Origin of the sequence: Salinispora mooreana (assembly GCF_000379065.1) — a bacterium.
In the GTDB taxonomy this organism is placed as follows: Bacteria; Actinomycetota; Actinomycetes; order Mycobacteriales; family Micromonosporaceae; genus Micromonospora; species Micromonospora mooreana.
Window position 1 is genome coordinate 4447063 of the sequence record NZ_KB900614.1, and the last position, 43423, is coordinate 4490485.

Annotated in this window: 37 protein-coding genes and 8 pseudogenes; 18 read left to right on the top strand and 27 right to left on the bottom strand. The window is 68.0% G+C overall.

Annotated features, from left to right (window positions below; all coding sequences use genetic code 11):
- A partial coding sequence (locus tag SALPAC6_RS28310; protein ID WP_162562069.1) for a transposase occupies window positions 1-419 on the top strand: 419 nt, incomplete at its 5' end.
- 215 nt (window positions 420-634) lie between these two features.
- Here the strand turns inward: SALPAC6_RS28310 and SALPAC6_RS31075 are convergent.
- Window positions 635-1480: pseudogene (locus SALPAC6_RS31075) on the bottom strand (SbcC/MukB-like Walker B domain-containing protein); the annotation flags it as partial.
- Between the two features lie 1125 nt (window positions 1481-2605).
- Between SALPAC6_RS31075 and SALPAC6_RS30480 the strand changes: the two are divergent.
- On the top strand, window positions 2606-2914 hold the full coding sequence (locus SALPAC6_RS30480; protein ID WP_223874348.1) for a hypothetical protein: 309 nt from the start codon (window positions 2606-2608) through the stop codon (window positions 2912-2914).
- A gap of 444 nt (window positions 2915-3358) precedes the next feature.
- On the opposite strand, the gene SALPAC6_RS30485 is transcribed toward SALPAC6_RS30480, so the two are convergent.
- The 6 genes and pseudogenes from SALPAC6_RS30485 to SALPAC6_RS0121350 all read right to left on the bottom strand — a co-directional run bounded on the left by SALPAC6_RS30485 (window position 3359) and on the right by SALPAC6_RS0121350 (window position 10399).
- Window positions 3359-4651: a hypothetical protein gene (locus SALPAC6_RS30485; RefSeq protein WP_018255355.1), complete on the bottom strand. Its 1293-nt coding sequence runs from the start codon at window positions 4649-4651 to the stop codon at window positions 3359-3361.
- Window positions 4648-5811: a TIGR02678 family protein gene (locus tag SALPAC6_RS0121325; protein WP_018255356.1), complete on the bottom strand. Its 1164-nt coding sequence runs from the start codon at window positions 5809-5811 to the stop codon at window positions 4648-4650. Before SALPAC6_RS0121325 ends, SALPAC6_RS30485 begins: the two co-directional genes overlap by 4 nt.
- Complete coding sequence (locus tag SALPAC6_RS0121330) at window positions 5808-7379, bottom strand: DUF2397 domain-containing protein (RefSeq protein ID WP_018255357.1); 1572 nt, start codon at window positions 7377-7379, stop codon at window positions 5808-5810. The genes SALPAC6_RS0121325 and SALPAC6_RS0121330 overlap by 4 nt, the downstream gene beginning before the upstream one ends.
- Before the next feature lie 707 nt (window positions 7380-8086).
- Window positions 8087-8545 carry an acyl-CoA dehydrogenase family protein gene (locus SALPAC6_RS30490; RefSeq protein ID WP_018255359.1) on the bottom strand — a complete coding sequence of 153 codons (459 nt, stop codon included), beginning with the start codon at window positions 8543-8545 and terminating at the stop codon, window positions 8087-8089.
- A 61-nt stretch (window positions 8546-8606) separates the two neighbouring features.
- Window positions 8607-8988 (bottom strand): annotated as a pseudogene (locus SALPAC6_RS0121345) (hypothetical protein).
- Window positions 8989-9307: 319 nt separating this feature from the next.
- Window positions 9308-10399 carry a helix-turn-helix domain-containing protein gene (locus SALPAC6_RS0121350; RefSeq protein WP_018255361.1) on the bottom strand — a complete coding sequence of 364 codons (1092 nt, stop codon included), beginning with the start codon at window positions 10397-10399 and terminating at the stop codon, window positions 9308-9310.
- Between the two features lie 127 nt (window positions 10400-10526).
- Here SALPAC6_RS0121350 and SALPAC6_RS0121355 point away from each other — a divergent pair, with 127 nt between their 5' ends.
- The 3 genes from SALPAC6_RS0121355 to SALPAC6_RS28315 are packed head-to-tail and all read left to right on the top strand — an operon-like array spanning window position 10527 to window position 11226.
- A complete protein-coding gene (locus tag SALPAC6_RS0121355) occupies window positions 10527-10706 on the top strand; it encodes a hypothetical protein (RefSeq protein ID WP_018255362.1) in 180 nt (59 codons plus the stop codon).
- Window positions 10706-10933, top strand: a complete 228-nt coding sequence (locus SALPAC6_RS0121360; protein WP_018255363.1) for a hypothetical protein — start codon at window positions 10706-10708, stop codon at window positions 10931-10933. Before SALPAC6_RS0121355 ends, SALPAC6_RS0121360 begins: the two co-directional genes overlap by 1 nt.
- Window positions 10930-11226, top strand: coding sequence for a hypothetical protein (locus SALPAC6_RS28315; RefSeq protein WP_080636105.1), 297 nt, complete (start codon window positions 10930-10932; stop codon window positions 11224-11226). The genes SALPAC6_RS0121360 and SALPAC6_RS28315 overlap by 4 nt, the downstream gene beginning before the upstream one ends.
- 892 nt (window positions 11227-12118) lie before the next feature.
- Here the strand turns inward: SALPAC6_RS28315 and SALPAC6_RS29500 are convergent.
- The 5 genes and pseudogenes from SALPAC6_RS29500 to SALPAC6_RS29185 form a co-directional block, all read right to left on the bottom strand.
- On the bottom strand, window positions 12119-13282 hold the full coding sequence (locus tag SALPAC6_RS29500) for a hypothetical protein (protein ID WP_162561512.1): 1164 nt from the start codon (window positions 13280-13282) through the stop codon (window positions 12119-12121).
- On the bottom strand, window positions 13282-13563 hold the full coding sequence (locus SALPAC6_RS29505; protein WP_162561513.1) for a hypothetical protein: 282 nt from the start codon (window positions 13561-13563) through the stop codon (window positions 13282-13284). The genes SALPAC6_RS29500 and SALPAC6_RS29505 overlap by 1 nt, the downstream gene beginning before the upstream one ends.
- Complete coding sequence (locus SALPAC6_RS31340; RefSeq protein ID WP_397539760.1) at window positions 13563-13916, bottom strand: SAV_915 family protein; 354 nt, start codon at window positions 13914-13916, stop codon at window positions 13563-13565. Before SALPAC6_RS31340 ends, SALPAC6_RS29505 begins: the two co-directional genes overlap by 1 nt.
- A 44-nt stretch (window positions 13917-13960) precedes the next feature.
- Window positions 13961-14242: a hypothetical protein gene (locus tag SALPAC6_RS0121380; RefSeq protein WP_018255367.1), complete on the bottom strand. Its 282-nt coding sequence runs from the start codon at window positions 14240-14242 to the stop codon at window positions 13961-13963.
- A pseudogene (locus tag SALPAC6_RS29185) lies at window positions 14239-14421 on the bottom strand (hypothetical protein); the annotation flags it as partial. The pseudogene SALPAC6_RS29185 and the gene SALPAC6_RS0121380, both read right to left, overlap by 4 nt.
- A gap of 2 nt (window positions 14422-14423) precedes the next feature.
- On the opposite strand from SALPAC6_RS29185, the gene SALPAC6_RS0121390 reads away from it, so the two are divergent.
- Window positions 14424-14822 (top strand): glycosyltransferase family 2 protein, encoded by a 399-nt coding sequence (locus tag SALPAC6_RS0121390; RefSeq protein WP_018255368.1) that lies wholly within the window; start codon window positions 14424-14426, stop codon window positions 14820-14822.
- Between the two features lie 443 nt (window positions 14823-15265).
- On the opposite strand, the gene SALPAC6_RS26485 is transcribed toward SALPAC6_RS0121390, so the two are convergent.
- The 4 genes from SALPAC6_RS26485 to SALPAC6_RS0121415 are packed head-to-tail and all read right to left on the bottom strand — an operon-like array spanning window position 15266 to window position 19628.
- On the bottom strand, window positions 15266-16576 hold the full coding sequence (locus SALPAC6_RS26485; RefSeq protein WP_020493613.1) for an ATP-grasp domain-containing protein: 1311 nt from the start codon (window positions 16574-16576) through the stop codon (window positions 15266-15268).
- The gene (locus tag SALPAC6_RS0121405) at window positions 16555-17313 is read right to left on the bottom strand and encodes a cysteate racemase (RefSeq protein WP_018255371.1); all 759 of its coding nucleotides are present in this window, start codon (window positions 17311-17313) and stop codon (window positions 16555-16557) included. Before SALPAC6_RS0121405 ends, SALPAC6_RS26485 begins: the two co-directional genes overlap by 22 nt.
- Window positions 17310-18560, bottom strand: a complete 1251-nt coding sequence (locus tag SALPAC6_RS0121410) for an MFS transporter (protein WP_018255372.1) — start codon at window positions 18558-18560, stop codon at window positions 17310-17312. The genes SALPAC6_RS0121405 and SALPAC6_RS0121410 overlap by 4 nt, the downstream gene beginning before the upstream one ends.
- Window positions 18561-19628, bottom strand: a complete 1068-nt coding sequence (locus tag SALPAC6_RS0121415; RefSeq protein ID WP_033666830.1) for a MupA/Atu3671 family FMN-dependent luciferase-like monooxygenase — start codon at window positions 19626-19628, stop codon at window positions 18561-18563.
- A 99-nt stretch (window positions 19629-19727) separates the two neighbouring features.
- On the opposite strand from SALPAC6_RS0121415, the gene SALPAC6_RS0121420 reads away from it, so the two are divergent.
- The 4 genes from SALPAC6_RS0121420 to SALPAC6_RS29510 all read left to right on the top strand — a co-directional run bounded on the left by SALPAC6_RS0121420 (window position 19728) and on the right by SALPAC6_RS29510 (window position 23754).
- Complete coding sequence (locus SALPAC6_RS0121420) at window positions 19728-20618, top strand: TauD/TfdA family dioxygenase (protein WP_080636172.1); 891 nt, start codon at window positions 19728-19730, stop codon at window positions 20616-20618.
- Between the two features lie 85 nt (window positions 20619-20703).
- The gene (locus SALPAC6_RS0121425) at window positions 20704-22500 is read left to right on the top strand and encodes a carbamoyltransferase family protein (RefSeq protein ID WP_018255375.1); all 1797 of its coding nucleotides are present in this window, start codon (window positions 20704-20706) and stop codon (window positions 22498-22500) included.
- A 13-nt stretch (window positions 22501-22513) separates the two neighbouring features.
- Window positions 22514-22996: a flavin reductase family protein gene (locus SALPAC6_RS0121430; protein WP_018255376.1), complete on the top strand. Its 483-nt coding sequence runs from the start codon at window positions 22514-22516 to the stop codon at window positions 22994-22996.
- Between the two features lie 422 nt (window positions 22997-23418).
- Complete coding sequence (locus SALPAC6_RS29510) at window positions 23419-23754, top strand: hypothetical protein (RefSeq protein ID WP_162561514.1); 336 nt, start codon at window positions 23419-23421, stop codon at window positions 23752-23754.
- A 392-nt stretch (window positions 23755-24146) separates the two neighbouring features.
- On the opposite strand, the gene glpK (SALPAC6_RS0121440) is transcribed toward SALPAC6_RS29510, so the two are convergent.
- Both glpK (SALPAC6_RS0121440) and SALPAC6_RS0121445 read right to left on the bottom strand, forming a co-directional pair.
- Entirely contained in the window at window positions 24147-25670 is a 1524-nt protein-coding gene (glpK, locus tag SALPAC6_RS0121440) for a glycerol kinase GlpK (protein WP_018255378.1), read from the bottom strand.
- Window positions 25671-25707: 37 nt separating this feature from the next.
- Window positions 25708-26475, bottom strand: coding sequence for an IclR family transcriptional regulator (locus SALPAC6_RS0121445; RefSeq protein WP_018223658.1), 768 nt, complete (start codon window positions 26473-26475; stop codon window positions 25708-25710).
- Between the two features lie 183 nt (window positions 26476-26658).
- Between SALPAC6_RS0121445 and SALPAC6_RS0121450 the strand changes: the two genes are divergently transcribed.
- From SALPAC6_RS0121450 to SALPAC6_RS0121465, 4 genes and pseudogenes are all read left to right on the top strand, one after another.
- Window positions 26659-27498, top strand: coding sequence for an MIP/aquaporin family protein (locus tag SALPAC6_RS0121450; RefSeq protein ID WP_012184592.1), 840 nt, complete (start codon window positions 26659-26661; stop codon window positions 27496-27498).
- A 37-nt stretch (window positions 27499-27535) separates the two neighbouring features.
- On the top strand, window positions 27536-29053 hold the full coding sequence (gene glpK / locus SALPAC6_RS0121455) for a glycerol kinase GlpK (RefSeq protein WP_018255380.1): 1518 nt from the start codon (window positions 27536-27538) through the stop codon (window positions 29051-29053).
- 71 nt (window positions 29054-29124) lie between these two features.
- Window positions 29125-30849, top strand: coding sequence for a glycerol-3-phosphate dehydrogenase/oxidase (locus SALPAC6_RS0121460; RefSeq protein WP_018255381.1), 1725 nt, complete (start codon window positions 29125-29127; stop codon window positions 30847-30849).
- Window positions 30850-31063: 214 nt separating this feature from the next.
- Window positions 31064-31780 (top strand): annotated as a pseudogene (locus tag SALPAC6_RS0121465) (IS701 family transposase); the annotation flags it as partial.
- 42 nt (window positions 31781-31822) lie between these two features.
- Here the strand turns inward: SALPAC6_RS0121465 and SALPAC6_RS0121470 are convergent.
- A pseudogene (locus SALPAC6_RS0121470) lies at window positions 31823-32347 on the bottom strand (IS256 family transposase); the annotation flags it as partial.
- 50 nt (window positions 32348-32397) lie between these two features.
- On the opposite strand from SALPAC6_RS0121470, the pseudogene SALPAC6_RS0121475 reads away from it, so the two are divergent.
- Window positions 32398-32673, top strand: a pseudogene (locus SALPAC6_RS0121475) (ISAzo13 family transposase); the annotation flags it as partial.
- A gap of 144 nt (window positions 32674-32817) precedes the next feature.
- Entirely contained in the window at window positions 32818-33714 is an 897-nt protein-coding gene (locus SALPAC6_RS0121480) for an IS5 family transposase (protein ID WP_026189941.1), read from the top strand.
- Here the strand turns inward: SALPAC6_RS0121480 and SALPAC6_RS0121485 are convergent.
- From SALPAC6_RS0121485 to SALPAC6_RS30875, 3 genes and pseudogenes are all read right to left on the bottom strand, one after another.
- Entirely contained in the window at window positions 33695-34579 is an 885-nt protein-coding gene (locus SALPAC6_RS0121485) for a helix-turn-helix domain-containing protein (RefSeq protein WP_018255385.1), read from the bottom strand. The genes SALPAC6_RS0121480 and SALPAC6_RS0121485 overlap by 20 nt on opposite strands.
- A 319-nt stretch (window positions 34580-34898) precedes the next feature.
- Window positions 34899-35411, bottom strand: coding sequence for a recombinase family protein (locus SALPAC6_RS30495; RefSeq protein WP_018255386.1), 513 nt, complete (start codon window positions 35409-35411; stop codon window positions 34899-34901).
- A gap of 220 nt (window positions 35412-35631) precedes the next feature.
- A pseudogene (locus tag SALPAC6_RS30875) lies at window positions 35632-36105 on the bottom strand (recombinase family protein); the annotation flags it as partial.
- Between SALPAC6_RS30875 and SALPAC6_RS30505 the strand changes: the two are divergent.
- On the top strand, window positions 36037-36645 hold the full coding sequence (locus SALPAC6_RS30505; RefSeq protein ID WP_223874449.1) for a hypothetical protein: 609 nt from the start codon (window positions 36037-36039) through the stop codon (window positions 36643-36645). The pseudogene SALPAC6_RS30875 and the gene SALPAC6_RS30505 sit on opposite strands and share 69 nt — an antisense overlap.
- A 182-nt stretch (window positions 36646-36827) precedes the next feature.
- Window positions 36828-37616: an IPT/TIG domain-containing protein gene (locus SALPAC6_RS26980; protein ID WP_018255390.1), complete on the top strand. Its 789-nt coding sequence runs from the start codon at window positions 36828-36830 to the stop codon at window positions 37614-37616.
- Here the strand turns inward: SALPAC6_RS26980 and SALPAC6_RS28330 are convergent.
- The 5 genes and pseudogenes from SALPAC6_RS28330 to SALPAC6_RS0121520 all read right to left on the bottom strand — a co-directional run.
- A pseudogene (locus SALPAC6_RS28330) lies at window positions 37580-38149 on the bottom strand (peptidoglycan-binding protein); the annotation flags it as partial. The gene SALPAC6_RS26980 and the pseudogene SALPAC6_RS28330 sit on opposite strands and share 37 nt — an antisense overlap.
- Window positions 38150-38383: 234 nt before the next feature.
- Complete coding sequence (locus SALPAC6_RS0121505) at window positions 38384-40798, bottom strand: excinuclease ABC subunit UvrA (RefSeq protein WP_018255391.1); 2415 nt, start codon at window positions 40796-40798, stop codon at window positions 38384-38386.
- Window positions 40795-41370 (bottom strand): TetR/AcrR family transcriptional regulator, encoded by a 576-nt coding sequence (locus SALPAC6_RS0121510; RefSeq protein WP_018255392.1) that lies wholly within the window; start codon window positions 41368-41370, stop codon window positions 40795-40797. The genes SALPAC6_RS0121505 and SALPAC6_RS0121510 overlap by 4 nt, the downstream gene beginning before the upstream one ends.
- Before the next feature lie 216 nt (window positions 41371-41586).
- Window positions 41587-42036, bottom strand: coding sequence for a hypothetical protein (locus tag SALPAC6_RS29190; protein WP_026189943.1), 450 nt, complete (start codon window positions 42034-42036; stop codon window positions 41587-41589).
- A gap of 199 nt (window positions 42037-42235) precedes the next feature.
- Window positions 42236-43423, bottom strand: a 1188-nt coding sequence (locus SALPAC6_RS0121520; protein ID WP_018255393.1) for an MFS transporter, incomplete at its 5' end; no start/stop codon positions are given.

Here is a 43423-nt window from a genome sequence, read left to right on the forward strand (position 1 = left end):
TCGGCCTCCTCCTCGCCGTCACCGTCACCGCCGCAAGCGCCAGCGACAACACCATCGGCATCAACCTGCTCAACCAGGCCACCACCACCCACCCCACCCTCACCAAAACCTGGGTCGACGCCGGCTTCAAAAACCGCGTCGTCGAACACGGCGCCGCCCTCGGCGTCGACGTCGAGACCGTCACCAAAAACCCCCAAGCCAAAGGCTTCAGCGTGGTCAAACGGCGATGGGTCGTCGAACGCACCATCGGCTGGCTCATGCACCACCGCCGACTCGTCCGCGACTACGAAGCACGACCCGACAACTCCGCCAGCATGATCACCCTCGCCATGATCGACAACCTCGCCAAACGCCTCACCGCCGAAACCACCCCAACCTGGCGAGAACCACTACAACCACAACACACACAAAATACGTGAATCAGACGTCCTCTGAGCAGCCGGGTGGCGTAGTCCCCGACGGGGATCTGTTCAAGGGTGTGCCCAGCCCACAGCATCAGGGACAGGTCGACGCCGGGAATGGGTGCGGGTGCTCGGGTGATGACCCAGACTGCGGCGGCGGGGACTTGCGCGACGGCGACAAGCGGTGCGGGTCCGGCGAGCAGGAAGTCGAGGTCGAAGTCGGTGAGCATCCGCATCATCGTGGCGCGGTTGCCGGGGTCGACGCCTTCGAAGGCTTCGTCGAGCCAGAGCGGCCGGGGTGCTTCTGGAGATTCGGAATACAGGGCGACCAGGGTCGCCAGCAGCGGCTGCAGCAGGGTGACGACTTTGCCGCCGCCGGAGTCGACGCCGTGGACTTTCCTGGTGAGGTCTTTCCACCGGTTCTCGTCGTCGCTGTCGCCGACTTTGTATTGGGCGACGACGTCGAACCATGCACGGTAGTCGAGCAGTTCGGCGAGGCGGTCGGTCCAGTCTTCGGTGCCGATGAGGCCGGCTTCCTGGGCCTCGCGCAGACGGGCGCCGAGGAACAGTTGGATCTGTTGCTGGGCGGCGTCGGATTCGATGGTGCCGTCCAGGAGTGCTTTGAGGATCTTGAAGCCGGCCGCTTGTCCTTCGGCGGGGACGCGGCGTAGCCGCAGCGTGGTCTTGTTGGCGCCGGTCGGATGTTTCTCCAGAACCTCGTTGACAACCTTGAGCAGCTTGATGACCTTCTTCATCCGGTCGGCGAGGTGGTCGATGAAGGTGGAGGAGAGAAGTTCGGTGTACATCTGGTGGAGCTTCTCGTCGTGGGTACGCGACAGGTCGTCGACCAGCTTTTGCAGGTGCAGGATAGCTTCAGCGGGGTCGAGCGAGGTGCCGGAGGCATCGACGATCAAGGTGACCGACGGCAGGGGGTGCTGGTCGTCGGCTTCGGTGATGATGATCGAGCGGCCGCCGTGGGCTTCGAGGACGGTGCGCAGCTCGATCAGGGAGCTGCCGAGCATGCGCGAGAGTGCGGCTTCAACGCGTTTGGCCTTGTCGTCGAGCCGGTCGGGCCACATCGGCGGGCGCAGCCGCTCGGTGGCGGTACGGGCGTGAGCGAGCGCGGCGGGCAAATCACGGCTGTCCGGGGCGGGCAGGTTACGAGCGGCAGTGAGGCCGGCGTCAACAGGTGTCCACCAGGCGGCAGCCGCGACGTCGCGGTGTTCACCGGCCGCTGTGTGGGCCTTGCAGGCGCCGTTCCAGGCGTTCTCGGCTTCACCCGCTTCTTTGGAGCGAGCCAGGCTTTCGCGTCGACTGGCCGAGATCGACAGACCGTATTCCCCGACCTTTCGTTCGAGTTCCTCGGCCTGGGCGAACAGCTGTTGCGCGTCGGCGTCCACGGACTGCTCGGCCAGGGTCGCGTTCGTGTCGGCCAGCTCGGCGGCTGCCGCTTCATCTTCGGCGAGGGTGACGGCGGCGGTGACCCGGCATTCTTCGGTGGTGAGCCGTTCGGCAGCATCCGTGGCCGCGGCAGTGGCGGCTTGGAGCCCGCGCAGTGCTAGCCGCAGGGAGCCGGCGGCGGCGGCGGTCGTGTCGAGGTCTTCGGCGAGGGTGTCGAGATGCTCCTCGCTGGTGGGGAGCTGGTTATCGACGCCGTACCGGATGACCTCTGCTGCCTTCTCTTCCGAGAGGGTGCGGGCCTGTTCTTCTTGGCCGCGAGCGTCGCGGTAGGTGATGTCGGCTTTCTCGGCTTCGCCGGTCGCGGCGGTGTGAGCGGCGGCAGCTGCGACGACGTCGGCGTCGGTGGGTGCCTGCCTTGCGCTGGTGCGCAGGTTCGTGACCTGGGTGCTGACTGTGTCGGCTTCGCCGGTGAGGCGCTGCGCTTCGTCGCGGAAGGCGGTGGCTTGGGCGCGTAGGTCGGCGATGTTGCGGCGGCGGGTCGCGGCGCGGGCGGCGGTGCCGATAAATTCAGCGCCGTGTTCCGCGGGGGCTGCCCGGCCGGCTGCGGCGGTGGTTCGCCAGCGTCCGTCGGCGGCGAGGCACACGGTCGCGGTGAGCGGGCCGTCGATGGTGTAGCCGATGCCGTTGAGGATCTTCGTGACAGCGTCGGTGAGGGTGGCGGCGTCTTCGGCGGGCTGCAGCACGGCGGCCAGTGAGGTTGTCGCGGTAGGGAGGGTGCCGGTGGTGATGACGGCGTCGTCACCGTGCTCTGGGCTGAAGGTGCCGTCGGTGGTGACCCATGTGTCGAGCAGGCCCGCGGCGGCCAGGGCTGCCTCGACATGGTCGAGGACGGCGGGGTCGAGACCGTCGACCGGGTCGAGCAGTCGCCACAGCGGGGCGCCTGCCGCTGCCGGGAAGGCGGGACGTGTCCGGCGGGTCCAGCGCGCTGGCGGGTCGGGGATGGGGTCGCCGGCGGCGGCGAGGTGGTCGGCTTCGGCGTCCGCCGCGGTTGCTTGTGTGGTGGCGGTTTTCGCGCCGGCGCGCAGGTCGGCGGCGCGGGTGATCAGTGGTGAGGTGACCGGGTCCAGCCATTGGCGGGTCAGCAGGGCGGTGAGTAGTTCACGTGTTCGGTCGGCGCGGGTCTGGTTGGTGACCGCAGTGATCCACTGGGTGCGGGTCTCGGTCGGTGGTGCCCATTCGTCGAGGGTCGATGCCCAGCGTTCCAGGTCGTCCGACAATGTCTGTACGGCTTGGTGCAGGGCGCTTTCGGTGGCGGTGGCGGCGTCCGTACGGGTGGTGAGTTCGGCTTCCGCCTTCGCCGCCAGGTCGTCAAGGGTGTTCCAGGTCGCAGCGGCGGTGCTGGCGGCGCGGATGAGTTTGCGCAGTGCAGCGACTTGCCCGCGGCGGCTAGTGATCGCGACGTCGAACCGGTCGACGTCTCCGGCGGCTGCCCAGGCCGGTGCGCGCTCGCCGAGCCCAGCGGCGGTGGCGGCCTCGACGGTGTGCCCGCCAGCGGTCTAGACCTCCTGTTGCGCGATCGTGAGCTCGTCCGCCGCCTTGTCGCGGCGGCCGATGGCCTTCTCCAGGTCGCCACGGGTGGTGGCCAACTGGGCGGTGGCCTTGCGGGCGCGCTCAGTCGTAGCGTTGGCCTCAGCGCGCAAGCGTTTGGCGTCGTTGGCGCGCTCGACGGCGGTGGTGTACGCCGATGAGCGCAGCAGTTGCATTTGTTCGGCGTGGGTACGCCCGAGGGCCTTCTCCAGGTTGATGGTGTTCTGGGCTTCGTCGTCGAGGCGGGCGCGGGCCTGCTCGAGCGTCTTTTCCGCGGCGGTGGCGTCGTCGCCGGCTTTGACGAACGCGGTGTCGGCGGCGATCAGTGTGTCGGCGTGCAGGCGCAGGACGGCGTCGGCCCAGGGCCGCCAGGCCCGGTTGAGGTAGACGGTGATCGCTTTGCGAGCTTCGTCGGCGTGGTCACGGTCGCGGGCGAGTTGTTCGAGTTCCTGCCAGCCGTTGGCGAGTTCGGTCACCTCGCTTTTGGCAACCGGGGGCAGCGCGGAGCGGATTTGGGAGGTGAACCAGGCCGGGTCGAGTTTCTGTCCGAGGTGGGGGGTTCGCAGCACCTTCAGCATCTCGATCACGGTCGCGTAGCGTTCGATGTCGTCGAAGCCGAACAGGTCGGTGGCGAGCCGCTCGGTGTAGTCGGAGCCCTTCGGGTAGACGGTGACCCCGGCGATGCCCTCGAGTTCCTTGGGTTCGGAAACCGCCTGTCCGACGGCCAGGTCTAGGCCGTCGCGGACGCGGGCGGTGCCGTGGCAGACAACCCAGGCGCGGGTCATCTGCTTCACGCCGCGTTTGGTCTGGGTGTAAAGCATGGTGGTGAAGAATTCGGGGGTGCCGAGCGGGCCTATGCGGCCGTATTCGACCCAGGCCCAGCCGCGATTAGTTGAAGTGGAGGCGTCGCGTCGGTCTCGGTCGTCGATGACGGGTTCGACGTAGTACCGGTATTCCTTCTCGGAGTCGCCGAACGTGTCGACGTACTTGCGGTCGAGGCTGCCGGCGAGCATGAGCAGCGTGGTCAAGGCCATCATCGTGGACTTGCCGGACTGGTTCTGGCCGACGAACTGGGCGCGGCCGTCGGCGAACCAGTATTCGGCGACGTCGAATTCCCACAGGCCGATCACGCCGGCGCGCAGGACCTGCCAGCGGGAGCGGGACGGGTCGGGCAACCCGGCGATGGTCACGGCGTCTCGCCAGGCGGACAGTTGCTCGTCGGTGGCGGCCGGCCCCGGTGCGGGCAGGTCGAGCGTCGTCATCGGGTTGGCTCCGTCGGACCGAGCAGGGTGATGTCGGGGTCGCGGTAGCGGCCGGCGACCGGTGACAACGTCCACGAGCCGTCCGGATGGACTTGGAGCAGGCCGAGTTCGGTTAGGATCGTTTCGGCGTCGCTGCGGACGGTGCCGGGCACGGTCTTCTGGTCTTTGGACATGTAGTCGCCGCGCCATGCGACGAGGTCGTCGACGACTTCATCGACCTGTGTACTGGTCAGTCGGACGGTGCCGGTGGGGGCGCGGGTGCCGTGGCGGCCGGCGAGGTCGGCCATCAGCAGGGCGACCCAGTCCGCGGCGCGGGCGCGGGGCCAGTCAGCGACGCTCGGCTGCCGGTCCGGGTCGTCGGGTAGGGCGAGCAGGAGCCCTTCGGCGCGAGCTTCGACGGTACCGCCGGTCATCTGCGTCAGATCTGCAGCGCGCAGGCCGCGGGCTTTGCGTAGCGCGTCGGCGTCGTGTTCGTCGAGGTCGGCGTAGACGACGGCGGGGGTTTCCAGCAAGGCCCGTAGTTGCCGCACGGTGCGGGTCGCGGCGAGCTGCTCGGCATCAGCCTCGGGTGAGTGCAGGGCGGCGGCCAGGACGTCAGGGCTGGTCATCAGCAGCAGGGCGTCACGGTCGACGTCATAGCCGGCGCCGGGCCCAGCGCCGTCTTCGGTCCAGTCGAGCAGCATCTCGTCGCTGGTGCGGCGGCGTAGCACTCCCCAGTCGGCGAGCAGGGTCGCGGCGTCGCGCAGCAGCCGCCGTTGCGGCTTCTGTTCCGGGTCGTATCCGGTCACTGGGGTACCTGCGGCGCCGGTCAGGTCGCGGACCATGTCGGACAGCTGCTGCAGGGTGACGGTGGTCGAGACTTCTTCGCAGCATGCGGCCAGGCAGCAGGCCAGTGCCAGCTGCCGTCGGCCGGGCGCGCCGGTGGGGCGTGGTGGGGCGGTGACCCGTCCGCCGACGGGTACCCGGATCAGCCGGACGGCGCGGCCGACGCGCTGGATGCGGTAGCCGGCGCGGCGGGCATGGTCGGTAACTTGGCGTTGATGGCGTAGCACGTGCCGGTGCAGGATTCGGTTGGTGGCCGGGGTGATCAGCGGTTGGGCGAGCAGGCCGAGGAAGGCCTGCTGGGCTTCCTTCTCGATGGCGGAGGTTGCGGTGTTCACGGGCGGCTCGCGGCCGGGGCTATATGCAAGGCGATGTCGGGATGGACCAGGCGCCCGTCAGGAGTGTGCACAATTGCGGCGGGGGCGCCGTCTGGCGGTGGATCGGCGTGCAGCCGCCAGCGGGCGTCGCCGGTGGTCGCCGACCTGGTGCCGGCCTGGTCGGGGCGGGCTGCGGCGATCGTGCCGAGCAGAACCAACAGCATCTGCAGCTCGTCGACGCTCACGTTGCGCCATTGCGACAGCCGCTGCCCGGACCGCGCGAGGATTCCGGTTTCGGTGAGCGCGGCTTGCGCGGCCATGCGGGCGGCGCGTTCCCGGGCGGCGCGTTTGGCGCCGGTGCGGTCAGTGAGCCGGGCGGCGGTGCCGGTCACGGCTTTGGGGCCTTGTTTCCGCAGCCGCGCTTCGATCGGGACCGGGTTGGCGTCCCAGAACGACACGGCGCCGGCGCTGCCGGCCGTCGGGCTCGTTTCACCGGGCAGGTGCCGGGCGGCGAACAGGCCGGTCGCGGCGCACCACAGTCGCCACGCGGCGTCATCGTCGGCGGCCGATTCCAGGCGTGCCGCCAAATCGAGCAGTTCAGAACGTCGGGAGACGTGGCCGCCGACCGCCGCGAGAGTGCGCTGCCCGCGCAGCAGCGGCCCGATCGTGTCGCGCATCTGCCGGCGTAGTTGACGGGCCTGGCAGTCCGGGCCGTCGAACCAACGCCGCAGCGTTTGCAGGGTGTGCTGGTGGCTGTCGACCAGGGCGTCGATCGCCGGGTCATCAGCGTTGGCGCCGAGGGTGTGCACGGCGATACGCCGCCACACGTCGCCAGGCAGCAGGGCGAGTTTCCCGGCGCGGGTGGTGATCGTCTCGGAGTGGGTATCGATGCCGGCGCCCCACATGTCGACGTAGCGGCGCAGGGTTTCCTGCACGGTGGTGATCTTTTCCGGTGTCGGGGCGCCGGCCAGGGCTCCAGCGAGGCGCGCCTGCCAGCTGGCGGCGGCTTTCACCATCGACTGGTGGGTTGTGGCGATCACCGACCACGCGGCGGCGGCTGCGGCCGGGTCGGTGCGGGCGCACTCGTGCAGCAGGTTCAGGTTAGCGGTCAGGATGCCGGGGGCGAGGGTGGCGGCGGCTTCGGCCGCGGTGTCGTCACCGAGGGAGGTGATCGCCCGGTGTAGCTGGGCGACGGTCTCGGTCAGCTGGTACCGGTCGCGGTCGAGGACGAATTCGGCGTCACGGACAGCTTTGTCCTGGAACGTATAGACGACACCCCAACGTTCGAGCCGGGTCATCCGCTCCTTGAGCCGGAAGCCGGGGCCGTCGAGCAGGGCTGGGTCAGCGCCGAGGTACTTCAGGCGCCGGCGTAACAGTTCGGGCAGATCGGTGGCGGCGACGCCGGTCAGCGTGTGTTCCTGTTCGGCAAGCAGCACGTCCACAATCAGCCGGTACTGCGCCGCGAACCGGCTGGTCAGATAGCTGGCCTGCAGCAGTCCGCCGGGGAGACCGGCGAGCTGCCACAGGTCGAGACCGTCAGCGGGACGTTCGTCGTCATCCACCTCAGAACTGTCCGGCCGCACGCGCATCCCCTTCCCCGCCGCATCCCGGGAGCGCGCTGCTGCCCGCAGTGTACGGGCGGGGCGCGCTACCGTCCGGCGAGCATTGGCGCCGGATGGGACGGGTGCCGCTTGGCGAGTTCGTCCAGGTGACGAACGGCACCATGATCAACTGGTGGCGTTGCGCAGTCACGGCACCACTGAACATCACCATTCCGCTCGATACGGGCTAACTGTCAGCTCCTTGACACTCGAGCTTTTCGGCACCGGGCCACTTCCCCCACCGGCCCCGGCCCGGAGCCGCTCCACCCGATGGGACCGACGCGACCCCGCGCCGTCGTCGAATCCATAGCGCGATCAGGCCGCACTCTGCCGTCCGCGCCGCGTCCGGCGCGCTGACCACGGAGCCAGCGCCAGACATGCGCTTCCAACGCAACGGCGTAGAAGGGGTCGTCGCCATCGGCCGTCACGCCCGCCATCCCCGCAAACGGATCCGTGAGCGAAGCCACGACATCGCCCGGATAGGGGCACTGCTCCCAGAGTAAATGCCAGTCGTGGCCGGAACCGGAACCTCACAGCCGCCGAGATCACCCCTCACCGGCCCCGACAGATTCGGGCACGAACTCGTGCCTTTGTACGGCGCACCGTTGCGGTCGGTCGACGACTCGAGATGAGTCGATTCCCGGTGTACGTCGAGGCGCTGAAGCCGATGTGCGATTAGCGCCCCGCGACCATCCTCAATGGGATGGAATCCAGCCCGCGGAAGCGTGCACCCCGCGATGTGGATGCCGAGCGACGGCGGCCAGGTTGGGCCTGTCGTACAGGAAGCTGGAGGAAGGAGTGAAGTCGAAGCCGTCACCTTCGGCACCGAGCCGGTTGGTTACAGGAATGCGGCAGTTGTTGAAGGCGATCTCGCCGGAGCTGAAACGGTGCAGGCCCGATGACGGGTTGGTGCGGGTGAGGTGGACGCTGGGTTGGTCGGCTTCGACCAGGAAGGTGGATAGTTCGCGGGAGCCGGGTCCGGTGCGTGCGACGCCGTCGTGCAGGTGGGCGTGGTGACCCCTTTCGGCGGAACCGACAGGTTGGGTCAGCGGGGTTCCTAGGCTTGGGTTGGCTTCAAGGTCTTGACGATTCTCATCGGTGGTGGGGTAACGGTTCGTGTTGGGCCTCGGACACTCAAATATGATCTCCTGCACTGCAGATCAGGCCCCCTCCAGCGAGGGGGCCTGATTCGTTGTAGGGGACAGGTAGGGGAACTCAGTTTTGGCCGTCGGTCCTGGGGCGCATGATCCCGTCGGCGTAGCCCTCCGCGTAGGTGGCCCGGACGGTTTCCTCGGCTTCGGCGGCGAGCTGTTCGCGAAGGTGAACCTCCAGCAGGCGCCGCTGATCGACGACCACCGTCTGCCTGCGGGCGCCTGCCCGGGAGAGTTCGCCCAGGATGAATTCCCGGCGCCGTACCTCCATGTCGCGGTCCATCACGTCGATGGCGTCCCAGCAATGCCGGACCTCGTTCCGGAGCCACACATTTCTCCTGCCGGAGGCGTCGGTTTTCCTGCTGGTAGAGGCGTTCGCGCTTGCTGGTCATTGCGCGCTGGTAGGCGGCGGTGGCGGCGTGTGCCGCGCGGGCAACCAGTGGCATGGCGGGGCGACGGTGGGGGTGGGGGTGGGAGGGGTAGTTCATGGCGCTGCCGAAGACCTCCGGGCGAGTGCCGATGAGGAGCGAGTTAGTCGAACACGCGTACGAGCGAATGGAAAGACCGCTCGTGGGGTGTGTCGATGGATCCGCCCGGTTAAGGGCGGCGATGGTGCGCGACCGAGGGCCACGCCCCCGTACGGAAGCCCCCGTCACCGTTGCTCGTGATCACTGATCAGCCGGACCGAGTTTGGTAGCGTATCCACAGTCGACAAGCCATATCGACGAATAGTTTCGGCTATCCCGGTGACGTTTTGAATGTCCGCTACTTCATAGCCCTTAGCCGCGATGCGGCCTGCTCCACTTCGCGCAGCATGAGTAGCAGGCTCTGCGACCGGCGGTCGGATGGCAGGGCATCCATCGCCCGCTGGGCGTAGGCGACCCCGCCCGCACTGTCACCGGCGTTAACCATCGTGAACCCACGATGCAGCTCAATATGAGTAGCGAAACGCGGTAGATCAACAGGTCGTGTGCGGTCGGCCTCCTCTTGGGCCTCGGACCCGGGGCCGGGCATTCCGAGGCGGGCATACAACATGCTTCGGAACGTGGCCATCCGCCACGGCGGGACGGCGGTATCAGACACCTCGCCATCCGCCGATGCCACCTGGTCGAACACCCGCCGAGCGTCGGTGTCGAGCGCGACAGCGCCGCTCCGGTCTCCGCGTCCGGCCGCCACGTGTGCCTGCGCCATCAACGCCTGGACGCGTCCGAGGGACGGCCGGTCCGACAGCGCGACAGCCTGATCGGCGTACCGCCGCGCCGTGGTCAGCGCCGCCCCCTCGTAGGCCAACGCGATTGCGGCCCGGCCCCGGACCCACACCCGCACGGCGAGATCGTCGGAGCGGTCGGCGGCCACTCCGGCTAGGTCGTACCAGCGGATGGCCTCGGTGGGGTTGGGTGTGGTCTTGCCGTAGGTCACCAACGCCCTGGCGGCGTGTGACCACATGGCCGGTGTGTCCAGGTGCTGTTGCAGGATCACGAGGTCGTTCGCGAGGCGGGACTGAAGCGCCACGGCTCCCACCGCCATGTAGTCCCGGCCGTACTGGTCGACCCGCTCCCGCCAGTCCTCCTCAGCGGTCCGGCCGCGTAGCGCAGCGCTGAAACCGGACCGGATCAGTTCGCCGGCCACGACCGGGCCCACGACGCCGGCCGCCAGGCCGAACATCTGTCGACGCCTCATCTCACCCTCCTCGAGGAGCCGTGCGTAGGCGAGCACGATGTCGGGCGTTGCTGTTCTCCGCCCGGCCTCGACATTGCTCAGGTGTGACACCGAGTACGAGGTACGAGCGGCCATTGAGGCCAACGTAACCCCGGCCTCGGTACGAGTCTGCCGGAGCTGGGTGCCGAGATCGTTCACACGTCCCCCTGCTGAAAAGCCCTGAAAACATCGACCTCCTTCCGAGCGTAGTCCCGTAGTCGCACGCTGAAATCACACGACGCGGCCGGATGGATGTCCGAGGCGCCAGATCGAGGGGAGCACGCGCATGATCCGGCTACTCCGCCGACTCCGCCGCCGGCCCGGACGGCTGGACGCGGTCGGCCCCGCCACCCGGTACGCGGCGCGGGTCGGTGCCTACTCCTCGCTGCACAACCAGCCGACGGTCATCTTCGACAACCGGCCGCTGCTGACCCCGCTGGCCCAGCGTCGGGCCAACCAGCGGTGATGGCCACCCACGCCCGGCCGGGTCCCGGCTTGTCGACGGTCCAGCTACGCAACCGGATGATCCTGTCCGCCCGGCGGATCATCACCGAGCACTGGCCGCGCGTGGACCGGTGCCCGACCTGCGGGTCCGGGTGGCCGTGCCCGCCCACCGAGACCGCATACCGCTACCTGGCCACGGTCGGGCAGGGCAACTGGGCACCCCCGCAGCGCGCCGGGAGCAGACGGTGAAACCAGCCGACGCCACCATCAGCCGGTGGTGGCGCGACCTGAACAACCACCGCCAGGTCGAGGGTCGCTGCCCGGTGTGCGGCACCCCGCGGCGGTGCTGGCCCTGGGCGGAGGCATACGCCGGGCTACTCACCTATGACCTACTCGGACCGCCCCCACCACCCCGTACAGATGTCCGGCCGGATGAGACGGCCGGCCCCGCTCTCCCCGGTCGGGAGGGGGATAGCAGAGACACAAAGGTGCCCCCGCCCAGCAGTGAGGCTGGGCGGGGGCTGTCGTCATATGGCGTTTGATTGCGATTCCTCGCAGGGCGCTCATCCGGGAGTCAAAGTCTCCCCTCGGCGATACGCTGAACGGCTGCTTTACTGGCTAGTTCGTGGCGTTGTTCCGGGTTAGCCAGGTAGAACGCTGCCGTGCGATAGAGTGCGGTTGGACTATTCGCCATCCATAACGCCCGTACCACTATGAAGGGGAGTAGCTGCGCTTCCCGAGTGCCAATTCGGCCGGCATATCGTGTCAGTTTGGTGTCCTCCGAGGGGAGCGCCTTGATGATTACCGTTGGTCCGTTGATCCAGCCTGCTTCTACGTCATAGATGGCATACCAGGGCACAAAGTGCTGAAAGGTGAGACTCTGGTGGTGTATTCCGGTGGCCGTAAGGGTAAGGCGTCCAGGCGCCATACGTAGGAATGTAACGATAAGCGCCACGGTGACGAGGATCAGCAGTCCGAGTAGCAGGGCGGCCGTGAGGCTTGCAGCTGAAGCACCAAGGGCTGCGGAAGCAGCAAAGACCCCAAGGGCGCCGCAGGTTAGCAGCAAGATTGCGGTAAGCCAGTAGTACGGCCAGTAGCTGTAGCGGAACGCGACTCCCTGCTCTCCTGCCCCAAGCTGGATAACTGCCGGCGGCTGGGTCCGGCTAGGTACTTGGGTCACTACGAAGCTGAGTCCAGCTGTATGGAACATGAAGATGGCCCCGTATGTTAGGGCGCTGCCGGCTACTACCTGCCCTGAGCTTAAGGCCCAGACTGCTCCGGCTACCGCACATGCAGTCATGAATGCGAACATTCCTGTCGTGGCCGTAAGCCAACCATTGGTCCGGTTGACTGTCCACTCTGTGGGTGCAGGAACCCGGGATGTAGCACGACCATCGCTCATCGGTGTGTTGTTCCCTCCATGTGCGAATCTCGTCAGAAGATGGCGTCCCAGACCTTCATCGCTCCGTCTCCGACAGCTTCACCAGCGTTGCCGAGGGCCCCGCCTACCTCGTTGAAGCCGTCTTCGATGCTGGTCTGAACGTTGTCGGGTAGCTCGTCGTAGCCCCAATCCAACGTGCTGCTGGCCACGAGGCCAACTCCCAAGCCGACCACGGCACCAGCCACCGTACCGACCGGGCCTCCAATAGCGGTTCCTACGAGGGCGCCTGTACCGGCTGCCGCCAACGCCCCTCCGGTGCCCGAGATCACGGCCTTCCCGACTGGCTTGCCTTGGTGCACGTCGTAGCCGATTCCCGCCGCGGTGATGCCGATGCCGATGACCGGAATTTTGCTGCCGATGCGACGGCCGACTACATCTGCACGCTTGGCGTACTCGTCTGCATCCAGGAACTTGCGGTACGCTTCCGTGTTTAGCGCCCGCGCCTGTGGCGAACCGCCTGGCGCCTGAAGGTAGCGAGTCTGCGCCAGTTTGGACTCTGACATGTAGGCCGCAGCTTGCTTCCGCAAAATGCTGACGTGCTGGGCGAGCAGGCCTCCTATGGCCGCGTTTCCAACAATATCTGTCGCATGTAGGAAGCTTTTTCCGCGGAGGTCATCCCAGATGTTTTTCGCGATTTTCCGTGCCGCTTCCATGGCCTTGTTCGAGCGCTTCACTTCTTCGGCTGCGACGTTGTAAGCTTGGACTTTGGCAGCGTGGACATCGAAAGCAGCGATGGCAGCGTTGTGCTGCTTGATCTCGATAGAAGTTGGTTGCGTTGCCGAAATCATGGGGACTTGAGGGGCCGGCCCGGGGTCCAGGATGATGTTTCCGGCGAGCTGCAAGCCGCCGGCAACCGCAATATGACGTGCGCGTTCCATGCCGACCTGCGCGGCATGCAAGTCGTCGGCGTAGGCATCGAACGAGTTGGCTGCACGTTCGACGCCAACACGGAGCTCGTCGGCCTTCTTACCGCCGCTTTCTATTCGCACCTGGAATTCTGAGCCGGCCATACCCTGCCACCCGCTTCCGGCGAACCTGCTAGCTCGCTGCATATCTACCACACAGGCATCAATGCTCGGAACGATCGTGTGACGAAGCCATCCGACACAGGCGCGAATGCTAGCCGGATCACCCTCCAGACTGGTGTCCAGTGGCATCAGAACAACCCTTGAAACTGCTGTCCAGTTACCAGGTCCTGGCTGGAGTACGATTCGCGGGAATCTGCTACTCGATCACTGGCTTCCTGCAGACCGACGACCAGTTGGCCAGCGTTCTCAACGAGATGGGACACGACGGCAGACATGAGAGGAGTAACGCTGCCGGCATCAGGCGTTGCCGGGGCAGACACCCCGGTTGCATCAAGACTTTCGGCAGCCTGTCGAAGCCGGTCCGAGATCACATCCAGCGTTGCGGGGTCGACGTGTATGCCATCTTTCATCAGGCCACCTCCTGTTTCCTACGGAATTCGTCGGGAATCTCGACATCGAGCAGAACGAGTTGAAAGTCAGTCCTTTGCTGAAGCTGATCAAGTTCTGCCGTTGCCAGGACCGCCCATGCCTGCTGTTCCCCACAGCAAGCTATGAGCCGATCTAGGGCCGAGTACACCAACAGCGCTATGCGCCCATCCCGCGTCTGCCGTAGATCCACGCTGAACTGTTCAGCGTCAACCTCAAGCGGAGCGCAGGGCACGTAGACCATGGGCGGAAAGACCGGTCGCGCATCCTGTCCAATGTCAGAGGCGCTTTGAGTACCTGCCGCTTCGAGAGACGAATCAGAAGGGGAAGGGGGCATGGCCAGCAGTTTACGGCCGACAGTCGCATTCCGGGACCCCGAGGTTACGGGGATGACGCCTTGTCACCGCTGCCGGACGGCGGCCCCTCATATCGGGGCGCTGCCGGCGTACCGAGCAGCACCCCCAGCCACGGCCACCGGACCTCGGCCACCCGCACGAGGGCGTAGTAGGCGCCCATCGTCAGCGCCACCACACCGGCCGTGAGGGCGGTGGACGAGTCGGCGTCGAGCACGATGCCCGCCTCGGCGGCCAGCCAGGCGAGCAGTGCGCCGACAGCGGCGGGAACGGCGGTGCGGATCAGGCTGATCAGGTAGTCGTGGGTCATCGGGGTTCCTCCTGGGTGCGGTTGGGGGTGGTGTCGGCGCCGGTGGCGTGGGCGATCCTGGCCACCTGGTCCTTGAGTGACTGGCCGCCGTTGGGGCGCAGCTCCTCGAGGGCGTCCAGGCGGCCCTCGATGCGACCGACTCGGGCCATGAGTCCGGGCCGCCCTTCGGTGCGGCCGGGCGTTGATAGGGCGCCCGCTCGACGACACCGACGAGTTCCGCGAGTTGGGCTACGGCCACCGCTACCACGACTGGGACCTCCCCCGCATAGTGGTTACCGCGTTGGTCACCGTCCCGTACGAGGCTGTTATGCAGGTCGGCGGGTTCGAGCCGTCGTTCGCCGCCGGGTGGGGATGCGATGACACCTACCTCGGGGCACGGCTCATCGCCGCCGGCTACAAGGTCGCCCCGGTCCGCCCGGCAACCGGCTGGCACATCGACCCGCCCAACGCCGCCGCGATTGTGGCGGGCGAAGTTCGCCACCGCCGCCGCCAATGTCACCCGCTACTGGACCCTGCTCGACCAGCCCCTACCCGCGCGGTCCCTGCGCAACGACCCCGCTACCGGCCGACTGCTCGCTGAAGGGAAACGCCTCAAGTGATCCGCACCTTCGCCGCCGATGATGCCGCCGGCATCATTCATGACCCCGCCACCGGCTTCCACCACCGTCCACCCTGGCGACCCGGGGGGGCCGCCAGATCCTCGACGACACCAACCTGCACCAGTGGCCCACCGTCGGCTCCGCCGACATCTCTCGCTCGACACCGGTGTCACTGTGCTGGTCGCCGCTGGTGCGCTGCAACCTGTCCTGCCCACACTGCCTCGACGACACCACCGTCACCGAACGCGGCGCAGCCGACCGGGCTAAGATCGCCGCCACCCTCGCCGCCTCCGGCGTCCTCGGTATCGACATCTCCGGCGGGGAGCCGCTTCTACTACGTGACCTGCCCGACCTAGCCCGCCGCATCACCGCCGGCGTCATCGCCGCGGTGCTGTCCGCGGCCGGTGGGCGCCGGGTGTCCGGGTCAGCGGGCGAACGATTCGGCCCTCGGGACGATCGCCGTCATCGCCGCGACGAGGTTCGCCTGGTCCAGCTCGGCGACCAGATGCCGGTGCCGTTCGACGTCGTCGGCACCGTTCGCCACCGGCTCGGTGACGAACACGAGCCGGGTCGCCAGATCAGCGGCCAGCGAGCGGGCCTCCGCAGCCGTGCCGGCGGTCACCACGAGGTACCCGGCCCGATCCAGGGACCAACGCACCTCCGGCACCACCTGGCCGACTGCGACGTTGATATGGAACTCGCGTACGGCCGGGTGATTCTTCACCTCGTCGACACCGTCGACCCGGACCAGCCGTCCCGGCCGGGCCTCGAAGAACACGACGGCAGCCGCCCCGTCGGGCGTCGGTCGGTCGGCCAGCGGCTCCAGTTCACCGACCGCCCAGGCCAGGCCGCTAGCCTCGAGGTCGATGTCGTACACGGCCTCCGTCATGGTGTTGATGCGGTCGCCGCCGCGCCGGTTGTGGCCCTCGATGACCCGCGGTCCGGCCGACGTCAGCTTGAGCTCGGTGTGCGATAGGCCGTCGGCGAGCCGCACGGCGTCGAGGAACTCGCTCACCACCCGTACGACCTGCTGCTCCACGTCGGCGTTGAGTGGGGCCGGAATGACGTGGCCGAACTCGACGTGGTTCGTGCCCGTCAACTTCTCCGCAAGGGCGATCACCACGTGGCGGCCCCGGAAGGACAGGGTGTCCACGCTGATCTCCGGACCATCCAGGTACTCCTCGAGCAGGAACCGCTCGATCCCGAGGTCGGTCAACTTCTCGTAGGCCGCCGCGACCTCGTCCGCGCTGGCGATGCGCTGGATGCCGATGCTGGCGGAGCCGGCCACGGGCTTGGCGATGATCGGATAGCCGACGGCCGCACCGAAGGCGCCGATGTCCGCCACGCTGTGTCCGACCTGGGCGCGTACCGCAACATCGGTGGAGCGCAGGTGTTCGCGCATACGCCACTTGTCGGTGAGCAGGGCGACCGTGTCGTAGGCCACGCCGTCGAGGCCGAGCGCGTCGTTGAGGGACGCTGCGGCGAGGACGCCCTCTTCCTGCACCGTGAACACCGCCGCGAACGGGGCGGCCGCGTGCAGCGGGGCGACGAGGTCGACGAGCCGCTCCGGGGCGTGCTGGTAGGACACCACCACCGATACCAGGTCGCGGCACACGTCCGCGGGCAGCTTACGGAACTCCTCAGGAGTGAACACGCAGACGGCATCGAGACCGAGCCGCTGGGCCCGCTCCAGCACCGGCGGCTTCGGCGAGATCAGACAAACGCGTTTCCGCATGTGGACTCCTTGTCGAATTCGTAACGTAGAGCGGCGGCCAGCGCGAGCACATCCTCGACGAGGGCCGCCGTGGCGTCGAAGACACCCACACCCGAGGCCGCCGCACCGAGGACCAACGGAAGCTCGGTGCAGGCCGCCACGATCGTCTGTGCGCCGGCATCGACCAGCTCAGCCGCCGGCCCTTCCAGTGCGCGTCCTGCGATGTCCAACCTGCCTGCCTTCACCAGGCGGACGGCCTGCATGACGTCCTCCTGCAGTGGGGCCGACGGGACGAGACAGCGCACCCCGCGCGCCCCGAACGCCTGCTGGTAGAGGCCGGTGCAAACCGTACCGCTGGTGGCGAGCAGCCCGACCGTGGCCCCGGAACGGGTGTCGGGCCCGAGCCGGTCGACCGTCGCTTCCACCATGCTGACGATCGGTACGCGCGCGGTGCGGCGGAGTTCGGGCAGGTACGCGTGCGCGGTACTGCACGGCATGGCGATGAGCGCCGCCCCGGCGTCCTCCAGCAGCCGTAGTCCCGAGACCAGCTGCGGAAGCGGGCTGGCTCCGTCGAAGAGCAACGCTTCCGTCCGGTCGGAAATGCTCGGATCCGACCAGATCAACGTGCGGAGGTGGTCCTGGTCGGTGGCCGCGGGCGTCGCCCGGACCAGCTTCGCGTAGAAGTCGGCGGTGGCGCCCGGCCCCATCCCACCGAGCACGCCGACGATCGGTCCGCCGGCGGAGGCTGCGTGGGTCACCGGACCGCCTCCGTCGCGAGGGGGTCGTGGCGCATCACCAGCCACGGGGTCACGCCGGCGGCCAGCACGATCACGGCGATGAGTAGCCACAGCGGCGTGCCGTGCCGCAACAGCGGCGCGACCACGAGGACCGGGCCCACCAGGTCCTGCCCCACCCGCCCGAGGTTGTAGAACGACAGGTACCGGCTGAGCGCCGGCCGCTCGGCGAGCTCGAACGACAGGGGGGTACTGGCGATGAACAGGCACTCCCCGGCGGTGTGCGCCAGCATCGCCACGAGCAGCACCGCGAACGACATCCAGGCTGCCGACACGTCGCCCGCCGCGGCATAGGCGACGCACGCCACCGCGATGGCCACCCCACCCCAGGCGGACGAGTGGAGGGCGGAGGAGAAATCGGCGAACCGGCGGTTCACGAAGATCTGGCTCGCCATCGCGAGCGCCCCGTTCAGCGCTAACAGCGCCGTCAGGCTCCACCGCGGCGAGCTCGTCGCCTGAATGATCCACAAAGGTAGGACCAGCGAGAGAATCCTGTTGTGCGTGAGCGCCACGCCGTTGACCACCGTGATCAGCAGGTATCGGCCGTTGCGCAGGGGCGCCGCCGGTTTACTCGCCGCACGGTCGGCAACCTGCGGCGGGCGGTCCGGCACCGGCAGCCTGGCGATGATCAGGGCGCTGCCGAGGAACGAGCACGCGTTGATGCCGATGCCCACGAGGTACATGGACGGTTCGCCGGTCACCACCGGTACGGTCGCGGCCAGCGAGCCGAGGACGACGGCCCCGTTACGAGCGGAGAAGACGGTGCCGAGCAGGGTCGCCCGGTCCTTACCGTCGAAGATCAGGCCGATGAGGGACTGGTTGATGGCCGGGCTGGCCCGGTCCGCGGTCGTGACGACGCAGGCGATAGCGACGAACACCCAGTACGACTTCGCCTGCAGGTACAGGCCGTAGCCCAGCGCTCGCACGATGAACAGGGTGATGAGCAACCGTTTGGGGTTCCACCGGTCGGCGAGGGCGCCGATCCGGGGCCCCACCACGAAGGCGCAGAGGCTACCCAGCGAGATCGCCAAGCCCACCGCGGCGATGTCGAACCCGCGGATCTGGGTGAAGTACAGCACCGACGTGGCGGTGAAGATGCCCGTCCCGAACGAGTCCGCCGTGACACTGGCGAGGAACAGTCGGGTCTCCCGGCGGTCCAGCATGACGACCGAGCGCACCCGCGACCACAGGGCGGCACCAGCAGCGGCCATTTAGGCGTTCCCCGTCGGCCCAGCGCCCGCAAGCTCCGCGATCAGGGGGACGGTGGCGGGGACGTGTGTGGTGGGTACACCGAAGTCTACGAGGCAGGCGATGTCGTCGACGCCGGCACCCGCGACCCGCTCCACCATCGGCCGACAAGACTCCACCGAACCGATCAGGGAACCGTGGTGCAGGTAACGCTCGTACGTCGCGTCGAGGAGCTCGTCGAGCAGATCCTGCGGGATCTCGTCGTCGGGCAGGACGTGGCCGCCGCTGATCGCCCCGCCGCCCTGCGCGGCCCGCAGCTCCAGCTTGACGGCCGACCGCAGGTACTCCCGGAACGGCCCCCGGCTGCGCGCCTCGGCGGCGTCCGTCGAGGCGTCCAGGTGCGTGTGCAGCATGAGCGACACCGTGCCGGCCGCGGGATCGAGGCCGCTGTCCGCACGCGCCTTCCGGTAGAGACCCACCTTCTCCGCCAGCTGGTTGAGGTCTTGGCCGATGAGGTGGGTCAGGATGTTGGCGCCCCGCTGCCCGGCGTCCCGGAACGTCTGCGGATTGCCCGACGAGGTGACCCAGATGGGCAGCTCGGCCTGGACGGGCGCGGGGTGCAGCCGCACGTCGAACCGCTTACCGGCGCCGTTGGTCAACGGGACGTCGTCGCCCCGCCACAGCGCCCGCACCATGTCGATCTGCTCCAGCATCAGCCGGTGCCGGATCTCGTAGTTCTCCGGCGCCAGAACGAAGTCGTTGGCGTTCCACCCGGACCCGAACGAAACGGCGGCGCGGCCGCCTGACCAGTTGTCGACCGCCGACCATTCTTCGGCGATCCGTACGGTCTGGTGCAGCGGCGAAATGAGGCTGCCGGCCCGTAGCTGGACCCGCTCCGTGACCGTCGCCAGCGCCGCGCTGGTCAGGGCCGGGTTCGGAAAGACCCCGCCGAACTCGTCGAAGTGGCGCTCGGGTGTCCAGACGGCATCAAGGCCGTGCTGATCGGCGAGCCGGCTGGCCGCCAGGACGGTGCGGCACGTCTCCTGAGGGGTGGTGCCGCCGGTGGCGAAGAACATGACGCCGAAGCGCAAAGCTCTCTCCTGTCTCGCGAATCGAAGCGGCTGTCGCCGTCAGGCCGGGACGTCGGTGGCGGCGGTGGCCGTCCACGCGTAGACGTGTCCGTGGACCGGATGGCACGGGAACACCTCGCCGCACTCAAGCCGGTCCGCCGCCGCGGTGAGGATGCCGTCCAGCCCGTCGGAGCCCTCCGGCCAGCGGACGTCGGCGGGACCGCCGGCCTGAGTTCCGCTGTGGAAGCCCTGTCGGGGCCGGCCCTGACCTACACCGAGGCCTCGTCGCCGCGAACCACTATCGAGGGTGCCGTCTACACCTCGACGGACCACCCGGCGGAAGAGGAGATCTTCCTGCACAACGAGTGCTCATACCGGGATTCCTGGCCGATGACGCTGTACTTCCACTGCGTACGCCCGCCGCAGACCCAGGGTGCCACCCCGCTGGCGGACACCCGGAAGGTACAGGCGGCGATCGACCCCGACGTGGTGGAGGAGTTCCAGCGCCGCCGGTGGAGCCTGGTCCGCAACTACCACCCGAACTTCGGCGTGCCGTGGCAAAAGGTCTTCGAGGCGCAGGACCGGGCAGGCGTCGAGGCGTACTGCCAGCGGCACGGGCTCGTCCCCGAATGGCGGGGCTATGACAACCTGCGTACCCGGGTCGTCCGGGACGCCACGCACCGCCACCCGCGCACCGGTGACCTGCTGTGGTTCAACCACATCACCTTCTTCCACGTGTCGACCCTGCCGGAGGACGTCCAGGAAGGCATGCTCGCGCTCTTCGGCGAGGACGGGCTGCCGACCAACACGTACTTCGGCGACGGCGGCCGGATCCCTGACGACGTCATGGCACACCTGAGGCAGTGCTACGAAGGCGCGAAGACCCGTTTCGACTGGGAGCGCGACGACATCCTCGTGGTGGACAACATGCTGGCCAGCCACGGCCGGGAGCCGTACACCGGTGACCGCATGATCGCCGTGGCGATGGCCGAACCGCAGTCAGCCCGATGAGCCGTCGGGCGCCGTCACCGCCGCCCGCCCCGACCGAACTGCTTGCCCGCCCCCGGCATTGGCGGACCCCGACGAAAGCGATGAGATGACGCACACACGGATGTCCCCCGCGGCCGGGCCGGTCGTACTGGGGATCGCAGCTCATTTCCACGACGCCGCCGCCGCGCTGCTGGTCGGCGGTGAGCTGGTCGCCGCCTCGCACGAGGAGCGGTACACGCGGCAGAAGCAGGATCCGTCCCTGCCGCGCAACGCGGTGCGGGACTGCCTCGCCCAGGCGGGCCTGCGAATCAACGACGTCGACTGCGTCGCCTACTACGAGGACCCGGCCAAAAAGCTGCACCGGCAACTGTGGACGGGCCTACCCGAGTTCCCGGACGCCAGCGAAATGGCGTTGTTCCGCCTGGACGCGGACCGTCCCCGACGTGAGATCAGGGAGCTGCTGGGCTGGGACGGACCGGTGGAGATCGTGGACCATCACCTGTCGCACGCGGCGAGCGCATACTACTTTTCGGGCTTCGAACGCAGCGCCGTGCTGACGGTCGACGCGGTCGGCGAGTGGGCGACCAGCAGTTGGGGTCTCGGCGACGGCGCCGGGCTGTCCCTGCTCGACCAGATCGAGTTCCCGCACTCCCTCGGCCTGCTGTACAGCGCAATCACGGGCTACCTCGGCTTCGAGGTCAACGAGGGCGAGTACAAGGTAATGGGCTTGGCGCCCTATGGAACACCGCGGTACGCCGACAAGATCCGCAATCTGATCGAGATCAATGACAACGGCCGATTCACCCTGGCCCTCGACTACTTCTCCTTCGGCCGTGCCGACGGCATGCTCGGCGACCGGTTCACCGAACTCCTCGGCGTCCCCAAGCGGACCCCGGAGTCCACGATCGATGACGTCCACCGTGACATCGCCCGCAGCATCCAGACGGTCACCGAGGAAACCCTCCTGCGCATGGTCGGCCGGGCACGCGACATGACCGGCAGCGAGAACCTGTGCATGGCGGGCGGCGTGGCGCTGAACGTCGTCGCGGTACGCCGCATCGTGGAGGAGGGGCCGTTCGCGCACGTGTTCGTACAGCCCGCGGCGGGCGACGCCGGCGGCAGCCTCGGCTGCGCGGCCGTGGCCCACCAACGCCTCACCGGGGAACGCCCCCACCCCCGCCGGCAGCGGTCCGCGCTGCTCGGCTCGACGACCGACTCGAACGAGATCGCGCACCTGCTCGGCGCCTACCCCACCCACGCCGTCCACGACTATCGCGGCGACGAGGCCGGCCTGCTCGGTGCCGTGTCGGCGCGACTGGCGTCCGGCAAGGTGATCGGCTGGTACCACGGCCGGGAGGAGTTCGGCCCCCGGTCGCTTGGCGGGCGCTCAATTCTCGCCGACCCGCGTGGCGACGACACCCGCGACCGGATCAACGCCTCGGTGAAGATGCGGGAGGCGTTCCGCCCGTTCGCGCCGGCCGTCCTGGCCGAACACGCCGCAGAGCACTTCCGGATCGACCACGAGTCCCCGTTCATGCTCGAAACCTGCGAGGTGATCTCGCCGCTGCACCTGCCCGCCATCACCCACGTGGACCGGTCCGCCCGGGTCCAGACCGTGACGGAACAGGAAAACGGCCGATTCTACCGGCTGCTCAAGGCGTTCGCGGAACGGACCGACTGCCCGCTGCTGCTCAACACGTCCTTCAACCTCCGCGGCGAGCCCATTGTGCACACGCCGGTCGACGCGCTGCTGTGCTTCCTGCGCTCCGACATCGACTGCCTGGTTCTCGACGACTTCGTCGTTGACCGCGAGTCGCTGCCGCAGGCGTGGATCACCTGGTTGAAAGGCACGCGTCCGCCCCGCCAGAGCTGTGTCAGTGACAACGTCTACACGCTCCTCTGACGCCTCGCGTGGAGTGGCCCACGAACTCCGCCAGCTCATGCGGCACACCGCCGCCACGGTGACGGTCGTGACCGCGGCCGGTGCCCCACCGTGCGGGTTCACGGCCACCTCGTTCACGTCCGTAACCCTCGACCCGCCGCTGGTGTCGGTGTGTGCGAACCGCGCCAGCTCCGCTTGGCCGACCCTGGCCCAAGCGGCGCACATCGGGGTCAACATCCTCGCTGAGACCCAGGAGGACGCGGCGCGCATCTTCGCCACCAGCGGGATCGACCGGCTGTCCGCCGGAGTCCGGTGGGAGCCGGCCCCGCACGGTAGCCCGCTGCTCGTGGACGCGCTCGCGTCGATGGAGTGCGCGGTCCATCGCCGGATCGACGTTGGGGAGCACATGCTGCTACTGGCCACCCCCACCCAGCTGAGCTGGCGCCCCGGCGCGCCACTGCTGTACCACAATGGTCGCTACGTCGGGGTGAGTGAGACCGTCCGCGACGACGCGTGATGTCGCGCCAGGGCCGCAGCTCCCGGTGAATGGGGTCACGGCGCTGGCGCTGTGGCCTGCGGTGGTCAGGATCCCGCTAGCGTCGCCACGCCCTGCAGGGTCACCGGCTCGGGAATCAGCGCCGTCGGCCCCGGCGGGTACCAGCACGTCGTAGGGCTTGAGCACGGTGGCATCCTTTCGGCCCCGCCTCAACGGCGAGGCATCTCAGGTGTCACCTACCGGGGTAGCAGACCCGTCCACGCGCCGCTGTCAGTGGACTTTGAACTTGTCACTGACGCGCTTGATGTTCTGGAACCGCATCACCACGCCACGCTTGGGGCCAACAGCCAAAGCCAGGAGTTGTTCCACCAGGCCTGCCGGGACACTCGGGACCTTTTCCACGATGTGCTCACGCAGACTAGGAATGAGAGCAGCGGCGGCACGTGCTCGACCTGCTGATGCAGCTTGTTCAGATGGAAGGAGCAAAGGAGACCGAGAGCAGGAACCTGCTGCGCGCTGTCCAACAAGCTGTCCAACAAGATGGTGGTGATCGGCGGTGTCGCCATCACCGCAACTGCTGTGGTGGCGGTCGTCGCTCCCACGGCGGCGCGGTAGATCGCACAGGCCCTACGCCAAGACTGACCTTGAACACGATCGTGGTCAGCCAGCGGGTGCGCTACACGCCGAAATCTTTTAGCGGTGCTAATTTGATCTTTAACCTGCACAGCGCGACCGGGAAGACAACCTCTTCGAAGAAAAAGCCGACCAATCCCCGGTAGCGCCGCACAGGTTGAAGATCAAGTTAGCCCCTGCGTCCATCGCGCGCTTCCTGGTCTCCCGCGCGACGATCATGATTACCTGCCGCACTCCAACGTACGCTCCACCCGGATCCTGCACCAATACTGAGTGCCAGTGGAAGCACCTGTGGTCGGCAGCAGCGGCCTGTCGGGATCGGGAAGCCGGCTGGGGGAGCTGGCCTCGGCGATCGTCTGGTGATCGAGAACTGTTTCCCAGCGGGCGTGGTGTGCCGCGTCGGCCTGCTAAGGGCTGTCTCGTGACGGTGAAGGCCGTTGCCCGGCACCGGGTTGGCGTCTGCTGCTGCCTGCACCGCGACGACGAATGTGCGCCAGACAGGGCTCGGCTTCCCTCAACGCTTGATCTTGGTTGTGGGTCAGCGGCGAGCAGGGTCCTCCTCGGGCCGGATCCAATCGAAGGTGCGCTCCACCGCCCGTCGCCAGTTTTCCCGTTCCCGTGTCCGGACTGCGGCATCCATCTCCGGCACCCATCGGGCAGCCGGATGCCAGTTGCTGCGCAGGCCCCCCAGGTCTGGCCAGTACTCGACCGCAAGCCCGGCTGCGTATGCGGCCCCGAGGGAGACCGTCTCGGCCGCCATCGGGCGCACCACCGGCACTGCAAGTACGTCCGCGACGAACTGCATCAGCAAGTTGTTCGCGGTCATCCCGCCGTCCACCCGCAAGGCGGTCAGCTCCAGCCCGGAGTCGGCGTTCATGGCGTCGACCACCTCACGGGTCTGCCACCCGGTCGCCTCCAGCACGGCCCGGGCCAGGTGCCCCTTGGTGATGTATGAGGTGAGTCCGACGATCGTGCCGCGCGCCTCGCTGCGCCAGTGTGGGGCGAAAAGCCCGGAGAAGGCGGGCACAATGTAGCAGCCGCCGTTGTCGTCGACCGTTCGGGCGAGGGTCTCGATTTCCGGTGCGGTGCTGATCAACTCCAGCTGGTCGCGGAACCACTGCACCAGGGATCCTGTGATCGCGATGGACCCCTCCAGGGCGTACAGGGCGGGCTCGTCGCCGATCCGGTAGCCGACGGTGGTGAGCAGGCCGTGCCGCGAAGGCACCGGCTCGGTACCGGTGTTCAGCAGCAGGAAGCTGCCGGTGCCATAGGTGCACTTGGCCTCGCCTGAGTCGAAGCAGGTCTGACCGAACAGGGCGGCCTGCTGGTCACCGAGGGCCGCCGCGATCCGGACGCCGGGCAGGACGGCTGTGGCGGTGCCGTATACCTCCGACGAGGAGCGGATCTGCGGCAGCATGGCCGCCGGCACGCCGAAGAAGCTCAGCAGTCTGGGATGCCAGTCGAGAGTGCGCAGATCCATCAACATGGTACGGCTGGCGTTGGTGACGTCGGTCAGGTGCAGGCCGCCGTCCGGGCCGCCGGTGAGGTTCCAGATCAGCCAGCTCTCCATGGTCCCGAAGAGCACCTCGCCGCGTTCGGCGCGTTCGGCGAGGCCGGGGATGTGGTCGAGCAGCCAGCGCAGCTTCGGGCCGGAGAAGTACGTGGTCAGCGGCAGCCCGCACAGCTCCTGGATGTGCTCGGCGCCGCTGGCGCGGGAAAGGGCTTCCACCACCAGGTCGGTGCGGGTGTCCTGCCAGATGAGCGCGGGAGCCACCGGGACACCGGTGCGCCGGTCCCAGACGACCGTGGTTTCGCGCTGGTTGGCGATCCCGATCGCGGCGATCTGGTCGATGCTGAGGCCGGCCTGGTTGAGGGCGCGGGGAACGACCTTGCCGACGTTGCGCCAGATCTCCATAGCGTCGTGCTCTACCCAGCCCGGCCGGGGAAAGTGCTGCCGGTGTTCCCGCTGGGCAACTGAGACGAGATTGCCACGGCGGTCGAAGACGATGCATCGGGTGGACGTGGTTCCCTGATCGATGGCGACGACAAAGCGCTCGGTCATTACTCGTCCTTCGTGAAGCCGGGTGGTGGGTGACGGATCACCAGCGCGTGGCGCCGAGATCGCGGGACACCGCGCGGGCGGCGTCGCGGACGTACGTGACGAGGGCTGGGCGGGGGTTGCCGGACCCGTCGCAGGTGCGGTCCACCGGACCGGAGAGCCCGATCGCGCCCACGACCAGGCCGCCATAGCCACGGATCGGCGCGGCGATGCCGGCCTCGCCAGGGGTCATCTCACCGATTTCGGCCCCCCAGCCATTGTCCCGGATTTCGCTGAGGGCCCGGGTGAGTGCTCGTGCGGTGACCAGGGTGCGTCGGGTGTAGGGCTCGGGTTCGCGTTGCGTAACCGCGTTGGCGGCGCCCACGTCGTAGGCGAGCAGGACTTTGCCGAGCGCGGTGGCGTGCGGGGGAAGAAGGGACCCGACGTCCAGCGTCTGGAGGATGTCGTCGGGCCGGAACACGTGGTGGACCACAAGTACCTTGCCGTCCAGCAGAGTGCCGATACGGACCGCCTCGCCGCTGCGCGCGGCGAGTGGGTCCGCCCAGTTGATGGAACGGGAACGGAGCTCGTTGACGTCGAGGTAGCTCGTGCCGAGGTGCAGCAGCGTGGCACCGAGTTGGTACTTGCCGGAGGTCTTGTCCTGTTCCACGAATCCGACGTCTTGCAGCGTACGTATGATGCCGTGCGCCGTGCCCTTGGGCAGGTTGAGAGAACGGGCGATCTCCCCGATGCCGAGCCGGCCGGAACTGCTGGCCAGCAGGCGGAGGATCGCCGCGGCACGCGCGATGGACTGCACCTGACCCGGCATGGGGCGGATGCTAGAGCGTTCGGGGCCAACGCAACAGTGTTCGGCATTGTCGACCGGGGTTCGTTGACCTGCCTCCTCATGTTTCCTACGGTTCACCGCACGGCGACGTCCGACACCTCGCCGACATCGCACGGCCCTCCGTCCCCCGGTCGCGGAGGTCCGCCACCCCCACCTGGAGACACCATGACACAGCGTGTGAGAGCGCCCGGACTCCTTGGCGAGTTGGCCGCCGAGTTCGCCGGCACCGCGATCCTGATTCTCTTCGGCGTGGGCGTCGTCGCCCAGGTCACTGCCGGTGGCACCGGTGAGTTCGACAGCATCGCCTGGGCCTGGGGCCTTGGCGTCGCGCTGGGCATCTACGTCGCTGGCCGGATCAGTGGCGCCCACCTCAATCCGGCGGTGACGCTCGCCCTCGCGGTGTTCAAGGGCTTCTCGTGGCGCAAGGTGATGCCCTATGCCCTCGCACAGACCGCCGGGGCGTTCGTCGCGGCCCTGATCATTCGCTGGAACTACAGCGAGGTGCTGCAGCGGTTTGACCCGGGCTTGACCAGCAAGAGCCAGGGCGTCTTCTCGACCCTGCCGGGTGCTGGCATCACCGAGTGGGGCGCCCTGCGTGACCAGATCATCGGCACGGCGATCCTGCTGTTTCTGATCCTTGCCGTAACCGACGCCCGCAACTCTCTGCCCGGTGCCAACCTTGCCCCACTGATCGTCGGCCTGATCGTGGTCGCGATTGGCATGGCGTTCGCCGTCAACGCCGGCTACGCGATCAACCCGGCCCGTGACTTCGGCCCCCGCCTCGCGTCCTTCCTCACCGGGTACGAGACGGCCTTCCTGGACCCGAGCGGATATCCGTATTTTTGGGTGCCCATCGTCGGACCGCTGGTCGGTGGTGTCATCGGCGCCGGCCTCTATCAATTGTTCGTCGGCCGATTCCTGCCGAGCGATGAGCCGCAGCCGGGCGCGAACAGCGCCGAGACTGCGACCGAAACGGCTGCGATGTCCGAGCGCGCCCGCGTCTGATCGACATATCCCGACGACCCGTAGAGGTGACTCCCGCATGGCTGACTTCGTTGGTGCGGTGGACCAGGGCACCACCAGTACCCGTTTCATGGTTTTTGATCACGGTGGTAACGACGTCGGTCGCCACCAGCTCGAGCATCAGCAGATCCTGCCGCGACCCGGTTGGGTCGAACACAATCCGGTGGAGATCTGGGAGCGGACCCAGACCGTCATCCAGACCGTGCTCTACGAGCACCGCCTGACCGTCACCGACCTCGCCGCGCTCGGGATCACCAACCAGCGTGAGACCACCGTGGTATGGAACAGGCGCACCGGTCGGCCCTACCACAACGCCATCGTGTGGCAGGACACCCGCACCGACCGGATCGCCTCGGCACTGGAGCGCTCGGGGCGGGGCGACATCATCCGCCGTAAGGCCGGCCTGCCACCGGCCACATACTTCTCCGCCGGCAAGATCCAGTGGATCCTCGACAACGTCGATGGGGTCCGGGAAGCAGCCGAGCGTGGAGAGGCCGTCTTCGGCAACACCGACACCTGGCTGCTGTGGAACCTGACCGGCGGCATCGACGGCGGCGTGCACGTCACCGATCCGACCAACGCCAGCCGCACCATGCTGATGAACCTGAACACGCTGGACTGGGACGACGAACTACTGTCGTTCTTCGACATCCCGCGCGCCATGTTGCCCCGGATCCGACCATCGTCCGACCCGGACTCCTACGGTGCCACCACGGCGCGTGGTCCGTTCACCGGATCGGTCCCGCTCACCGCGGACCTCGGCGACCAGCAGGCAGCCACCGTCGGTCAGGTCTGCTTCGCCCCGGGCGAGGCCAAGAACACCTACGGTACGGGCAACTTCATGCTCCTCAACACCGGCACGGAGATCGTCCGCTCCCAGGCCGGCCTACTCACCACCGTCTGCTACCAGTTCAGCGACCAGGCGCCGGTATACGCCCTGGAAGGCTCCATCGCGGTCACCGGATCAGCCGTGCAGTGGCTACGCGACCAGTTGAAAATCATCAACACCGCAGGGCAGAGCGAGATCCTGGCCCGCCAGGTGCCCGACAACGGCGGAGTGTACTTCGTACCCGCCTTCTCCGGCCTGTTCGCCCCGTACTGGCGCTCCGACGCCCGCGGCGCGATCGTCGGCCTGTCCCGGTTCAACACCGACGCCCACATCGCCCGGGCCACCCTCGAGTCGATCTGCTACCAGAGCCGAGACGTCGCCGAGGCCATGGCCAAAGACTCCGGCGTACCGCTGGAATGTCTCAAGGTCGACGGCGGCGTCACCGACAACGACCTGTGCATGCAACTGCAAGCCGACATCCTCGGCGTACCGGTAAGCCGGCCCGTGGTCGCCGAGACCACCGCGCTCGGCGCCGCGTACGCCGCCGGCCTCGCCGTCGGATTCTGGCGCAGCACCGACGAACTACGCGAGAACTGGAACGAAAGCCGCCGCTGGCAGCCCACCTGGCCACCAGAACAACGCCAAGCCGAGTACGAACGCTGGAAGCAGGCCGTCCAACGCACCCTGAACTGGGTCGACGTCGACTGACCACCACCGCATCCGAGAAACCCGGGAGGCCGGCGTCCCCGCTGGCCTCCCAGACACAGGAGAGAGAACGCATGCACTCCGCGACACTGTCACTGGCCGCCCGCGAGCGGTCGCTGGCCGCGCTGAGCAGCGGCCCGGAACTGGACGTCCTGGTGGTCGGTGGCGGCGTCACCGGCGCCGGCTGCGCCCTGGACGCCGTCACCCGGGGCCTGTCGGTCGGCCTAGTCGAGGCCCGCGACTGGGCCAGCGGCACGTCGAGCCGCTCCAGTAAACTCATCCACGGTGGTCTGCGCTACCTGGAGATGCTCGACTTCGGGCTGGTCCGCGAGGCGCTGCGCGAGCGGGGCCTACTACTGCAGCGACTCGCCCCGCACCTGGTCCGGCCGGTGCCGTTTCTCTACCCGCTGCGGCACCGCGGCTGGGAACGGCTGTACGCGGGCGCCGGTGTCCTGCTCTACGACACGATGAGCCTTTCCGGCAGCAACTCCCGCGGGGTACCGGCCCACCGGCACCTGACCCGACGTGGCGCGGTCCGCGCTTGCCCGTCCCTGCGTCCGGAGTCGCTGGTGGGCGCGTTGCAGTACTACGACGCTCAGGTCGATGACGCCCGGCTGGTGACGTGTCTCGTCCGTACCGCCGCAGCCCACGGCGCGTACCCCGTTTCCCGAGCCCGGGTCGTGGGCCTCCTGCGCGACGGCCACCGCATCACCGGGGCGCGGGTCCACGACCTGGAGACCGACCAGGTCCTCGAGGTCCGCGCCCGGCAGGTCATCAACGCCACCGGCGTCTGGACCGACGAAATCCAGTCTCTCGTTGGGGAGCGTGGGCCGGTGCAGGTTCGCGCGTCGAAAGGTATCCACCTCGTCGTGCCCCGCGACCGGATCCGCTCCACCACCGGCCTGATCCTGCGAACCGAATCCAGCGTGCTGTTCGTGATCCCGTGGGGTCGGCACTGGCTGATCGGCACCACCGACACCGACTGGGATCTGGACAAGGCGCACCCGGCAGCGACCAGCCGCGACATCGACTACCTGCTGGAACGGGTCAACGAGGTACTGGCCAGTCCGCTGACCCGCGACGACGTCGAGGGCGTATACGCGGGCCTGCGGCCGCTGCTGTCCGGGCATTCGGATGCGACCGCCAAGCTGTCCCGTGAGCACACCGTGGCGAACCCGGCGCCGGGTCTGGTGATGGTCGCTGGCGGGAAGTACACAACGTACCGGGTGATGGCCCGCGACGCTGTCGACGAGGCCGTGCGGGGACTCGGCGGTGGGGTGCCGCGGTCCTGCACCGACCGGGTTCCCCTGCTCGGCGCCGAGGGCTATGTCGCCCGATGCAACCAGCGCCGTCGCATCGCGCGACAGTACAACCTGACCGTGGAGCGGGTTGAGCATCTGTTGCGCCGCTACGGCGCCGCCGTCGACGAGGTGTTGGACCTGCTGGGAGAGGATCCGACCCTCGTTGAGCCGCTCGACGGCGCCGACGACTATCTGCGTGTGGAGGTCGTCCACGCGGCGTCAGCCGAGGGTGCCCTGCACCTGGAGGACGTGCTTACCCGGCGTACACACATATCGATCGAGACGTTCGACCGGGGCCTGGCAGCCGCCCGACCGGCGGCGCAGTTGATGGCGTCGGTGCTCGGCTGGGACGCCGAGCGTGTGGACCGCGAGGTGGCGCACTACATCGCACAGGTGGACGCCGAACGGATGGCGCACGACCAGATCGACGACCAGGCCGCCGACGCGGCCCGGCTGGTCGTGCCGGATGTGGTGCCGCAGGTAGCACTCGCGGCCTGACCTGGCGCGCGCGCCGCATGCGTTCCGCCACGTCCCGCCCGACAGGCCGGAGTCAGCTACGGCCGACCCGGCTCGGATCTGCGTGAAGCCCGAGCAGGATCAATTACCGGCCCCTACCTACGGAAGAGAGCTGGTTTCCGGGTTAGTAGTGCTTTGTTAGGTCGTTGTGGCGTGTCGCTTGTGTGAGCATGGTGGCGGTGTTTGGCTGCGGTGCGTGGATGAGCGGGAACTCGCCCGGGTGCGGGGGCGGTTGGAGGACTTCGCGGCGGGGATCTTCGCGGGGTTGCGGCGGTCGGATCAGCGGGCGACGGGTCTGCGGTATCTGCGGGGGTTGATGCTGGATGGCCGGCGGAAGTCGATGCAGCCGATGGCGCAGCGGCTCGGGGTGGATCATCAGCAGTTGCAGCAGTTCCTGACCTCGTCCACCTGGGATGTCGGCGGTGTGCGGCGGCGGCTGGCCACGGCCGCGGTCGAGGTGGTGGCGCCTGAGGTGTGGGTGGTCGACGACACTGGATTCCCGAAGGACGGCAAGGCCTCGGCGTGTGTGGCCCGGCAGTACTCCGGCACTCTCGGAAAGGTCGCCAACTGCCAGATCGCCGTCACGGTTCACGTGGCGACTGACACGGCGTCGGCGGTGCTGAACTGGCGGTTGTTCCTGCCGGAGTCCTGGGATGAGGGCTGCGTGCCCGGCCCGGACGGCAAGCCCGCCAACGTGCACGCCCGCAGACTGCGTCAGCAGCCGGTCACCCTCGATGCGGCCGGGGCGAAGAAGCCACACACCCGGGTGCGGGTGCCGCCCGCCGAGCAGATCGCGCAGATCCGCCGGCGCCGCACCGCGTCGAAGGTCCCGGACGCCGAGCGGTACCGGCCGAAGTGGCTGATGGCCCTGGAGATGCTCGACGAGCTGGCCCAGTGGGGACTGCGTCCGCCGCGAGCCTGTCCGATTATCTGTGTAACGTCCTGTCTTGGTTAACTATCGGGCATCGATGGGGATGCGGCCTGGGAAGAAGATGTCGAGGGAGTTGAGGGCCTGTTTCCAGCCGTGGACGCCGGCGCCTTCGACGAGTCGGGGCGGTGCCTGTCGGGCCTGGGTGCGGGGCTTGCCGGCCTCGGCGGCGCGTTGCCGGGCGCGTTTGTCCTCGATGTCGGCGATGGCCAGCCAGACCAGTTTGACCACGGCGTCGTCGGTCGGGAAGTGCCCACGGTTCTTGATGACCTTGCGGATTTGGTAGTTGAACGACTCGATCGCGTTGGTGGTGTAGATGATCCGTCTTACCTCGGGTGGGAAGGCCAGGAACGGGCAGAACCGGTCCCACGCCCGTTCCCAGACGGCGACCGCGGCCGGGTAGCGTTTCCCGAGGGGGCTGTCGGCGAAGGTGAGTAGAGCGGTCTCGGCGGCCTCGACCGTCGGCGCGGTGTAGATCTCCTTGAGCGCGGCGGCCATCGCCCGGCGGTCCTTGTAGGACACGAACCGCGTCGCCGCCCGGATCAGGTGGACCCGTCAAAGAACAACCTGTTGCTTCCTGTTGGTGTCCTCGTTGGACTGTAGTGGCTACTTTGGATGTTTCGCGCGGTCAGCTCGCGGCGCGGCTCGACGCGTTGCTGCCTCATCTGAATGAACGGCAACGGCGGCTGCTGCTCGGGGTCGAGGCTCGGCTGCTCGGTCACGGCGGGATCCGGGCGGTGGCGCTGGTCGCGGGGGTCAGCGAGACCACGGTCCGTCGGGGTATGTCCGAACTGGGGGCCGGTGCCGTCGCGCTGCCGGTTGGAAGGGTCCGTCAGGCTGGCGGCGGCCGCAGCCGCGTTGAGGAGCGTGATCCGGGCTGGTGCCGGCGTTGCTCGGGCTAAGGCGTGTTTCATAAGTCTTGGTGGGCCGGTGAAGGTCACGGCGTGTCGGGTGATCGATTGCTGACGAGGTCTCCGGTAGACGGTTCAGCGACCAAGCTCGAACGTCATACCGGAGACCTCGTGGCTACCTTAGCGGTGACGAGGCGGCACGACCTTACCGACGCTCAGTGGCAGCAGCTCGCCGTACTGCTGCTGCCTGCCGCGTCGGTGAAGGGTCGGCCGCCGAAGTGGGACAAACGGCAGCTCATTAACGGGATCAGGTGGCGGATCCGGATCGGGTCGCCCTGGCGTGACGTGCCGGCCGAGTACGGACCCTGGCAGACGATCTACGGCCTGTTCCGTCGCTGGCAGCGCGACGGCACCTGGGACAAGATCCTGGCCGCCTCGCAGGCCGCTGGCGATGCGCAAGGCCGGATCACCTGGCTGGTCAGCGTGGACTCGCTGACCAGCCGTGCCACCCAACACGCCGCCGGCGCTCGTGCAGACGGCCACCTGCAAAAAGAGCCACCCGGTGGTGTGCACGACGAACCCGCCGATCACGCCCTCGGACGATCCCGCGGCGGTCTGAGTACCAAGACGCATCTGGCCTGTGAGCAGGGACAGAAGGTCCTGTCGATGGTCGTGACCGCCGGGCATCGTGGTGACAGTCCGCAGTTCATCCCGGTTCTGCGCCGTATCAAGGTGACCCGTCTCGGGGTGGGCCGGCCCCGCACCAGCCCCGACCTCGTCCTGGCCGACAAGGCCTACACCAGCCACGGTAACCGCGTCTACCTGCGCAAACGCGGCATCAAGGCGTGCATCCCCAGCAAGAAAGACCAAGACGTCCACCGCAAAGCCAAGGGCAGCCGCGGCGGACGCCCACCGAAGTTCGACCCCGACCTCTACCGGATGCGACACGCCGTCGAGAACGGCATCGCCCGACTCAAGCGCCACCGCGGCGTAGCCACCCGTTACGACAAGTTGGCTGTCCGGTTCCAGGCCGTCCTGACCATCACCATCATCTGCGAATGGCTCTGACCGGACTTATGAAACAGGCCTCAGTCCAGTACGCGATCGTGGCCTGCATCCCCCGGGCGTAGGCACGAACTCCTTGGTGGCCGATGATCTCACCGTAGGTGTCGGCAGCCCGGGCGTACTGCATCGCCGGCGACCACAAACCCAGGTCAGCAGCCGCGCTGGCCAACAAAGCCGCGGCCTGCGCGGTGATCAGATACAACTCGTGCTGCTGGCCGGGCCGTCGGGTTCGCTCCAGTGCCTCGACGGCGAGCCCACGCACCCGCAGCGCCTCGTTGATCGTGGCGGCGGGTGTCAGCTGCCCGAAACCCCGTGCGATCCCGATCGCGTCATCGCGTAGCTGCTCAATCGTCAGGTCCGACACGGCCCTAGCCCCTGCGTCCATCGCGTGCTTGCTGGTCTCCCGCGCGACGATCATGATCGCCTGCCGCACTCCAACGTACGCTCCACCCGGATCCTGCACCAATACTGAGTCACCAGTGGAAGCACCTGTGGTCGGCAGCAGCGGCCTGTCGGGATCGGGAAGCCGGCTGGGTGAACTGGCCTCGGTGATCGTCTGGTGATCGAGAACAGTGCCCCAGCGGGCGTGGCGTGCCGCGTCGGCCTTTTCCTCCCGATGCCTGATCCCGAACGACCGGTACTCGTCGTAGCCGGCGATCAGCTCGCCGCCGGCGTGGAGAAGTGACTCGCACTGCACCCAGAAGACCCGGTCGACCACCTGCTCGCCGCGTTCGACCCCGGCCACCGTGCTTCGAGTGCTGTTCACCAGCCGCGCCACGTCATCCTGAATCAGGCCACGCGTCTTGCGCCACGCGGCGAGCCGCCGTCCAAGCGCCCGCTTCACGTCCTTGAGTTGCTGCGGGTCCAAGGGGGAGGACCTCCATCGCGATCGGAGGAAGACGGTCACCGCTTTCTATATCTCCCTAACGGCACGTTGACATTAACGGATGTCAGCGACAGGGACATACCGGCGCCCGCGAGCCGGAGAGATTGACGAAAGACGTACCGCCAGCGCCGCGACACCCGACCAGGGAGCCCGGCCGGCCTCGCCGTCTCGTTTCTGGGCTCGTAGGCCGAGAGGGGGAACCATGATCAAAACCCATTGGTACAGGACTGGCTGCCACCGGGACGGAGCGGGACGGAGGGGATGCGCGTCGCACGAGCACCCACGAGCACCCAACCGTCCACTAGGGACGACAAAGCCGGCGGTTGGCGGGCTGTTGGGTGCTGGTGTGGCCGTGGCGGCATCGGTAGCCGGGGCGTTGGTTGATCCAGTGGGCTTCCATTCTTCGGCCGCATGGTCGGCAGCGCAGTAGGCCGGTGAACAGGTAGCGGCGGGTGGTGCCGTCGTGGGCGCTGCGGTGGGAGCGGATGGCTTGGGTGGCGACGAAGTCCTGCTCGCTGACCAGCACGGTGTGGGCCCGTTGCTTGGAGACCACCCAGTCCACGGTCGGGTTTCGTCGGACGGGTTCTCCCTCCGGGCGGCCGGTGTCGGTTTGCGCGGGTTGCCGGTTCCAGACCTGTCGGCCGGTGTAGCGGGGGTTGGCGAGTATCGCCGCGACCGTGCGCAGGGTCCACCGGTCGCCACGGCGGCGGGGATTGCGGTTGGGATCGATGCCTGACGGGCATGGTATGCCGGCGTCGTTGAGTGCGCGCGCGATGCTGGCGAGACTCTGGCCGTCCAAGCGTTGGGCGAACATCCACCGCACGTGTCCGGCCGTGGCCGGATCCGGTTCGAAGCGTTGACGCCGGCGACCCCAGCGCGCGTGCGCGGTGTTCGGATGAGGGCCGGCGTCGACGAGTCGGTAGCCGTAGGGCGGCCGGCCTCCGAGATACCGTCCCTGCTCCCGTGTTTGAGCCCCGCATCGCTGTGATGACCCGGAACCGGGCGCGCTGCACCTCACGCCTCGACTGGGCGCCGAGCATCATGATCAGCGCCTGATGGGTCGGGTTGTGGTGATCGACCGGCCCGTCCGTCTCGGGCAGCCAAAGCTGCACGCCGTGATGTTCGAGCACGGGTGCCAGGTGTGGCAGTTGGTTGGCGGAGAACGCCCGCTCGTACTCGCCGACCACGATCGCGTCGAACCCGCGATAGGGGTCGTCGAGCGCGGCCAGCAGCGCGGCCGCTTGCGGGCGCTGCCCCCAACCTCGGCGGCGTGAGCAGCCGACGTCGAAGTATTCGGCGACGATCACCCCGTGCGCGGTGACGAGCTCGTTGGCGCAGTCCCGTTGCCAGTGCCGTGAGGACACCCGGTCCTGGTGCTCGACTGTTGATATCCGGCCGTAGAACGCAAACCGCAGGCCACCGCGCCACCGTGCGGGCGGTTGCGCGCTGGCTTGCGGCTGACTGTTGAGCCATCGAGTCAGGGGATCGTCACGCTGGTCGTCCGACACGTCGACATTTCTACGAAGGATCCTCGCGGTCTGGTCGGACAAGCAGTCCGCTGGCGGCTTCGCCGACTTGGTGCTGTTCCCGGCCGAGCATGTGGTAGTGGTCGGGGAACCGGGTCTGGGCGAACCGACCTGATCACCGGGCTGCGCCGAGTCCTCGATCCGCGCAGCACCAACGTCCGGCCCAACCCGTTGGACGTGCACCGACCGGCACCGGACGCGGATGATGAGCTGACCGAGGTCGAGGTCACGCTCGTCGAGCTCGCTGACGCGGTCGCGCAGGAGCTTGACGACTGGCTGGAGTTGATCGATCCGGACACCGGGCTGCCGGCTGAGGAAACCCGGGCCGACGAGGCGGTCATGGGACTGCGGTTGTGTCACCGGCTGCGCGTCGACCCGGCGAGCGAGACCGCCGAACACTGGGTGGAGTACCCGAAGACCGGCCTGCGGACACCCCGCACGGAGTGCGACCTCGTCGCGGCGATCGTGTTGGACCGGCGGGCACTACGCATCTGCGCCCGGACGGGACGCGCCGGCGCCTAGTCTCCGAAGCGCTCCTTGCCGGCCGCCAGCGGGTGGCCGCGCCACACCGACAACCCGCATCGGGCGACGTCGGTCGCCGTCGAGTTTGACAGAGGTCGATCAGAGTGCCTACGTTCGAGTTCACCAGAACACGGGGGGTACGCGGCGACTGCGTGCACCCGTAGGTGTGCCCAGGAGACGGCATGAATCCATCGTCTATAGCCGACACGACCTTCCCGATCATCCGACACCGTCCGTCCTGGACCGTTTTGACCCTGGTGGCGGCCCTGGCGGTGGTCCTTCCCCTCGGCCTGCCGAGCGATCTGCCCGTTCCCGAGCCGGCGGCGGTCACCTGCGACTCGGTCGGCTACTCCTACGACGCGGCGGGCCGCCTAGTCGGGGTACAGGACCGGGCGAACGAGTCGGCCCGGTACGCCTACGATGAAGTCGGCAACGCCTTGGGCGTGACCAACGAGGGTACGGCGGACCTCGCCGTACACGCCATCGTGCCGGTCCGCGCCCGGGTCGGCGAGACCGTCACCGTCCAGGGTGGCTGCTTCGCGCCCGATCCCGACGACAACGTCGTCTTCGTCGGCGGCGTCCTCGCCGAGGTCCGGCAGGCTGGCGCCCGCCGGCTGGTGGTCGAGGTGCCGGCCGGTGCCGGCACCGGCCCGGTCTCGGTGCGGGTCGGCGACGCGACCGCGACCTCGCCCGGCGTGCTCACCGTGGACGACGGATCCGACGCGCCGGTCATCGAGGCCATCTCCTCGACCCTCGTGGCAGCGGGTGAAGCCGTGACGGTGACCGGCAGCGGATTCGCCCCCGATCCGGTCGGCAACAAGGTGACTCTCAATCGCAGCCGTGCCCTTCTCGGCTCCGGCTCCGCCGACGCCGTCACGTTGGAGGTGCCGACCGGTGCCGGTTCCGGTCGGATCCGGGTGGAGACCGAGCACGGCAGTGACGTCTCACCGCCTGAGCGCGGGCCGAAGTAGTAGCCGGTCGGCAGGGGGAACGCCACCGCTGGCCCGGGAGCCGGCCGTACCGGTGCCGGTGCCGGCTTGCCGAGCTGGTCCAGCCGCCAGTTTGTGCCCCGTACCGTGTCGGCGGCCTGGGTGAAGTCCGAGTTCACGTGGCAGTGGCTCGTGTGCGGGTTCGAGCCGGTGTAGGTGTGGGTGGCGAAGCCGTTGCGGCGGTGCCAGATCCGGCGCTTGTAGATGATGTACCGCACCCACCACAGCGCGCCGGAGCGGGCGAGTGTCACCCACAGCTGCACGACCTGCTCCATCGTGACCCCGTCCGGGTCGCGTAGGTCGGCGTCGAAGTCCCGGGCCCGTACCTCGTCGACGTTGTCGCCGTCGCGGTACTCGGGTCGGCCGGTGCGGTCCGGGTTGTGGCTCGACGGGGAGCCTTGGTGGGCGGTGTTGCCGATCGAGCCGTCCGACCTGGTGTCCCCCTTGGGGAACCGCCGGAGGCCGAGTTGCCGGTAGACCTTGGCCTTGTCGGCTGGGTCGGCGTCGCGGAGCACGGCGGCGATATCCCCGAGTGCGGTCACCAGGGCGGTGATTTCTGCTCGGGTCAGCCGGTGTGGGGTGGTGCCCGCGAGTGCGTGTAGTTCTGCTTCGGCGCGGGCGCGGTCGGCCTGGGTCTGGGTGATCCAGGCGGTAACTACCGTCGGGTCTGCGCCAGCGTCGAGGGCGGCTCGGTAGCGCTCTAGCTTGTGGCGTGGGAGTGTGGCGTTTTCCGGTACACACAACGCTGCTCAGCTCAGGACGTGCTGGAGGTAGCGTGCTGTCTTGGTGTCGGCAGTGACCAGATCTGCTGGTGTGCCGGTGGCGGCCACTCGGCCACCGGCAGGGCCGGCTCCCGGGCCCAGGTCGATGATCCAATCGGCGCGTGCAGCGAGGTGGAGGTCGTGCTCCGCCACAACCACGGTGTTGCCGGCGTCGATGAGGACGTCGAGGGCTTCGACGAGGCGCTGGACGTCGGCGGGGTGCAGGCCCGTCACCGGCTCGTCCAGGACGACCAAGCCGCGTTTGCGGCCCCGGTTGCCTCGTTGGATCGTGGTAGCTAGTTTGAGGCGCTGTGCTTCGCCGCCGGAGAGGTCGGTCGCGCTCTGGCCGAGGGTGACGTAGCCGAGGCCCACCTGGCGCAGGGCGTGGAGTGTGGCGACCAGGGAGTCGGGGTCGGTGAAGAACTCCGCGGCTTCGTCGACGGTCAGGTCGAGTACCGCGTCGATGGAGAGGCCTTGGTATTCGACGTCCAGGACCTGCTGGGTGAAGCGGCGGCCCGCGCAGGTGGTGCAGGTGACCCAGACGTCTGGCAGGAAGTGCATGTCGACGAGTTTGCGGCCGTGGCCGGAGCAGTCCACGCAGCGGCCACCGGCGGTGTTGAAGGAGAACGTGGAAGCATTCAGCTCGGCTTTGTGGGCGTGGTCTGTGGAGGCGAACAGGGTGCGGATCGCGTCGAAGGCCTTGCTGTAGGTGGCGGGGTTCGACCTCGGGGTGCGGCCGATGGGGTCCTGGTCAACGACGGCCACCCAGGCGACGGGTGCTGTGTCGTCGGCTTCGACGGCGGAGGCGAACGCGTGCAGCAGGCTGCTCTTGCCGCTGCCGCTCGGGCCTGTCAGGCAGGTGAGTCTGCCCTGGGGCACCCGTACTTCCGCGACGTCGACGTTGTGGTTGCTGATGTCGCGGACGGTGAGCCAACGGGCTGGATCGGCGTCTCGGGTCTTGCGTTCGACGCGTTGTTTGCGGCCGGAGAGGTAGGCCGCGGTCGGTGAGGTCTCGTGGTGGGCCGCTTCGGCCGGTGGTGCGGAGATGAGGAGGTGACCACCGTCGCGGCCGGCTCCCGGTCCGATGTCGACGACCCAGTCGCAGGCCTTGACGATTTCCGGGTCGTGTTCGACGAGCAGCACGCTATTGCCGTTGTCCCGCAGCGCCTTCAGCATGTCGAGGACATCTGCCTTGTCTGCGGGGTGCAGGCCGGAGGTGGGTTCGTCCAGGACGAACGTGATGCCTTCAAGCGGAGTGCTGAGCTGGGCTGCGAGGCGTGCGCGTTGCAGCTCGCCGCCGGAGAGGGTCGAGGCCTCGCGGCTCAGTTGCAGGTGGGACAGGCCGGTGCGGTGCAGGACGATCAGGCGGGCGCCCAGTTCGCGCAGCAGCGGGAGGCCGACCGCGCGATCCTGGTCGCCGAGTTCGGCTTCGGCCTGGTGCACCCAGTCGATGAGGTCTGTGCCGGTGAGTGTGATCAGTTCCGGATAGGTGCGACCGCCGACGGTGACGGTGCGGGCCGCCTCGCCGAACCCACTGCCAGCGCATTCCTGGCAGGGCGTCATGCGCATGTACCGCTGGTAGCGCTGCTTGCTCGTTTCGCTGCCCGCGTTGGCGAACACGCGCTCCACCTCGGCGAGGGCGCCGCGTATCGGCTGGCTGCTGCTGTAGGTCCACTCGGTGCCGGTGGCCCGGCTCGGAATGGTGACGCTGGCGTCGATGACCTGCTCACCGGTGCCGTGCAGGACCGCGTGCTGGAAAGTCGCTGGCAGGTCGCGCCAAGGCACGGACAGATCGACGCGGTGCAACTCGGCGAGGGCGGGAATGAACGAGTGCTCGCTGGAGCGCCACTTCGCGAACCAATGCGAACCCCCTGAGAACAGGGGAAGTTCAGGATTGTCGATGATCAGCTCCGCGTCGGCGCGCACGGTACCGCCCGCTCCATGGCACACCGGGCAGGCTCCCTCGGGGCTGAACCTGTCGAAGCTGGTCGAAGCGAGCTCGGCGCCGGTGCGGAGCGCGGGCAGGCGTGAGTAGACCAGGCCCAGGTACGCGTCCATGCCGGTGACGGTGGCCATGGTGGAACGAGGATTGTTGTTGAGTCGGCGCTGGTCCACCGCGAGCGTCGCGCCGAGGCCGGTGATGCGGTCGACCTCGGGCCGGTCGCGCTGGCCGAGGTAGCGCCGCACGAACGGCGAGATGCCCTCGAGGTAGCGCAGTTGTGCCTCGGCGTGCACTGTGTCGACCGCCAGCGAGGTCTTCCCGCTGCCGCTGACGCCGGTGAACGCCACCAGCTTTCCGCGCGGGATTCGCACGCTAATATCGCGCAGGTTGTGGGTCCGGGCACCGGTGACTTCGATCCAGCCGTGGTCGTCGTGACGCCGCACGTCGTTCGCTCCGTTCACTTCGCTACCAAGAACGGGTTGAGCAGGAACGCGACATCGCGCCGCACCCACTCCGAGAGCTCGCCGTCACCGAGGATCGCCCACATGATCAGCGCGCCGTTGTACGTCGTCTGCACCGCCCTGGCAAGACCGTCCACATCGCACTCGACGAGCTCACCCTGCTCAACGGCCCGCTCCAGCAGCGACGCGATGCCCGTACGCATCGACTGGGCGAACCTCACGGCGTGGTAGTGCAGTGCGTCGTCGCTGAGGTCGAGATGCAGGAACGCCACGTGGTTGGCCATCTCCGCGGGGCTGTCCACGTCGCTGCTGAGCGCCGCGATGAATGCGTAGAGGGCTTCGAGCGGCGACTCGTACTTGGCGACGATCTCGGTGAAGCACTCGTCGACCTTGGACGCCTCGTACTCGTTGATCGCGACCAGCAGGTCGTGCTTGGACCCGAACCGCTTGACCAGCGTGGCCGCCGAGATTCCGAGGTCGGATGCCACGTCGTTGAGCGTGACGCGGAGCGGGCCGATGCGGGCCAGCGTGCGGGACGCGCTGACGAAGATCTGCTTGTTGGTGACGGACATCGGTCGTGGGCTCATGGCACGGATAGTACCCGATAAGTGAATTGGCATTTACTAACGCCGCGTCGCGTGATCATCTGACCTCCCGCCGCAGCACTGAGATGACAGAAGCTTCCTCATGGCCGCGCCTCTCCGCTGCCAGAGCCGGCTTGACGGCAGTCGGCCGTTCGAGGAGCCGACGCAACAGCAGTTGCATGCCGGTAGTCGCCCGGATGCGGTTCATCGCGCGGACGCCAGGAGCGAGTACCATCGTGTGAAGAAGTTGTCGTGCGCGACGACCTCCGGCATCGCGAGCGCCTCGCGCCAGATGTCGGCGAGGGTGCGTTCCACCTCGGTGCGCGGCGAAGTGCTGCTCCGGCTCGCCGCGGTGACGCGGGCGGGCAGCTCGTTGCGATCGATCTTGCCGTTGACTGCGTGTGGCAAGTGGTCGAGGAACACGAGAAACCACGGCACGAGCTGCCTGGGCAACGATGCCGACAGATGGGCCCGGATCTCCTCCTCGGCGAGCACCGGGTTCACGTGGGCCCCGAGGTCCTTGCCGCACAACGTCACCGCCGCTTCGGCCACCTCGTCGTGGCTGAGCGGCATGGTGCGGACTTCGCCGGGTTCAATGCAGTGTCCGCCTTTGGTGGCGTGGGGGAGGGTGCGGCTGGCGGTGAGTGCTCCCATTCGAGCGCCGCAACCTGCAGCACCGGGCTGCCGACGTTGTCCAGCACCGGTCCGCGGAAGAGCTCTTCTCCTTCTCTTTCGGCCAGCGGATCACTTTGACCTCGTTGGCATCCATGTTCAGAAGCCTCCCAGGCTGGATGTTCGTCTTGTATCTCTCTCCGGTTCGTTCGATACGCACAGGAGTAGTGATCGTTTGGCGTTACAAGGCTGTGTTCAGTTTTTCGGCACTCGCCGCAAGGGGTGCCGGAGCCGATCCGATGTAGCTGCGCCGCGGTACGAGGAACGTGGCAAGGCCTGCCAGCACGTACATGACCACCGCGGCGACGAAGGCGACGTGGTAGTGGTCGAGCAGCCGCACGGGTGTGTCGTCGGCGGTCACCGGAACGATCGCCGCCGCCATGGTGACCGCCACCGTGAGACCCAGCACCGGGCCCACCTGTTCGGAGGTATTGATCAGGCCGGCCGCGAGCCCCTGCTTTCGTTCCGGCAGCCCGCGCGTCGCCACGATGATCGCGGGAGCCTCGATGAACGCCGCGCCGACGCCGATCAGCAGCAGGGGTGGGAAGATCCACGCCAGGTAGGAGCCGTCGCCGGGCGCGAACACGAACCACAGCGAACCGGCCGCGCCACCTGCTGTGCCCATCAGAAGCAGTGCTCGCGCACCCACCTTCTCCATCAACCACGCCACCCTGGTCGCGATCACCGCCATCACCAGCGTGATCGGCAGGTAGGCCAGGCCGGCGTCCGTGGCTGAGTAGCCGAGCACACGCATCATGTAGAAGGTCACGTAGAACATGACGCCGAGGTTGGCGGCGGTGGACAGCAGGTTGATCACATTGCCCGCCCGAACCCCAGGTTCGGCGAACACCGCCAACGGCACGAGCGGGTCGCTGTGCCTGCGCTCCACGGCCACGAAGGCTGCCAGCAACACCACCGTCGCGGCCGCGCTCATCGTCATCACCAGGGCGCTTGACCCGTGCTCGACCCTCGTCAGCGTGAACACGAGCATCCCGAGCCAGCCGGTGAGCGTGAGCGCACCGAGCACGTCCGGCGACACCCGCTGCTCCGGCCGGGTGCGCGGCAAAAGCGATGCCACGGCGAGTCCGGCCACGAGCCCGATCGGCAGGTTGAGCAAGAAGATCCAGCGCCACCCGAATGCATCGGTCACGAGTCCGCCCACGACCTGGCCGAGCGTCGCCCCCGCGAGACCGGTGAAGCTCCACCACGCGACAGCCCGGTTGCGCCCGGAGCCGGTGGTGCTGACGAGGTTGAGCAGGGCCAGGGCGGTGGGGGAGACCATCGCCGCGCCTACGCCCTGAACAGCCCTGGCCGCGAACAACTCGGTACCGCTCGTCGCAAAGCCGCACCACACCGACGCGGCCACGAA

Coding starts and splice junctions, on each gene's coding strand:
- SALPAC6_RS0121380 (WP_018255367.1), bottom strand. CDS start 14,242: ATGACCCACGACTACCTGATCAGCCTGATCCGCACCGCCGTTCCCGCC.
- SALPAC6_RS0121445 (WP_018223658.1), bottom strand. CDS start 26,475: ATGCCGGGTCAGGTGCAGTCCATCGCGCGTGCCGCGGCGATCCTCCGC.
- SALPAC6_RS0121425 (WP_018255375.1), top strand. CDS start 20,704: ATGACGCACACACGGATGTCCCCCGCGGCCGGGCCGGTCGTACTGGGG.
- SALPAC6_RS29505 (WP_162561513.1), bottom strand. CDS start 13,563: ATGAAAGATGGCATACACGTCGACCCCGCAACGCTGGATGTGATCTCG.
- SALPAC6_RS0121460 (WP_018255381.1), top strand. CDS start 29,125: ATGCACTCCGCGACACTGTCACTGGCCGCCCGCGAGCGGTCGCTGGCC.
- SALPAC6_RS0121355 (WP_018255362.1), top strand. CDS start 10,527: ATGATCCGGCTACTCCGCCGACTCCGCCGCCGGCCCGGACGGCTGGAC.
- glpK (WP_018255380.1), top strand. CDS start 27,536: ATGGCTGACTTCGTTGGTGCGGTGGACCAGGGCACCACCAGTACCCGT.
- SALPAC6_RS31340 (WP_397539760.1), bottom strand. CDS start 13,916: ATGCCCCCTTCCCCTTCTGATTCGTCTCTCGAAGCGGCAGGTACTCAA.
- SALPAC6_RS30485 (WP_018255355.1), bottom strand. CDS start 4,651: ATGACGACGCTCGACCTGCCCGCACCGGGGCCGGCCGCCACCGACGAG.
- SALPAC6_RS0121510 (WP_018255392.1), bottom strand. CDS start 41,370: ATGTCCGTCACCAACAAGCAGATCTTCGTCAGCGCGTCCCGCACGCTG.
- glpK (WP_018255378.1), bottom strand. CDS start 25,670: ATGACCGAGCGCTTTGTCGTCGCCATCGATCAGGGAACCACGTCCACC.
- SALPAC6_RS29500 (WP_162561512.1), bottom strand. CDS start 13,282: ATGCCACTGGACACCAGTCTGGAGGGTGATCCGGCTAGCATTCGCGCC.
- SALPAC6_RS0121360 (WP_018255363.1), top strand. CDS start 10,706: ATGGCCACCCACGCCCGGCCGGGTCCCGGCTTGTCGACGGTCCAGCTA.
- SALPAC6_RS30495 (WP_018255386.1), bottom strand. CDS start 35,411: ATGTTCGCCCAACGCTTGGACGGCCAGAGTCTCGCCAGCATCGCGCGC.
- SALPAC6_RS26980 (WP_018255390.1), top strand. CDS start 36,828: ATGAATCCATCGTCTATAGCCGACACGACCTTCCCGATCATCCGACAC.
- SALPAC6_RS29190 (WP_026189943.1), bottom strand. CDS start 42,036: ATGGGAGCACTCACCGCCAGCCGCACCCTCCCCCACGCCACCAAAGGC.
- SALPAC6_RS0121420 (WP_080636172.1), top strand. CDS start 19,728: ATGGCACGGGAACACCTCGCCGCACTCAAGCCGGTCCGCCGCCGCGGT.
- SALPAC6_RS0121330 (WP_018255357.1), bottom strand. CDS start 7,379: ATGCGCGTGCGGCCGGACAGTTCTGAGGTGGATGACGACGAACGTCCC.
- SALPAC6_RS26485 (WP_020493613.1), bottom strand. CDS start 16,576: ATGCGGAAACGCGTTTGTCTGATCTCGCCGAAGCCGCCGGTGCTGGAG.
- SALPAC6_RS0121410 (WP_018255372.1), bottom strand. CDS start 18,560: ATGGCCGCTGCTGGTGCCGCCCTGTGGTCGCGGGTGCGCTCGGTCGTC.
- SALPAC6_RS0121450 (WP_012184592.1), top strand. CDS start 26,659: ATGACACAGCGTGTGAGAGCGCCCGGACTCCTTGGCGAGTTGGCCGCC.